This is a genomic window from Chitinophaga caseinilytica (genome assembly GCF_038396765.1).
GTDB lineage: Bacteria > Bacteroidota > Bacteroidia > Chitinophagales > Chitinophagaceae > Chitinophaga > Chitinophaga caseinilytica.
Window position 1 is genome coordinate 6390905 of the sequence record NZ_CP150096.1, and the last position, 55940, is coordinate 6446844.

At 54.2% G+C, this 55940-nt stretch carries 58 protein-coding genes and 1 tRNA gene (2 of these 59 running past the window's edge); 29 read left to right on the forward strand and 30 right to left on the reverse strand.

Annotation, left to right across the window (positions count from 1 at the left end; translation table 11 throughout):
* A protein-coding gene (locus tag WJU22_RS26630; protein WP_341841165.1) for a cupin domain-containing protein crosses the window boundary here: on the reverse strand, positions 1–165 show its 5' end (the start). 330 nt of this gene lie to the left of the window's left edge; 165 of the gene's 495 nt are visible here — the first part of the coding sequence; the start codon lies at positions 163–165; the stop codon falls past the left edge of the window.
* Positions 166–207: 42 nt separating this feature from the next.
* Positions 208–1401, reverse strand: coding sequence for a PepSY-associated TM helix domain-containing protein (locus WJU22_RS26635; RefSeq protein WP_341841166.1), 1194 nt, complete (start codon positions 1399–1401; stop codon positions 208–210).
* Positions 1402–1531: 130 nt separating this feature from the next.
* Between WJU22_RS26635 and WJU22_RS26640 the strand changes: the two genes are divergently transcribed.
* The 4 genes from WJU22_RS26640 to WJU22_RS26655 all read left to right on the forward strand — a co-directional run bounded on the left by WJU22_RS26640 (position 1532) and on the right by WJU22_RS26655 (position 4549).
* Positions 1532–1879 (forward strand): hypothetical protein, encoded by a 348-nt coding sequence (locus tag WJU22_RS26640; RefSeq protein WP_341841167.1) that lies wholly within the window; start codon positions 1532–1534, stop codon positions 1877–1879.
* Between the two features lie 492 nt (positions 1880–2371).
* On the forward strand, positions 2372–2965 hold the full coding sequence (locus WJU22_RS26645; RefSeq protein ID WP_341841168.1) for a TetR/AcrR family transcriptional regulator: 594 nt from the start codon (positions 2372–2374) through the stop codon (positions 2963–2965).
* A gap of 36 nt (positions 2966–3001) precedes the next feature.
* On the forward strand, positions 3002–3247 hold the full coding sequence (locus WJU22_RS26650; RefSeq protein WP_341841169.1) for a hypothetical protein: 246 nt from the start codon (positions 3002–3004) through the stop codon (positions 3245–3247).
* A gap of 42 nt (positions 3248–3289) precedes the next feature.
* On the forward strand, positions 3290–4549 hold the full coding sequence (locus WJU22_RS26655; RefSeq protein ID WP_341841170.1) for an MFS transporter: 1260 nt from the start codon (positions 3290–3292) through the stop codon (positions 4547–4549).
* Positions 4550–4596: 47 nt separating this feature from the next.
* Here WJU22_RS26655 and WJU22_RS26660 read toward each other — a convergent pair whose 3' ends face one another.
* Positions 4597–4977: a VOC family protein gene (locus tag WJU22_RS26660; RefSeq protein ID WP_341841171.1), complete on the reverse strand. Its 381-nt coding sequence runs from the start codon at positions 4975–4977 to the stop codon at positions 4597–4599.
* A 213-nt stretch (positions 4978–5190) separates the two neighbouring features.
* On the opposite strand from WJU22_RS26660, the gene WJU22_RS26665 reads away from it, so the two are divergent.
* Both WJU22_RS26665 and WJU22_RS26670 read left to right on the forward strand, forming a co-directional pair.
* A complete protein-coding gene (locus WJU22_RS26665) occupies positions 5191–5817 on the forward strand; it encodes a TetR family transcriptional regulator C-terminal domain-containing protein (RefSeq protein WP_341841172.1) in 627 nt (208 codons plus the stop codon).
* Positions 5818–5825: 8 nt separating this feature from the next.
* Positions 5826–7166: an AarF/ABC1/UbiB kinase family protein gene (locus WJU22_RS26670; RefSeq protein ID WP_341841173.1), complete on the forward strand. Its 1341-nt coding sequence runs from the start codon at positions 5826–5828 to the stop codon at positions 7164–7166.
* Between the two features lie 49 nt (positions 7167–7215).
* On the opposite strand, the gene WJU22_RS26675 is transcribed toward WJU22_RS26670, so the two are convergent.
* The 3 genes from WJU22_RS26675 to WJU22_RS26685 all read right to left on the reverse strand — a co-directional run bounded on the left by WJU22_RS26675 (position 7216) and on the right by WJU22_RS26685 (position 10317).
* Positions 7216–8277, reverse strand: coding sequence for a hypothetical protein (locus WJU22_RS26675; protein ID WP_341841174.1), 1062 nt, complete (start codon positions 8275–8277; stop codon positions 7216–7218).
* 76 nt (positions 8278–8353) lie between these two features.
* The gene (locus tag WJU22_RS26680; RefSeq protein ID WP_341841175.1) at positions 8354–9382 is read right to left on the reverse strand and encodes a class 1 isoprenoid biosynthesis enzyme; all 1029 of its coding nucleotides are present in this window, start codon (positions 9380–9382) and stop codon (positions 8354–8356) included.
* On the reverse strand, positions 9379–10317 hold the full coding sequence (locus WJU22_RS26685) for a geranylgeranylglycerol-phosphate geranylgeranyltransferase (protein ID WP_341841176.1): 939 nt from the start codon (positions 10315–10317) through the stop codon (positions 9379–9381). Before WJU22_RS26685 ends, WJU22_RS26680 begins: the two co-directional genes overlap by 4 nt.
* A 220-nt stretch (positions 10318–10537) precedes the next feature.
* Between WJU22_RS26685 and WJU22_RS26690 the strand changes: the two genes are divergently transcribed.
* The 7 genes from WJU22_RS26690 (at position 10538) to WJU22_RS26720 (ending at position 16279) form a co-directional block, all read left to right on the forward strand.
* The gene (locus tag WJU22_RS26690; protein WP_341841177.1) at positions 10538–11215 is read left to right on the forward strand and encodes an NUDIX hydrolase; all 678 of its coding nucleotides are present in this window, start codon (positions 10538–10540) and stop codon (positions 11213–11215) included.
* 2 nt (positions 11216–11217) lie between these two features.
* Positions 11218–12732 (forward strand): nicotinate phosphoribosyltransferase, encoded by a 1515-nt coding sequence (locus tag WJU22_RS26695; protein ID WP_341841178.1) that lies wholly within the window; start codon positions 11218–11220, stop codon positions 12730–12732.
* Positions 12733–12743: 11 nt separating this feature from the next.
* Positions 12744–13304, forward strand: coding sequence for an RNA 2'-phosphotransferase (locus tag WJU22_RS26700; RefSeq protein WP_341841179.1), 561 nt, complete (start codon positions 12744–12746; stop codon positions 13302–13304).
* Positions 13298–14140: a ribose-phosphate diphosphokinase gene (gene prs / locus WJU22_RS26705; protein ID WP_341841180.1), complete on the forward strand. Its 843-nt coding sequence runs from the start codon at positions 13298–13300 to the stop codon at positions 14138–14140. The genes WJU22_RS26700 and prs overlap by 7 nt, the downstream gene beginning before the upstream one ends.
* A 14-nt stretch (positions 14141–14154) precedes the next feature.
* Positions 14155–14844: a GNAT family N-acetyltransferase gene (locus WJU22_RS26710; RefSeq protein WP_341841181.1), complete on the forward strand. Its 690-nt coding sequence runs from the start codon at positions 14155–14157 to the stop codon at positions 14842–14844.
* 115 nt (positions 14845–14959) lie between these two features.
* Positions 14960–15127, forward strand: coding sequence for a hypothetical protein (locus tag WJU22_RS26715; protein WP_341841182.1), 168 nt, complete (start codon positions 14960–14962; stop codon positions 15125–15127).
* Between the two features lie 24 nt (positions 15128–15151).
* Positions 15152–16279: a DUF692 family multinuclear iron-containing protein gene (locus WJU22_RS26720; protein WP_341841183.1), complete on the forward strand. Its 1128-nt coding sequence runs from the start codon at positions 15152–15154 to the stop codon at positions 16277–16279.
* 82 nt (positions 16280–16361) lie between these two features.
* On the opposite strand, the gene WJU22_RS26725 is transcribed toward WJU22_RS26720, so the two are convergent.
* Together WJU22_RS26725 and WJU22_RS26730 are read right to left on the reverse strand one after the other, a co-directional pair.
* Entirely contained in the window at positions 16362–17837 is a 1476-nt protein-coding gene (locus WJU22_RS26725) for an IPT/TIG domain-containing protein (protein WP_341841184.1), read from the reverse strand.
* Between the two features lie 177 nt (positions 17838–18014).
* Positions 18015–18818 (reverse strand): aminoglycoside phosphotransferase family protein, encoded by an 804-nt coding sequence (locus WJU22_RS26730; protein ID WP_341841185.1) that lies wholly within the window; start codon positions 18816–18818, stop codon positions 18015–18017.
* A gap of 71 nt (positions 18819–18889) precedes the next feature.
* Here WJU22_RS26730 and WJU22_RS26735 point away from each other — a divergent pair, with 71 nt between their 5' ends.
* Positions 18890–19342: a DUF4265 domain-containing protein gene (locus WJU22_RS26735; protein WP_341841186.1), complete on the forward strand. Its 453-nt coding sequence runs from the start codon at positions 18890–18892 to the stop codon at positions 19340–19342.
* Here WJU22_RS26735 and WJU22_RS26740 read toward each other — a convergent pair whose 3' ends face one another.
* The gene (locus WJU22_RS26740) at positions 19343–20563 is read right to left on the reverse strand and encodes a hypothetical protein (protein ID WP_341841187.1); all 1221 of its coding nucleotides are present in this window, start codon (positions 20561–20563) and stop codon (positions 19343–19345) included. It abuts the gene before it with no gap.
* 87 nt (positions 20564–20650) lie between these two features.
* Positions 20651–20995 (reverse strand): DUF488 domain-containing protein, encoded by a 345-nt coding sequence (locus tag WJU22_RS26745; RefSeq protein ID WP_341841188.1) that lies wholly within the window; start codon positions 20993–20995, stop codon positions 20651–20653.
* 75 nt (positions 20996–21070) lie between these two features.
* Here WJU22_RS26745 and WJU22_RS26750 point away from each other — a divergent pair, with 75 nt between their 5' ends.
* Positions 21071–21511 carry a YqgE/AlgH family protein gene (locus WJU22_RS26750; protein WP_341841189.1) on the forward strand — a complete coding sequence of 147 codons (441 nt, stop codon included), beginning with the start codon at positions 21071–21073 and terminating at the stop codon, positions 21509–21511.
* Here WJU22_RS26750 and WJU22_RS26755 read toward each other — a convergent pair.
* The gene (locus WJU22_RS26755; RefSeq protein WP_341841190.1) at positions 21508–21792 is read right to left on the reverse strand and encodes a hypothetical protein; all 285 of its coding nucleotides are present in this window, start codon (positions 21790–21792) and stop codon (positions 21508–21510) included. The two genes, WJU22_RS26750 and WJU22_RS26755, sit on opposite strands and share 4 nt — an antisense overlap.
* A 157-nt stretch (positions 21793–21949) precedes the next feature.
* Between WJU22_RS26755 and WJU22_RS26760 the strand changes: the two genes are divergently transcribed.
* Together WJU22_RS26760 and WJU22_RS26765 are read left to right on the forward strand one after the other, a co-directional pair.
* Complete coding sequence (locus tag WJU22_RS26760) at positions 21950–22306, forward strand: hypothetical protein (protein ID WP_341841191.1); 357 nt, start codon at positions 21950–21952, stop codon at positions 22304–22306.
* Positions 22307–22364: 58 nt separating this feature from the next.
* The gene (locus WJU22_RS26765) at positions 22365–22976 is read left to right on the forward strand and encodes a hypothetical protein (RefSeq protein WP_341841192.1); all 612 of its coding nucleotides are present in this window, start codon (positions 22365–22367) and stop codon (positions 22974–22976) included.
* Between the two features lie 83 nt (positions 22977–23059).
* On the opposite strand, the gene WJU22_RS26770 is transcribed toward WJU22_RS26765, so the two are convergent.
* Both WJU22_RS26770 and WJU22_RS26775 read right to left on the reverse strand, forming a co-directional pair.
* Positions 23060–24514: a T9SS type A sorting domain-containing protein gene (locus WJU22_RS26770; protein ID WP_341841193.1), complete on the reverse strand. Its 1455-nt coding sequence runs from the start codon at positions 24512–24514 to the stop codon at positions 23060–23062.
* 87 nt (positions 24515–24601) lie between these two features.
* A complete protein-coding gene (locus WJU22_RS26775) occupies positions 24602–24865 on the reverse strand; it encodes a hypothetical protein (protein WP_341841194.1) in 264 nt (87 codons plus the stop codon).
* Positions 24866–25055: 190 nt separating this feature from the next.
* Between WJU22_RS26775 and WJU22_RS26780 the strand changes: the two genes are divergently transcribed.
* The gene (locus WJU22_RS26780; protein ID WP_341841195.1) at positions 25056–25451 is read left to right on the forward strand and encodes a DUF2809 domain-containing protein; all 396 of its coding nucleotides are present in this window, start codon (positions 25056–25058) and stop codon (positions 25449–25451) included.
* 52 nt (positions 25452–25503) lie between these two features.
* Here the strand turns inward: WJU22_RS26780 and WJU22_RS26785 are convergent, their stop codons facing one another.
* Positions 25504–26910: a radical SAM protein gene (locus WJU22_RS26785; protein WP_341841196.1), complete on the reverse strand. Its 1407-nt coding sequence runs from the start codon at positions 26908–26910 to the stop codon at positions 25504–25506.
* Positions 26911–27016: 106 nt separating this feature from the next.
* Here WJU22_RS26785 and WJU22_RS26790 point away from each other — a divergent pair, with 106 nt between their 5' ends.
* Genes WJU22_RS26790 through WJU22_RS26800 form a run of 3 tightly spaced genes read left to right on the forward strand, consistent with a single transcriptional unit; the run spans position 27017 to position 28687 of the window.
* Complete coding sequence (locus tag WJU22_RS26790; protein ID WP_341841197.1) at positions 27017–27583, forward strand: hypothetical protein; 567 nt, start codon at positions 27017–27019, stop codon at positions 27581–27583.
* Entirely contained in the window at positions 27580–27996 is a 417-nt protein-coding gene (locus WJU22_RS26795) for an ADP-ribosylation/crystallin J1 (protein WP_341841198.1), read from the forward strand. The genes WJU22_RS26790 and WJU22_RS26795 overlap by 4 nt, the downstream gene beginning before the upstream one ends.
* Before the next feature lie 10 nt (positions 27997–28006).
* Positions 28007–28687 carry a class I SAM-dependent methyltransferase gene (locus WJU22_RS26800; RefSeq protein ID WP_341841199.1) on the forward strand — a complete coding sequence of 227 codons (681 nt, stop codon included), beginning with the start codon at positions 28007–28009 and terminating at the stop codon, positions 28685–28687.
* Position 28688: 1 nt separating this feature from the next.
* On the opposite strand, the gene WJU22_RS26805 is transcribed toward WJU22_RS26800, so the two are convergent.
* Positions 28689–29021, reverse strand: a complete 333-nt coding sequence (locus WJU22_RS26805) for a hypothetical protein (RefSeq protein WP_341841200.1) — start codon at positions 29019–29021, stop codon at positions 28689–28691.
* A 102-nt stretch (positions 29022–29123) separates the two neighbouring features.
* The gene (locus WJU22_RS26810; protein WP_341841201.1) at positions 29124–29687 is read right to left on the reverse strand and encodes a PsbP-related protein; all 564 of its coding nucleotides are present in this window, start codon (positions 29685–29687) and stop codon (positions 29124–29126) included.
* Between the two features lie 301 nt (positions 29688–29988).
* Between WJU22_RS26810 and WJU22_RS26815 the strand changes: the two genes are divergently transcribed.
* Positions 29989–30357 (forward strand): pentapeptide repeat-containing protein, encoded by a 369-nt coding sequence (locus tag WJU22_RS26815; RefSeq protein ID WP_341841202.1) that lies wholly within the window; start codon positions 29989–29991, stop codon positions 30355–30357.
* Positions 30358–30501: 144 nt separating this feature from the next.
* Here WJU22_RS26815 and WJU22_RS26820 read toward each other — a convergent pair whose 3' ends face one another.
* Entirely contained in the window at positions 30502–31131 is a 630-nt protein-coding gene (locus WJU22_RS26820; RefSeq protein WP_341843799.1) for a Shedu anti-phage system protein SduA domain-containing protein, read from the reverse strand.
* Between the two features lie 479 nt (positions 31132–31610).
* Between WJU22_RS26820 and WJU22_RS26825 the strand changes: the two genes are divergently transcribed.
* Entirely contained in the window at positions 31611–31916 is a 306-nt protein-coding gene (locus WJU22_RS26825; protein ID WP_341841203.1) for a DUF1778 domain-containing protein, read from the forward strand.
* 198 nt (positions 31917–32114) lie between these two features.
* The gene (locus WJU22_RS26830) at positions 32115–32390 is read left to right on the forward strand and encodes a GNAT family N-acetyltransferase (RefSeq protein WP_341841204.1); all 276 of its coding nucleotides are present in this window, start codon (positions 32115–32117) and stop codon (positions 32388–32390) included.
* A gap of 111 nt (positions 32391–32501) precedes the next feature.
* On the opposite strand, the gene WJU22_RS26835 is transcribed toward WJU22_RS26830, so the two are convergent.
* The 3 genes from WJU22_RS26835 to WJU22_RS26845 all read right to left on the reverse strand — a co-directional run bounded on the left by WJU22_RS26835 (position 32502) and on the right by WJU22_RS26845 (position 34727).
* A tRNA-Met gene (locus tag WJU22_RS26835) sits at positions 32502–32575 on the reverse strand.
* Between the two features lie 124 nt (positions 32576–32699).
* On the reverse strand, positions 32700–33845 hold the full coding sequence (locus WJU22_RS26840) for an MFS transporter (RefSeq protein ID WP_341841205.1): 1146 nt from the start codon (positions 33843–33845) through the stop codon (positions 32700–32702).
* A gap of 120 nt (positions 33846–33965) precedes the next feature.
* Complete coding sequence (locus tag WJU22_RS26845; RefSeq protein ID WP_341841206.1) at positions 33966–34727, reverse strand: NIPSNAP family protein; 762 nt, start codon at positions 34725–34727, stop codon at positions 33966–33968.
* 99 nt (positions 34728–34826) lie between these two features.
* Between WJU22_RS26845 and WJU22_RS26850 the strand changes: the two genes are divergently transcribed.
* Entirely contained in the window at positions 34827–35090 is a 264-nt protein-coding gene (locus WJU22_RS26850) for a hypothetical protein (RefSeq protein WP_341841207.1), read from the forward strand.
* 39 nt (positions 35091–35129) lie between these two features.
* Here WJU22_RS26850 and WJU22_RS26855 read toward each other — a convergent pair whose 3' ends face one another.
* The 6 genes from WJU22_RS26855 to WJU22_RS26880 form a co-directional block, all read right to left on the reverse strand.
* Complete coding sequence (locus WJU22_RS26855) at positions 35130–36629, reverse strand: right-handed parallel beta-helix repeat-containing protein (protein ID WP_341841208.1); 1500 nt, start codon at positions 36627–36629, stop codon at positions 35130–35132.
* Positions 36630–36636: 7 nt separating this feature from the next.
* Entirely contained in the window at positions 36637–37947 is a 1311-nt protein-coding gene (locus WJU22_RS26860) for an IPT/TIG domain-containing protein (RefSeq protein WP_341841209.1), read from the reverse strand.
* 29 nt (positions 37948–37976) lie between these two features.
* Positions 37977–39800, reverse strand: coding sequence for a RagB/SusD family nutrient uptake outer membrane protein (locus WJU22_RS26865; RefSeq protein ID WP_341841210.1), 1824 nt, complete (start codon positions 39798–39800; stop codon positions 37977–37979).
* An 18-nt stretch (positions 39801–39818) separates the two neighbouring features.
* Positions 39819–43232: a TonB-dependent receptor gene (locus tag WJU22_RS26870; protein WP_341841211.1), complete on the reverse strand. Its 3414-nt coding sequence runs from the start codon at positions 43230–43232 to the stop codon at positions 39819–39821.
* Positions 43233–43336: 104 nt separating this feature from the next.
* On the reverse strand, positions 43337–44419 hold the full coding sequence (locus WJU22_RS26875; protein ID WP_341841212.1) for a FecR domain-containing protein: 1083 nt from the start codon (positions 44417–44419) through the stop codon (positions 43337–43339).
* Positions 44420–44468: 49 nt separating this feature from the next.
* On the reverse strand, positions 44469–45014 hold the full coding sequence (locus tag WJU22_RS26880) for an RNA polymerase sigma factor (RefSeq protein ID WP_341841213.1): 546 nt from the start codon (positions 45012–45014) through the stop codon (positions 44469–44471).
* Between the two features lie 217 nt (positions 45015–45231).
* On the opposite strand from WJU22_RS26880, the gene WJU22_RS26885 reads away from it, so the two are divergent.
* Positions 45232–47757, forward strand: a complete 2526-nt coding sequence (locus WJU22_RS26885; protein ID WP_341841214.1) for a phosphocholine-specific phospholipase C — start codon at positions 45232–45234, stop codon at positions 47755–47757.
* A gap of 56 nt (positions 47758–47813) precedes the next feature.
* Here WJU22_RS26885 and WJU22_RS26890 read toward each other — a convergent pair whose 3' ends face one another.
* A complete protein-coding gene (locus WJU22_RS26890; RefSeq protein ID WP_341841215.1) occupies positions 47814–48629 on the reverse strand; it encodes a hypothetical protein in 816 nt (271 codons plus the stop codon).
* A gap of 181 nt (positions 48630–48810) precedes the next feature.
* Positions 48811–49650: an oxidoreductase gene (locus WJU22_RS26895; protein WP_341841216.1), complete on the reverse strand. Its 840-nt coding sequence runs from the start codon at positions 49648–49650 to the stop codon at positions 48811–48813.
* A gap of 254 nt (positions 49651–49904) precedes the next feature.
* Here WJU22_RS26895 and WJU22_RS26900 point away from each other — a divergent pair, with 254 nt between their 5' ends.
* Both WJU22_RS26900 and WJU22_RS26905 read left to right on the forward strand, forming a co-directional pair.
* Positions 49905–50282: an SWIB/MDM2 domain-containing protein gene (locus tag WJU22_RS26900; RefSeq protein ID WP_341841217.1), complete on the forward strand. Its 378-nt coding sequence runs from the start codon at positions 49905–49907 to the stop codon at positions 50280–50282.
* A 183-nt stretch (positions 50283–50465) separates the two neighbouring features.
* Positions 50466–52847: an ABC transporter permease gene (locus WJU22_RS26905; protein ID WP_341841218.1), complete on the forward strand. Its 2382-nt coding sequence runs from the start codon at positions 50466–50468 to the stop codon at positions 52845–52847.
* 3 nt (positions 52848–52850) lie between these two features.
* Here WJU22_RS26905 and WJU22_RS26910 read toward each other — a convergent pair whose 3' ends face one another.
* Positions 52851–54902 carry an alpha-ketoacid dehydrogenase subunit alpha/beta gene (locus WJU22_RS26910; protein ID WP_341841219.1) on the reverse strand — a complete coding sequence of 684 codons (2052 nt, stop codon included), beginning with the start codon at positions 54900–54902 and terminating at the stop codon, positions 52851–52853.
* A gap of 123 nt (positions 54903–55025) precedes the next feature.
* On the opposite strand from WJU22_RS26910, the gene WJU22_RS26915 reads away from it, so the two are divergent.
* Positions 55026–55445 carry a MarR family winged helix-turn-helix transcriptional regulator gene (locus tag WJU22_RS26915; RefSeq protein WP_341841220.1) on the forward strand — a complete coding sequence of 140 codons (420 nt, stop codon included), beginning with the start codon at positions 55026–55028 and terminating at the stop codon, positions 55443–55445.
* 87 nt (positions 55446–55532) lie between these two features.
* Here WJU22_RS26915 and WJU22_RS26920 read toward each other — a convergent pair whose 3' ends face one another.
* Positions 55533–55940, reverse strand: partial view of a fumarylacetoacetate hydrolase family protein gene (locus WJU22_RS26920; RefSeq protein WP_341841221.1) — the 3' portion only. 204 nt of this gene lie beyond the right edge of the window; only the last 408 of its 612 coding nucleotides appear in the window; its start codon lies off the right edge, out of view — the gene reads right to left on this strand; its stop codon occupies positions 55533–55535.

Consider the following 55940-nt stretch of genomic DNA (forward strand, 5'->3'; position numbering starts at 1 on the left):
GCCGTCTTCCAGCAGAAAATAGATAGCCGTGGAAACGTTCCTCGGTCCGGCGAACCCGTCTGGCTGAATGGCCATCGGTGCGCGGTAAGTTTCACGGAAAGAGCCGCCTTCGATATGTTGTGTCAGTTGGAGTGTTTCCCGCCAGTAGGCAGCAGATGTTTTCATTCGCTAAACTTACTGCTTTTATCGGCACCAGCGCGCAGGAATTTAAGATAATACGGGTTGCGGCTGAACGGGCGCCCGCCTCGGTTCGGCTTTCTTTGCCTTCTTCGCTTTCTTTTTCCGGCCGAGCCAAACGCAGAGCCCGGTGATGGGAAGGCTGGCGCAGATAAGGCTGGCGAAGAACATCAGCAGTTTGCCCGGCAGGCCCCAAACGGCGCCCACGTGCAGATCGTAGTTCATGCGGCGGAATTTATCGCCCATGGCCGCTTCTGCATATTTGCCGGCGTAAGGGCCCGTGGCTTTGAGGGGTTGCAGCGTGTATTGGTCGAAGAGATAGTTGTCTGTTTTGTAATAAGTTCCGGGACGGTGGTTGATGGTTGCGCTGATGGCGGCTTTCGGATCTTTGTCTGCCCCGAAGTACATCGACATGCCCGATTCCGCGGGCTTGGATTTCCATACCCTTGCCCAAACGATATCGGTATTCTGCGCCACGGAATGGCCGGGCGTAAGGCGGGTAGTGTCTGAAATGGGGATCACTGCCTGGGAGAGCGATTTGCCGCCGGTGGTCACGTAATACAGTCCGTTGCTCCACCACTTGAATCCCCACACCAGCCCGGTGATCACGAGGATGAGGGCGATGCTCATCACATAAAATCCCAGCACGTTATGCAGATCGTAGTTCTTGCGTTTCCACTTCGCGTCCCACTTCACGGAGAAGCGCTGCTTGCGGGCGGCTTTGTTGCGCGGCCACCAGAGCACGAGCCCCGACACCAGGAGCACGAAGAAAACGAGCGTGGCATACGCGACGATGGGTTGGCCGATCTTGCGGGGCAGCCACAGGCTGAAGTGCCCTTCCAGCACCACGCGGAAAAAATCCGATTTCGCATCCCACACCTTCAACACCTTTCCATTGTACGGATTAACGAAAACCTGCTTGTAGTAAGCATTTTCTCCCCGGCCGTAGAACTGCATCACGGAAGAATAATTTTTGCCGCCATAGATAACGCCCTGCGCCGTTTTGCCCAGTTCTTTTTCAGCGATGGCACGGAGGGCAGACGGGGGAAGCGGGGCCGCCTGCGCAGTTTTGGCGCCCGGCTCCAGGTGGAACCATTGTTTGCCGAACAGGCTGCGCAACTCCCACTCAAAAGCCAGCAGGCAGCCGGTGATGCTGATAATGAACACTATCAACCCAGACGCCAGACCCAGCCAAAGATGAACTTTCCCTACTAACTTTCTCATATGGAGCAAAAATGTTCTGCAAAAATGCAACAGCGCAAGCGGCTGGGGTGATCGTATCGGGAAATTGAGTTGCGCGATCGGGAAAAACGTATTTTCATATTCCCGATTTTTTTACTATATTTAGGTTGCTTTGCGTTCCTTTCTGGCCATATGTCTTCTGGCGCTCACCAGCGTTCACTTCGGGACCCGGATTACCGGGTACATGCAGTGTATGGTGAAAGCCTACGTGATCGACCACCGCGCTTTCGCGGAGGATTGCGGTTGCGCGAAGATCATGGCCGCCGCTTTCGGGAACGCCTTGCCGGAAGAGCGGCAGATGCTTTCTGCCCCCGTTACGCTGAAGTTCGCAGACGTTGCGCTGCAGACCGAAAGCTCCCGCCCCGCCGTTTCCGGCGCAGTGGCGAAACCCTTTACGGGATGGGTGGACGAACGCTATCCCTCTCCCGCCGCAGGCGCCATCTTCCGCCCGCCCTGCTGACCTTTCTTCACACAATTTTTAATTTCCATTCATTTTTAATTCCTCACCAAGGCGGTTGGGTAAACGTGTACGTCTACCAGTTTCCAAGACCCTGACGAACGGCAACCGGGCCGCCGGAGGAACGAAGATATGCAGGCATGCGAACGTCCGCATGCGTACTCAAACTTTCCAGGCAAGCCGCCTGGCGCGCGAACCAGGCGGCCGAGCGGCCGGATGCCCCACCGGCGTCCGGCCCACATTCCGCACCCGGGCCGACCGGACTGCAGCCGGCGATCTGGCTGCGGAATGTCTACCGAAAAAATATTGACGCGCTGCCTGACGGCCGAAAGCCGGAAGGAACGCCAAAGCATGGGGCCGCCTTTTCAGGGTGGCCCTTTTTTCATTCCATACCATTGAAAATCAATCCACCCATCCCGCCCAACCCGCATTTCAACCCATCCAGCAAAAAAATATTTTAAAAGTAAGCGAACGCTCACTTATCTTTGTGGCATCATGCGACCCAGGGACGAAAACAAAATATGCGAGATCCACAAGCAGGCGATCGAGATGATCGTCAGGGAAGGGCTGGACGGGTTTGGGGTGAACAAGCTCGCCCGTGCGGCCGGTGTATCGCCCGCCACGATCTACATTTATTTCAAGGACCGGGAAGACCTCATCCTGCAGGTCACCTACCGCGTGGCGGACACCATGCTGGCGGAAAGCCTCCAGGATTTCGATCCCGACATGCATTTCGAAGAAGGGCTGCGCAAGCAGTGGCAGAACCGCGCCAACCACTTCATGAAGCACCAGCTGGATGTGGAATTCCTGGAAAAGATGCGGTATTCGCACCTGTACAACAAGGTTTCGGGAAAGATTTACACGTCGTTCAAGGATGTGATGGGAAGGTTCGTGCACAACGCGATAGACCGGAAAGAGTTGATAGAACTGCCTTTCGAAGTGTATTGGTCGGTAGCGTTCGCGCCGCTGTACCAGCTGATCAAGTTCCATACGCAGGAGAAAACGTTCGGTCACAAACCGTTCGAGCTCACGCCGGAAGCCATGGAACAAACGCTCCAGTTAGTACTGAAAGCCCTGAAGCCCGCATGATCCGTAACCTATCCAATCACCATTAAACCTGACGCCATGAACCCAGCTTATGCAACGGCATCCGGAATGGAAGTGCTCGTATTCCGGACCAACCTGCGATTCAAAAAAGACCTCCGGCTGGTGGCCCCCGTCCTCGACGAGGCGCCCGGCCTTCACAAATGGACCGTTGACCGGGAAGACACCGACAAAGTTCTCCGCATCGAGACCCGCAACCCCGACCCCACGCCCATTATCCGGCTGGTGGAAGCCTGCGGCTATTTATGCGAGGAGCTGCCCGATTAACCATTCGCAACAACAGACACACACTACGATTCAAAACCTCCAATGACAACAAACGCTCCCAAAGAACGCGTGTTTACACGCTACCAGGTGCTCATGATCGTGCTATTATCGCTCATGCAGTTTACCGTGGTGCTCGATTTCATGGTCATGAACCCCCTGGGCGAAATCCTCCTGCACGATTTCTCCGCCAAACAGTTCGGCATGGTTGTGGCCGCATATCCTTTCAGCGCCTGTATTTCCGCCATCGCGACGGCAGGCTTCGCCGACAAGTTCGACCGTAAGAAGATCCTCATGATATTTTACACCGGTTTTATCATCGGTACTTACTTTTGCGCCCTTGCCAACGATTATCCTTCGCTGCTCGTGGCCCGCATCGTGACGGGGCTTTTCGGCGGGGTGATCAGCTCCATCGGGCTGGCCATCATCGTAGACCTCTTCCGCCCCGAAACGCGTGGCCGGGTGATGGGCTACACCCAGATGGCATTTGCCCTCAGCCAGATCCTCGGCATCCCCATCGGCTGGGAACTGGCCATCCGCTTCAACTGGCATTTCCCTTTCTGGATGATCGCCGTATTCGGCACCCTGCTCGGCCTGATGCTGGGTTATTTCATGAAGCCGATCACCGGGCACCTCGGCAAAGGCACTGAAAAAAACGCATTCAAACATCTCGCCCATACGGTGCAGAACCCGCGCTACCGGCTGGCTTTCTTCACCACCGTGCTCATCGCAACGGGCGGGTACATGCTCATGCCCTTCGGCAACGCGTTCTCCCAACACAACATGGGCATTTCCAAACACGATATCACGCTGCTGTTCATGGCTTCCGGACTGGCGAACCTGCTGGTATCGCCCATCATCGGGAAACTGTCCGACAAAGTGGGCCGTGCCAACATCTTCTACGCCGCCAGTTCGCTGACGCTCGTGATGGTGCTGATTTACACGAACCGCGGGCTGACGCCGTTCTACCTCGCGTTGATCATCAACGTGTTGATGATGGTAGCCGTTTTCGCGCGGATCATTCCCATGCAGGCCACCATGACATCGCTGCCCACGCTGCAGGACCGCGGCTCGTTCATGAGCGTGAACGCGGCCATCCAGCAGCTTTCCGGCGGTATTGCCGCAGTGGCGGCCAGCCGCATCGTGCACTCCACGGAAACGGGGTACCTGGAACATTATCCTGTATTGGGGTACGTGATTTCCGTGGCGCTCCTGATCACGATGGTGATGATGTACTTCCTCAACCGCCAGGTAACCACCGAAGCCGCTATGAAACAGGCCGCTCCCGTTGCCGCGGCATCCTGACCCCTATCGCATTCCATAAAAAAGGGCGCCGTACAAGCGCCCTTTTTTTATGCTTTCACCTGGAACAACGGATTGTAAATCAACCCGATGATATTGCCCCACGGATCGGTTACCGTGGCAACTTCGATGGGGCCGCCCACGTTCTGCGGTGCGGTATGCGAAGTGGCGCCGAGCGAAAGGAGGAAATCATACGCTTCGCGGACGTTTTCCACACCCCAATAGGTTTCCACGCCGCCGGTGCCGGGATGCGCCTCCCCGGGCGCCAGCGGATGAACGCCCAGTTCGTAGCCGCCGATCTCGAAGCCCACGTAAAAGGGCTCGTCGAAATAGGGATCGGTCTGAAATGCTTTCCGGTACCATTCCTTGCCCGCGGCAACATCGGGTACGCGGTAAATGACGGTCCGCAGACCAGCGAATCTTTTTTGCATGTATTCCGGTTTGTTCCAATATTACAATTCTTTCCCGTCCCGGCCTTTTGGAAAAAATTAACAATTCACGTCAAACCCTCACCCCGCTTCATTTCCCTCCACATTCCGAAAATTTTTTCCACATGGTTTGATGGGCGTATCGATTGGTGCCGTAATTTTGCTTCATAACCCGTTCCTCCCCCTTCGATTCATTTTCTTAAACCGAAAAAGATTATGGAAAAACAATCCATTCGCGATGCGTACAAGCGTTACTGGCTTGAAAATGGCCAGGCGCCTGTTTCCGTGTTCGCACTCTGCAAAATCCTCGATGTGCCGGAGGCGGAATTCTACCAGTTTTACAGCAATTTCGAAGCCCTGGAGGCAGATGTCTGGCTGGATTATTTCCAGCGCACGCTCGACCAGCTGAAGGGCGATGAAACCTACCAGCAGTATTCTTCCCGGGAAAAGCTCCTCGCTTTCTACTTCCTCTGGGTGCAACGCCTGAAAGACGACAGGAGCTACATTCTCCAGCAATACCGCCGTTCGCAGCTGCCGCTCAGCCAGCTGGGGCAGTTGTCGGATTTCAAAAAGGCGTTTTACGAATACGCTTCCGGCCTCGTGAAAGAAGGCTATCTCACCGCCGAGATCAAGGAAAGAAAGTACATTTCCGACCAGTACGTGCACGGATTCTGGGTGCAGGCCCTGTTCGTCCTCAAATACTGGATCGGCGACAGGAGCGAGCAATTCGAACTGACGGACGCGGCCATCGAAAAGGCCGTAAACCTGAGCTTCGAGCTCATCCATAGCAATACGATCGACAGCCTGATCGATTTCGGTAAATTCATGTTCACCCGGAAATAGCGACCGCCATGAAAGAACAACAACACCTCCCCACCGGCAAAGTGGAGCGGGCCGGCCGCTTCGTGACCACCGGGCTGAAAGTGGGCACCAATTATATCAAACATTACACCCGCAAGCTCATGGACCCCTCGGTTTCCAAAGAGCAGCTCCATCACGACAATGCGGAAGATATCTACGATACGCTCAGCCACCTGAAAGGCAGTGCCCTGAAAGTGGCGCAGATGCTCAGTATGGACCGTGGCATGCTGCCAAAGGCTTATTCCGACAAGTTTGCCATGAGCCAATACAGCGCGCCGCCACTGTCGGGGCCGCTCGTGGTAAACACGTTCATCAAAACCCTCGGCCAGCCGCCCTCCCAGCTTTTCGACAAATTCGAACTGAAAGCGTCCAACGCCGCTTCCATCGGGCAAGTCCACAAAGCGGAGAAAAACGGGAAGCCCCTCGCCGTGAAAATTCAATATCCCGGCGTAGCCAGCAGCGTGAAATCCGACCTCCGCATCGTAAAACCCTTCGCCGTAAGGATCGTGGGCATGAACGAAGTGGATATGGACAAGTATTTCGAAGAGATCGAATCCAAACTCCTCGAAGAAACCGATTACCAGCTGGAACTCCGCCGCTCGCGGGAGCTCAGCGCCCGGTGCGCCCACATTCCCAACCTCGTGTTCCCGGAATATTACCCGGAATGGTCGTCTGACAGGATCATCACCATGGACTGGCTCCACGGCAAACACCTGAAAGAATTCCTCGCCACCGATCCCTCACAGGAAGTCCGCAACAAAATCGGACAGGCGCTGTGGGACTTCTACCAGTTCCAGGTGCATCACCTCCGCACCGTTCACGCCGATCCCCACCCCGGCAACTTTTTGCTGCGTGAAGACGGCACCGTCGGCATTTTCGATTTCGGCTGTGTGAAGGAAATCCCCGAAGACTTTTACGTCAACTATTTCCACCTCACGGATAAAGACATCCTGGCCGACGAAGCCCGCCGCCGCGAGATTTACGCGCAGCTCGAAATGATCCATCCCAGCGATACGGAAAAAGACATCGTTTTCTTCTCCGGCCTGTTCCAGGAAATGATCCGCATGCTCACGCTTCCCTTTACCGTAGCGCATTTCGACTTCGGAGACGAAGCTTATTTCAACGAAATCTACGCCTACATGGATTATCTCTATAACCTGAAGGAAGTCCGTGAATCGAAAGTAGCGCGCGGCAGCCGCCATTCGCTGTACATCAACCGTACCTACTTCGGTTTATATTCCCTCCTCAGCGATCTCAAAGCGCAGGTCAACACCAGCCGCGAAAGGATCGACGAGCTCGGGAAACAGGAATGGGATTCCGATCTCCGGTAACGATAACGCATTGTGAAACAAAAATCCCCCTCGCGCGAGGGGGATTTTTTTATGAACGTAACGCCTGCCTGACAAGGTGATGCTGCAATAGCAACACTTTGTTATACGCAGGACAACGGTAGTAATAACTGATAAGATGGTACCCGGAAAACGCCTTCTTCCCGAAATCGGGCAGCAGCGAATTAAACCCCGCCACAAAAAACACGAAATCCCCGTCCGTATCCACTTTCGACAGGTTGATCTCCGCTGGCCGCTCTCCCAGCCACAAGAGCGATGTGGACAGGATGACGCGGTCCATATCGTCGTCAGTAGCGGCGAGAAGCGCCTTTGCGTCGGCGGCGAGTTGCGAACGGTGCTGCGCCAGCTCTGGTACAGGATACCGGCCGATGAGCCGCGCAAAATGGTAGATCAGCACCGGGGAACGCGCATAATGCGGGGAAATGTAGGCCGGGTGGGTCATATACTCACGGTTGCGGATGAACGAATCCAGGAGTTGAACGGTAGCGCTGTCGTACCGCGAGCCCGCCATCCCGTAATGATGCATGAAGTACAGCGTGTTCGCCAGTACACAGGCGTCAAAATCGATCGGCATGCTTTTGCCGAACCAGGTGGAATATGCCGGGATATGCCGGTATTTTTTGAAGGTATTGCGGATGCCGTAGCTGACCGTGTTGGCATGTTGCTCCATCAACGCCTTCGCGGCACGGGCGGTGGCAGAATCCGCTTCCATGGCCATTAACAGGATCGATGTATCGTCGATATCGTCTGGCAGGGAATGCCATTTTTTGAACAGGTTCAGGAATCCGGAATTCGGGAAAACCATGCTGGGATTGGTCCGCCAGAAATTGTAAGTACTGCGGCCCGACTTGTTGCGGAATTTCGGGAATGATGCGCAGGCGCTCGTCCGGATTTCGTGGCAGGTGGCGCTGTCGGGGCCGGAAAAATTCCCCTGCAATTCCCCCAACGTCATGGCGATGAGGCCGGAGAAAAACACGTTATTGTCGTGCTTCATTTTGCCGTCCGGCGCGCCATAGTAGCGGTGGCTGGGAAACATGCCGGCATAGTAGAAACTGTCGCGGTCAAATTGCTCCGCGGCGATCTCGTGCAGCATGCGCGTGGCAAAAGTATCCCGCTGGGCTTGTGCGCTAACCGTTATTGTCAGGAAAAAAGTATCAATAAGCGAAACGTCATGCGGGGATGGGTTTGGTGGATGAAAACAGGCGCTGTCCATCGCGGCACTGCTGGAAAGTGTAGCGCATGCAATGCCAGATGTTGGCGGGTTTCTCCATATCCACGATCAATGCTTTGCGCGGGAGAGTTTTGAGGTCTGGCAGTTGCGGCGCGGCGCCCTGGATGCGGCGAAGCCGCGCAACGGCCATGTCGCTGAAGGAACAGATCGCCATCATGTTGAGGAGGAACGCGCGCTTGCGGGATTTCGGCACCGGAAGCGTACCGATGATTTCCATCATTTCCCGCACCTCGGCCGACAGGAATGCATGGAACGCTTGCGCGTCGGTCATTTTGTTGGGCAGGGTTTGCACGCCGGCCTGAATGTCTTTCCAGATATCGAACAGATCGTTGGTGAGCTGGATGATGCCGCCGATGCGGTACCAACAGCTGCGTTCGGCTTCGGAGGCGTCGTGGTCGAGGTAGAAGTGGCAGAGGAGCACGGCATATCCGCCTTTTTCCAGCGTGATGCGGAGCAGTTCTTCTGCGGACATGCGCTCGGGGCGCGACTGCTTCCCGGAATCCACCTGGGCGCGGAAGAGGCCGCGGGCGGCCTGGTCGTAGGCGGCGCGGTGGCGGACGAAGTTGCGCAGCGCCAGGTGGCAATGCAGGAACATTTTTTCCTCGATGCGGCGCGGCTGGAAATTTTCGGGGACGAAGGAAATGGTGTCGAGGTCTTCGGGAGAAAGCTCGTTGCGGTCCACGAAATCGTCGAACGCGCCACTGCAGATGAAATATTGGATGAGTCGTTCCTTTTCCTCCAGCGTGGCTTTGCGGCCGCGGAGGGCGGTGAACGCGTCGATGATCATGGGTTGGTAGATGCTGTAGCTGACGATCACTTTGCGGCGGGCTTCTTCGGGCATGCGTCCTCCGAATCGGGCTTCCAGCTTTTTAAGGAGCGCTTCGGCGCGGGGGGCTTCCTTCCTCCTTTCCGACATGATTTCCCACACCCTCGCCCCTACGCTTCCGCCAAACTGGAATATGTTCATAAGATCATAAACTGGATGAACAACATCGACAAAATGCCCGTCAGCATCACCAGCTTGATCCAGGTGCTGAGCCGGTGGTAATCCTGTACCGCCCGGGCGCCGAAAACTTTCAGCAAAATCCAGCCCAGGGGCAGGATGATGAGGCAGATGGAATAGAGCGACAGCATGGAAGTGGTACTTCCCTGCGCCCAGAGAACAGGTTGCAGGGCGGCCAGCACGCCGATGAGGCTGAACAGGGCCACCGCCACGATCCAGTGGGCGGTGCGCGCTCCCAAAACGATGGGCATCGTTCTGCCGCCGTACCGGCGATCGCCTTCGACGTCTTCCAGGTCTTTCACCAGCTCGCGGGCAAAGGAAAGGATGAACGCGAAACCGGTATAAAGGATCGTGTAGATCGTCATATAGCGGAGGGTTTCCGGGAAAATGCCGCCGGCACCGCCCTCCATGAGCGCGAGCACGGGAACGGCGGAAGCGGAAATCCCCGCCACGAGGATGTTCCCGATGAGAAAACGTTTCTTGAAGAAAGCGGAATAAAAATACAGCAATACGATACAGGCGAAAATGCAATACAGCGGCGCCCATCCGCCCAATTGCCAGCTCACCGCGCAACCAAGCCCCGCCGCCATCACGTTCATCAACACATAAGCCGCCAGCGCCCCGCCCCTGCTGATGCCGCGGGTTATGAAAACTTTATCGGGCTTGTTGACCGTGTCTATCCCCAAATCGAAATAATCATTGATCACATACCCCGCCGCCGCTACCAGCATGTACGCCGCCGTGATCATAAAAAAAGCGGTCGCCCCCACTTTGGGCGCCAGGCCTGCCGCCTTCAACAGCGGCACGATCACGCAATACTGGAACAACCACTGGGTAAGAAAGATAATTACGAGGTTCGGCCATCGTATCAACTTGAAAAACAATACACAACACTTCATGTTTCAGGTGATAAGGTTATAGGTCCATTCTACTGATGCTCAAAGGATATGCGCTGTCCGTTTTTTGTTGCAGGCGATTACATTCACATCCGGCCCGAAAATTACTCAATCCCAATCATCTATACAACAACCCGGCCGGCGGCCAGGTTTCGCCGAAAGAAAATATTTGGCCGTCTGGAATTTATTGCCGTTGTTTGTGTCAAATTAACACAAACGAAAAATGTCCGACTTCCACTCATATCAAAACCCGGCATTAACGACCGACCTCGTGGTTTTCGGCTACCAGGGCAAAACGTTGTCGGTTTTATTGTTGAACCGGAAATCGGAACCGTTTAAAAACGGCTGGACGTTGCCCGGCGCGTTCGTAGGCCTGCAGGAAACCTTTTCAGAAGCGTGCCGCCGCATTCTGGCCAGCAAGCTCGGTCTGCCGTCCATTTACCTCGAGCAATTATATACGTTCGACGGGCCGCAACGCGATCCCCGGGGCCGCGTAGTGTCTGTCGCCTATTTCGCGCTCGTAAGCCAGGGCAAACTGAATGCCGTGGCCGGCCAGATGGCCAACGACGTGCGCTGGTTCCCCGTCAACGAAATCCCTGAACTGGGGTTCGACCATCGCTTGATATTCGACACCGCGCTGGAGCGCCTACGCGCCAAGATCCGCTATCAGCCGGTAGGCTTCGAACTGCTCGACGAAAAGTTTACCATGCCCGAACTGCAGGACCTTTACGAAAGCATCCTCGGCTTCCCCATCGACCGCCGCAACTTCCGCCGCAAGCTACTCGACGTGGGCTTCGTGCAACCGACGGGCGATAAAACCGAAGGCTTGCAGCATCGGCCGGCCGATTATTATACATTTAACAAACAGCTGCACCCACAGCATTTTCATTTAAATCTGTAATTATGAACATCGCTCCCATCCTCCTCAAAGATGGTTACAAAGTTGGCCACAAGTTCCAGTATCCCGAAGGCACGACCCTTGTTTACTCCAACCTCACGCCCCGCAAATCCCGCGATGCCGATATCCAGGAAGTCGTTTTCTTCGGCATGCAATATTTTATGGAGGAATATCTCATCCGCCAGTTCAACGAACACTTCTTCCGGCTGCCGAAAGCGCAGGTGTTGGAGATGTACGCGCGGCGGATGGACAATTATCTCGGTAAAGACAGCATTCCCTACCAGCACATCGCCGACCTGCACGACCTCGGATATCTGCCGTTGGAAATCAAAGCTTTGCCGGAAGGGACGCTCGTACCGATGCGCGTTCCTTTCTTTACCATCCGCAATACGAAACCGGAATTTTTCTGGCTCACCAATATGCTGGAAACGCTCCTGAGCGCCATTCTATGGAAGCCTTCCACATCGGCCACCACGGCGTTCCGCTACCTCAAAACCTTCACCCGCTTCGCCCGGGAAACGGTGGGGGAAGACATGGGATTCGTTCCCTGGCAGGGCCACGATTTCTCTTTCCGCGGCATGAGCGGTGTGGAAGATGCCCTGCTCAGCGGCGCCGGCCACCTGTTGAGCTTCGCCGGAACGGATACCATCCCCGCGATCGATTTCCTGGAGCAATACTACGGTGCCGATAGTACGAAAGAATTGGTGGGCGGCTCCGTTCCCGCTACGGAACACAGTGTGATGTGCATGGGAACGGAGGACGCGGAGATCGAAACCTTCGAAAGGCTCATCACGACAGTATACCCTGCCGGCATCGTTTCCATCGTGAGCGATACCTGGGATTTCTGGCAGGTGATCACCGACTTCCTCCCCAGGCTGAAAGATAAAATCCTGGCGCGCGACGGCAAAGTGGTGATCCGCCCCGACAGCGGCGATCCGGTAAAAATCATCGCCGGCGACCCGGACGCTCCTGCCGGCACGCCCGAGCACAAAGGCGCGATCGAATGCATGTGGGAGATTTTCGGTGGAACGATCACGCCGCAGGGCTACAAACTCCTCGACGGGCATATCGGCCTCATTTACGGCGACAGTATTACCACCGAACGCCAGGAAGCCATCCTCGGTCAGCTGAAAGCCAAAGGGTTCGCCAGCTACAACGTGGTGCTGGGTATCGGCAGCTTCACTTACGAATACGTTACGCGGGACACGTTCGGCTTCGCGATGAAAGCCACTTACGGCGAAATCAACGGCGTTGGCCGCAGCATTTTCAAAGCCCCGAAAACCGACGACGGCACCAAAAATTCCGCCAAAGGCCTGCTGCAGGTGTTCACCGACCCCGCTACCGGGAAACTCGCCCTGAAAGACGAGTGCACCTGGGACGAGGAGGCGCAGGGTGAACTGCAGACAGTGTTCCGCGACGGTAAAATCACCCAATCCCATACCCTCGCCGACATCCGCGCCCGCATCCAGGCCAGCCTGGAAAAAGAACTCGCGGCCAGCGACGCGGCCGTGCTGGCTTAACCCGACACAACATGCAACACGATCCTTACAAACATATCAGTAAATTTCTCAGTCTCGTTCTCCGTCACCAACCCGAAAAAATCGGCCTCCGGCTCGATGTGCAGGGTTGGGCGGAGATCGGGGAACTGATCGAAAAATCCGCCGCTTCGGGCATGCGCTTCACCCGGGAAGAGCTCCTGGAAACCGTGCGCACCAACGACAAGCAGCGGTTTGCCCTTAACCCTGGCCAGACGGCCATCCGCGCTTCGCAAGGGCATTCGGTAGCGGTGGAACTGGCGCTTCCGGTCATGACGCCGCCCGAAACGCTTTATCACGGCACCGTGGAGAAGTTTCTCGAAAGCATCCGCAGTGGTGGATTGCAGAAGATGAAACGGCAACACGTGCACCTCAGCGCAAACCTCCAGACCGCCGGCCAGGTGGGCGCCCGCAGGGGGAAACCCGTGATCCTGAAGGTCCGCAGCGGCGATATGCACCGCCGGGGCCATATTTTCCACATCAGCGAAAACGGCGTCTGGCTCACCGATGCCGTTCCGCCCGAATTCCTCGAACCTTTTAACGACGCCACATGCTGACGCTTCACCTCATCCATCCCGAAAAATCGGACATCCCGGTAGAAACGCTGCGCTTCCCCGACGGGCAGCCGCATCTGAAGATCGACACTTCCGCCATCGCCCTCATCGAGCGGCAAACACCGGTCCGCATCCTGACGAGGCTCAACGACGGGAACGATCTGCTCATGCTCCTCTTCGCGCAGCAAGCCCTTTCCCACCTCGAGTTCCGCGACGTCCGGGCAGATATCACTTACCTTACCGCTGCACGGATGGACCGTGTCATGCGCCCGGGGGAACCGTTTTCCCTGAAGGTGATCGCCGCGGTACTGAATGCCGCGCAGTTCCGGAAGGTGCGCATTTTCGACCCGCATTCCGAAGTGACCACCGCGCTCATCGACCGGGCTTATGCCGTGGAAAACCACCGGTTCATGCGCGATGTGCTGGAAGATTACAATACGCGCCGGCCCGGGGAACACATCGTGCTGGTGTCGCCGGACGGCGGTGCGCTGAAGAAAATCTATTCGCTCGCCAAGTTCATCGGCACTACCGACGTGGTGGAATGCATGAAAACCCGCGACGTGAAAACCGGTGCGTTGTCTGGCTTCAAAACCAGTGCGGAAGACCTTTCCGGAAAAACCTGCATCATCGCCGATGATATTTGCGACGGCGGCGGCACATTTGCCGGAACGGCGAAAGTATTGAAAGATAAAGGCGCCGCGCGCGTGGTGCTGGCCGTGAGCCACGGTATTTTCAGCAAGGGAACTTCCATCGAATACGTAGACGAAATCTATACGACGGATTCTTTCCGCGAAGTGCCGGACGTTCATTGCTTTGCCGCGGAGCGATATTTCCATTAACGTATCTTTGCCGGATGCAAAACCCAATCAAACTGCACATGCTCGATAACCCGGCGTGGCATGCGCTGAATGGCCCGCAGCTCCACCTGGCGAAGGTTTCCGGCGGCGGCGCGCGGTATTTCCCGGAAGTGGTGCCGTTTGCCGCGGTGGCCAGGCCGGATGAAAGTTGTGCGAAAGAACTGAACGGGCTCCTGGTGCCGGGGGAAACCTTTTTTCTCATCGGGGAACTGCCGCCCCTGCAGCCCGGGTGGCAGATCAAACATCAGCTGCCCTGCCTCCAAATGATCAGCGAACGCCCGCTGGAAGCACCCGCTCCTTCCACTCCCGTTTCCGACCTTTCGCCGGCGGAGGCGACGGAACTGTACGACCTCGTACAACTGGTGCAACCCGGCTACTTCATGCCCGAAACCTGGCGCATGGGCCGCTACACCGGCATCCGCGAAAACGGGCAACTGGTGGCTGTTGCCGGGGAACGCATGCGGCTGGACGGGCTCTCCGAACTCAGCGCCATCTGCACCCACCCGGACTTTACCGGCCGGGGGTACGCCGGCCAGCTGATCGCCGGGCTGGTGGCCCGCCAGCGCGCGGAAGGCATCACCCCCTTCCTGCATGTGGCCAGCCACAACGAACGGGCCATACGCCTGTACGAAAAGCTCGGCTTCGTCACCCGGCGCGAAATCACCTTCCACCTCCTATCGTGTTAATTGTTAAGAAATAATGAAGCTGTAACCTTTCCCCGACAACCGCCGTTTTACCCTCATAACGGTGCCGTTGCCTAGTGAGGATGCCTCTTCATCATTCTTTAACAAAACACGTTTTATGAAATTGCCAAAAGTCCTGATCGGCGCCATCATCGCCGGCATCGCCATCCACACCCTGCCTTCCTGCTCCAAAGACAATGACGTAACGCCCAAAGACAAAAAGGAAGCGGAAAAGAAGAAACAGGAAAACAACAACTTCCCCTGTCCTGCCTGCGGCATGGGCTGATCCTGACCATCCAAACCGAATTACTTGCCCCGTTTACTATCTACCGTTGCCTGCAACCTGGACCCCCAATTGCTGGGAGCCTGCCTGCCGCTGTTCGAGTCTGGCGAAGCCGACGCCATCGAGTGGAGCTTCGACGCGCTATACCGCCTCAACGAATTGCCCGAATGGTTTCATGGCTTGATCGGCGCTTTCAGTGAAGGCGACCGCCTCATCGGCCACGGCATTTTCTTTTCGTTGTTTTCCGGGAAATGGCACCCGGAGCAGCAAGCCTGGCTAAAGGAGCTCGCTTCCATCTGCGACCGCTACCGGTTCGATCACATTACCGAGCATTTCGGGTTCATGACCGGCCAGGATTTCCATCACGGCGCGCCGCTCAATATTCCGTATACCGCGGCAACGTTACGCATCGGGCAAGACCGGTTGCAACGGATCGCGGAGGCTTGCGGGCGGCCGGTGGGCCTCGAAAATCTCGCGTTCTCGTATTCGGCCGATGAAGTGCGCCGGCACGGGGATTTCCTCGACAAACTGCTGGCCCCGGTCAATGGATTTCTCATCCTCGACCTGCACAACGTGTACTGCCAGGTAGAAAATTTCGATATCGATTTCGATACCCTCGCCGCCATGTACCCTTTGCACCGCGTCCGGGAAATCCATATTTCCGGCGGCAGCTGGGAACCTTCGGCAGACGGCTCCCATAACATCCGCCGCGATACCCACGACGACGCCGTTCCCGAAAAAGTTTTCCAGTACCTCGAACGCATCATCCCCCAATGCCCGCATCTCCGGTATGTAGTGATGGAACAACTCGGCGCCGGATTGCAGACGGAAGCCTGTAAATCCGCCTTCCGCGCAGATTTCAGGCGGATGGCAGACATCGCCGGGACGTGGAACAATCCTGCGGCCGACGAATCCATCCACCCCTTCACCCCGCCCGCTTCCCGCCTGCAAAGCGTTCCTGCCGAAGACCTGGCCCTTCACCGGCAGCAAACCGAACTGTCTTCTATTCTCGAAAACGCCGCTTCGCTGGAAGATGCGCTCCGTTCGCTGAAAGCCTCGTCGCTCGCGCAAACCGACTGGCAGGTAGAGCAATGGTCGCCGTACATGGTGGAAACCGCGATGCGCATCGCCCGGAAGTGGATGAAAAAAGATTAGACAATTTCCCGGTCCGTAACATTCGAACAGGAAAAAGCCTCCCGGCAGTGCGGGAGGCTTTTTCATATCCGGTCAGCCGAAACTAGTTGCGGAAGCGGAATTCAAAGAAACGGCCCCTGCCCGTCCAGCCATACACTTTCCCGTCGATCACCCCAACATGCTGGATGGTAGACGTAATGTTTTCCTGGAGCACCATGCGCCAGGGGCTTGCCACGGCAGGATCGTATTCCCACACCCGTTTATTGATGACGAAATAAGCTTTGCCGTTCAGCGAGAAGGAAGGTGTTTTGAATCCGGACGACTGTCCTGCGTCAGGAATGACCGGCAATTCCGTCAACGTGCCACCAGCGCCGTTCGCCGTGAATTTATAGATGGATTCTTGCTTGCTGGAGGTTAGGGTTTTCAGTGCCCTTCCGATGATGACGTCGTTGTTCAGCACCACGGCAGCGCCGGCGGCGATCTGCGCGTAAGGCACATCCACGGCTTTGGTCCAGGTATTGGTGGCGGGGTCGTAATTGTAAATGTGTTTTTCGCCCAATCCGCCCGCGGCATAGCATTTATTACCGACGGTAAATGCGAATCCCATCATTGCATTGTCTTTCGGATACGTTGCGATCGGCTGAATGGCGTCATTGGACGGGTCGAACGACCACCATTTCCCGTGTTCGCTATCCGGACTGCCGTTGCCCATGTATACCATATTTCCCAAAACGGCTACAGAAAGGAAACTAATAGGCGCAGGCAATTTGCCGGTGATCTCGCGCACCTGCCAGCCTTTGTCAGCAGCGGCCGGGTCATAGAAATAATAATACACCCGCTTGTCGGTACCGCCGATATTGGTGAAGCCCCAATACAGTTTTTTGTTGTAGGTGAAAGACGCCCCGTTCGTGAAAATATTGGCGGGGGCGGTGTTGAGCGGCTCCGGCAGCAGGTGCCAATCCGCATATTTACCGGTTGCGGTGACGGTGAAATCCTGGGCGGACGTAAAGGTTTTGCCGTCGCGTTCCACCACGATCCTGTGTTTGGTAAGCCCGGTATGGTACGGTATCTTGAACTTGATCTGGCTGGCGCTGGAAGAAATGACCATTCCCTCGATCCCGTTGATCGAGACGATCGGGGAAAGCGGGAAGTTGGCGCCATTGATGGTGACTTCCGTACCGAAAGGCCCTTCCAGCGGTGTAAACTCCGCGATGCCGTCGGGCAGCGGATCTACGGTAAAGCTATTGGCGGAAGTAGCGGATTTGTTGCCATTTTCCACCTTGATCTTCCCGGAAACCGCGAGGTAAGGCACTTTGAATTTAAGCGTTGTGGCCGTAGCCTGCGTTACCACCATCTGATCGGGCCCGAGGAACAGTTTGTTGTCGGGGATGTTGGTGGAAAAATTCTTCCCGGTAATGGTCACTTCCGTGCCGGGAATCCCGTGGCCGGGCGTGAAGCCCGTGATCTCGGGCTGCTTGCTGTTGTTGAGGTCGATATCGACTTTGTCCTTCTTTTTGCAGGACATGATGGTGGTCAACAATACAGTAAACATCAAAAGCAGATGGTTTCGCTTCATCATTTGAGGTTGTTTTTGGGTTTGGGGCGCTCTTCAGTTTTGTCAGCATCCGAAAAAAATAGCAGTCCCCGGACTCAGGAACTGCTATGCTGCTGTGCAAAATTACATCTTAAAACGGCATTCCGTAGAAAATATTACAACTGGTTATCTGAACTGACGAATGTGCTTCCCCAAGCTGCATTACCGGTTCAATTCGGCCATCGCCAATGTACCGACGGCGAGGTCTGTAGCGGCATCGGCCTCCAAATTATCTTCGATGAACCACACGGCCGAAAGCGCCGCCCAGGCCACGATCCATTCCAGCAAACGCCGCCGTTCGATACCGGTTTCGCTGCAAACGGTTTGCAGCCGCTGCTGGAATGCTGCGGGCGCTGAAGCGATGGACAGGTCTGGGTTGCAGAAGATGTTAGCGAAATCGAAGGCACGGTCGCCATGGAGTTTTTTGGGATCGATGGCGAGCCAGCCTTTTCCTTCGAAATCCAGCACGTTTTCGTGATGCAGGTCCCCATGCAGGACGCATTTTTCGACCTCCTCCGTCACCAGGCGGCGCGCGAGCTCCAGGCCGTGGGCAATACTACCTCCATATTTATGCCCATGCGCAAACAAATCCGCGAACCAACGGTCCATCGTGATCATCCCTTCCGGCGGCGGTTTGGGAACGGCATGCAACTGAAGCGCCGTGGCACAGAGGATTTTGGTGGCGGCATCGTCTGCCCCGTTCATAGCCATGGTTTTCAGGTTTCGCGGGCCGGTGGCACGCTCCATCAGCAAAGCTTCTCCGTTATGCGCCAGCACTTTTGCGGCGCCATGCCCGTTCCACCATACCATAATTTCGTTCCCGAGCTTCTCGTCCTTTTCCACCGCCACCTTCAACATGGCGGGAAGGCCTTCGTGCAATACCGGCAGCAATCGGCTGCTGTGCGTGATGACCGGTTGCCCGTCTTGCTGCAGTTGCCATTGGTCCTGATAATATTGAAAATCCATATCGCGATTCATTTATGTGTATAAAAACGTAATTTCCCGTTTTTTTGATGGAGTCGACACATTCTACGCACATGCCTCACGTTTCGCTGCAGCTGTATTATCACAGCGATGTTACCGGCGATGAAACCGCCGAAACCGTACTGGCTTTGCCGGTAGACGCCACGAAAGGATTTTACCGGATAGACGGGATCCCTTTCTACGCGCCGGGCCTCGCCTGCGGCGATGTGGTGCAGGCCACGCCCGACAAACCCGGCGCCCCGCTGGTGTTCCGCCGTTTGCTGTCCGCTTCGGGCCATTCCACCATCCAGGTGTTCGTGATGGACGATGTGAACGATGCGGCCATTCTCCGCGAACTGTTCCAGGACCTCGGCTGCGCAACGGCCAGCACCGGTTCGGGGTATTTCGTGATGGATGTGCCGGTGCATGTGGATTACGTGCCCGTCAAAAAGCAGCTCGACGACTACATGTTCGGCGGCATCCTCGATTACGCGGAGCCCTGCATTTCCAACCGTCACCAGTACTGATCATTCCCATCCATCTTTCACCCAGTACCTGACATGGCTGACCATCCCTGAGCCGATGTTCCAGGTGAAAACCGTGGCCGACATTTCCTGGACGACCATCACTTCCCATTCCAGATCATTGATTTTCCTGGCATACTGATGTGCGGGAAAATAACCGTTCCGTACCACCACTTTCAACAGGTTCCTGTTCATTTCGAAAAAAGGGAACGCCGCCGCATCGATGGCTGGCGCCCATTGCGCGGGGAATACGTTGATGGCGGAATGTAACACGGAGTCGGAATATTGCAGGAGCGCATCGCCCGGCTTCGTTCTTTCGCGGAAGGCGGCAGGCATGGCGGGCGGAGCTTCCAGCCGGGCCAGCTGTTGCTGAATAGCGGCGCGGTAGCTTTGCGTGTTTGCCTTGCGGAAGTTCCGCAGCATCGTTTGTTTCTTTTCCAGATCTGCCCGGCTTTCGATGGAAGCGCCCGGGCGGTAACTGTTCCAGATTTCGGTAAACGCATCCGCCAGCAAATGGTCTGCACTTTCACTGAAATGGGCGGGCGTGGGCGTCCAGGTAATTTTTGCGTATGCGGGATCGCTGAGGCGCGTGCGCGCGATGGGCTGCACCATGCCGGTAGCGAGATCGAATTGGAAAGTGAAGGCCATCATCCGGTCGGCCGCCCAAACCTGCCATACCGCCGGGGTCATCCGCTTCGTGTAAATGCGCATACCATACCAGGCCCGTGCGGCGAGATGTGATTTGCGGCCGGAAGGGTTTTCGTCGTAGGCAGACATCGTCATGAACCCGAAAACGATTTGTGCCAGCGCATGCGGGTCGAACACGCGGAAGAACGCGGGTGTGAGCAGATCGAAATTCCCTTCCATCTCCGCGATATCTTTCCTGACACCGGCCGAATCCCACTTGATGCGCAGGAGCCCCTGCGGCGGGGGCGCGTACATGGCAAAGCGGACGTACCGCAATTGCGTGTATTCTTCAGCATGGTCTCCGAAAAACTTCCGCAACGCGATCACGAACGCATCGTTGCGATACTGTTGGAAGCGGACGGAATCTGGCGCTGCAGCTACTTTCTCCAGCATGTTTTCGTATGCGTTATAATTTTCCCGCTGTGATTCGATGAACCGGTCGATGGTAGCGATCCCGGATTTTTCCTGGAAAGCGGGCACGTTCTGCGCGAAAGCCATGCAAGGCAGCAGCATGACCGCCCAAAGCAATCTTTTCATGTAAGCATGGTTAACAGGATGCAAAATAAGGGATTTGGCGGAAGGGAGGTTTGTTTTCCGCGGCAGCTGCTGCGTGGATGAATGTACTTAGTGTTTGGACAACAGTTCCTGCAGCACGATGGCCTGGTTGTGCTGCTCGTCGCGCGCACCGTAGAGCAGGGTTACGGTTTTGTGTTTACGGATTTCTGGGAGGAGCGATTCCACGGCGCCGGAAGCTTTCAGTTCCGCGCGGTAGCGTTTCTCGAATTCGGTCCAGTTACCGGCATCATGATGGAACCATTTCCGCAGGTCGTTGGACGGGGCTACGTCTTTGGCCCACAGATCGATGTGCGCGTTTTCCTTTTTGATGCCGCGGGGCCAGAGGCGGTCTACCAGGATGCGGAAGCCATCGGTTGCCGCCGGGGGCTCGTAGATGCGTTTGGTTTTGATCATATCTGTAAAACGTTGTGCGATGTCAAAAGTTTCATGAAAGCCACTGGTTGTGCGAAAGCGTGTTACCTTTGCCATATGCAAGCGGGTCAATTCATCAGCAGTACGCCGGCGCTGGAAGGCACTGTTTTCGAAAATACGGTGATTTTCATTGCCGAATATAACGATAAGGGCGCACTCGGCTTCGTGACGAACCAGCCGTTTTCGCGGGGGCTCAACGAGCTGGAAGAATTCAGGCATGGGAAAGCGTTCCCGTTGTACCTGGGCGGGCCGGTGGACCAGGAGCACCTGTATTTCGTGCATCGCCGGGCAGATCTCATTGCCGGGGGCGCGGAAGTGGATGGAAAGGTCTTCTTTGGCGGGGATTTCAAAACGACGGTGGCGCTCATCAACCAAAACCTCCTCACTGAGCGCGACGTCCGCATTTTCATCGGGTATTGCGGCTGGGATAAAGGGGAACTGGATGCCGAGATCGCCGAAGGCAGCTGGAACCTGCTCGAAGCGGCCACGCTTTTCTAAACCCGGAATTCCCATTTCCCATCATGCCTGTCTACCAGGCGGAATGCAGCGACAACGCCATTTTCCACGGCGGTTACCGTCAACAGGAAAGTTTCCTCCCGCGCAAAATTATACGTGATTTCCAGTATTTCCTTTTCACCCTGCAATGCGCATTTCCACGTTCCTACCTTCTCCCATCCTTCCCCTATCCAAACCATGCCGCTGCCCCGCGATTCCGGCGAGAACCGGAGGCGCTGGCCGGAAAGGGCATCCTTGTATTCCGCAGTTGAAAATGGCAACATGATTAGGGTCATTTCTTAATGCATGATAAATTACAAAAATATTTGAATATCAATGCGTAAGGAACTTTTCTTTTACGGAAACCGGACAATAGCGGCGGCCCGTCTGGCGTTAGATTTGCGATAGTAACCATATCCGCTCCACATCAAAACCTCCATCATGCCGAGCAGCATTTCCATCCTCATTTTGTCTGCCATTGTGCTATGCAGTTGCAACGGCGGCATGCGGTCAGCTTTCCAGCGGAAAGAACGGGTGTACCAACCGCCCCGGCTTGGCGCGGAATACCGGTTCGAAGACGGGCTCCGGCGGCAGAAGCACCCGCAAAACCTCTGGAGCAAAAAGGAACGGAAGGAAATGGAAAAGATGGGCCGTTACACCCCTAAAACTACCGATGCGCCCAGCACCCGCATTTCGCCCCTGCAGGCAGACAGCCTCCTCACCGGTAAAACCCGCGATACCACGCAAAACACTACCACCGCGCCCGCCGATACCGCGCAACGGAAACAGGAGCCCTGATCCCTTTGCCAATCCCCTCTTTTATCGTATCATTGAATAAATCCCTATCTCCCGGCTTATGACGATCATCCTCATCATCCTCGCCATCCTGGCTGTCATCGCCGGTTTGCTAGGTTTTATATACTTCAGGCGCCTCCGGCAACGCCGGCAATTTGTCTATAAAAAAATGCAACGCATCGCCAAACTGGTGGAACAGCTGGAAAACGGCCGGGAGCTCGATTCCCACGACGTGCTGCCTTTCGCCGCCAATCCCGCCACGCGGGTGATGACCTTTGCGCTGCTGCATAATTTCGACCTGAAATATCTCTTCCCGCAAAACCTTTATACACAGGCGAAAGCCGCCGAAAGCCACCTCGCCAACTGGCTGGAATTCCCCACGGAGCTCGATGCCTTCCCCGATGAAATGGAACATCTGCAAACCCAATCCATCGACGTTGACGGGCATGGGCAACAGTTCGTGCAATATGAAGTTTTCAGGTTCCGTATGCGGCCGCCACATTGGGCCGCCGATAAAGACTGGATGCTGGGTGTGGCGGGACCGTACTTCCCCGGCGGCGAGCCCTACGATCATCCGCCCGCTACTTTCAGCCGGCTTACGCAGCAGGAAGACGGGGTTTCTCCCGAAGAAGAAGTGCGCTGGGTGCATGCGCATATTTACGCCAGATCGTAGGTCAGGATACTGCAAAAGACAGGCCGTAGACGACAGCAGCCCGCTTTGAGGAGCGGGCTGCTGTTGATATATCGTATATGGATTTATGGCTGCACGATTATCTGCTTGCTTTTCCAGTCTTTCCCGCTGCGTAACTGGATCACATAAACATCAGGCTTCAGATGGCCGATGTTGATGCTGGCCTGTTTCTGGCCCGTACCAAATTTGCGCTGCATGACGTTGTTGCCCAATTTGTCGGTGATACGTACTTCTTCGATCTGCCGGGAGACAGTTACACCGTTTTTGCTTTTGGCCGCAGGCTCGGTCAATTGCAGCATGATGTTGCTTTTCGCAGGATTGGGGCTTACCGTGAAATCCAATGCTGCAAAGCAATCCAGTATCTCTACTGGCATGGAGACGCCCCTGGGGGTACAACCGGCTTTACCGACACGGCAAAGTACAGAGGTGGGGCCGGACCCTGATCCCCACAACACCCTGATCTTGTAAGTGCCTTGTCCGGATTGTATGGTCCCTCCGCCGACGGTCCAATTGTAGGTGATACCAGCAATATTGCCGACCGGATCTACCCAGTAAAAGCTAGTGCCATCCGGACAAACTTCCTCGTCCCCTGACACTGTAAAACCTGCAAATCCCACGGATATATTGAACGTTTTAGCGACAGTTCTACCGCAATCATTTACCGCATATACGGAAACTACGGCATCGGTATAGGAATTGGTGGGTTCCTGCAGTGTAACGCTGGTGGAAGTTGTTTCTACGATGCCCGTTTGTCCGTTGATCTTCATCGTGGGCTCACTGCAGCTCCAGACGTATTTGATCGCATTCGGGTAAGGTTGCAGTTCTACTGTGCCGGCCTGGTTTACGCAGAGGTGACCGATGCCCGTTACAACCGTCGGTGCGGGCTGGCTATCGTCGGGCGATCGGGTGATGTTCCATGTGTAGGAAGAAGCAGGTACGAGCGCGCACACGCTCTGGTAGCTTACCTTTACATAGCCACCATTATTATTGGTAATATCATAGTTGGCATTCATGTAATAGCCAGCTCCGAGAGGCATTTCCGTTAAATAAGCATTCAGTATTGGCCAACCGGTATTGGTCGTCCACTGGACGGTGCTGAACTTTACATTACGCCCTCCGGATACTTTAAAAACCTGAGACCCTCTTTTCGTGCAGATGATGGATTCGTTTGTTGATGTCGGCCCTTCCATCGTTTTCACTTCTATTGATTCTAGTTTCTTAGGCCCGGAGGAACCGCCGGGACAATTAACATTTGCAACAATTGTGTACCATGTGCTCGGGCTCGTATTGGGAAATTTAACATCGACGTATCCGGTGTTGATTCCGCCACGGATAATCTCCACAGTTCCAGGTCCTAAAGTTCCCCAAACGACGCTCGTTGTGCAGGTGGAGCCGTTCAACTTATACCGATAGATTTCTCCGGGACAGGGATTCTGCTCCCCCGAAACTGTTTGTGCTTTTAGCAAGGATTGGGAATAAATCAGCAGGATTCCGCAAAGGGTTAATAGAATTGTTTTCATAGTTAATATAAATTTGGTTCAAAAATAATTTCCTGGATCAATGGGTTTCTATAATTGGCATTCAAGTGATTGGGTTTTCAAATAAACTCAGGCATTCCTGGTGCGCCTCCGCGCCAGCAGCACCCTGAAAATGCGTACCGCCAGCGCCAGCAAAGTGATACCGGAAATGAGGGTAAGGCCGCCTATCCAGACGTAGATGAACGGGCCGACATCATGGTAACCAGGAAAAAGCCATTTTACGAGCGGTTCTGAAAGCAATGTGTAGCCGATGGACAATAACAGCCAAACGATCACATAGATCAATACACTTTTACGGATGGAATGGGATTCGAGGGATTCAGGTGCAGACATAGGATGCAGGGTTACGATTTTAAAGATACGAAAAAAACACGCTTCACAAAACACCTCTTCGTGTAGGTTCCCGGATCGGTTTCCATTTCCCGTCCGGTACAGGTTTCCCTCAAAAAAGTAGTTACGCGGTTTACACATTTGGAAATCTCCGGCCATTCACTAACTTTGTATCTCAAAGTACTTTTTAAATATGAAATTCCGTTTTAACGCCGGTTATTTTTGGTTGACGCTGTTGCTTTTCGTGACGGAGGTGCTCATTGCGCTGTATGTTCACGACGATTTCGTAAGGCCTTATGTGGGCGATTTCCTCGTAGTGATACTCATCTACTGTTTCGTCCGCAGTTGCGTGGAGGCGCCGGTGTTTCCGGTGGCGCTGGGGGTGCTGGTATTTTCGTACATCGTGGAGGTGATGCAATACTTCCAGGTGGTGAAGCTCCTGGGCTTGGGACATTCACGGTTGGCGAACGTGGTGATCGGGAATCATTTCAGCTGGTCGGACATGGCGGCCTATACCCTCGGGATCGCCGGAGTGATATTGCTGGAATGGGGATGGAAGCGCCCCGGCGCCGCGGAGCCCACGCGATAAACTGCGCGCAGCCCGGAAGCAAGACCTCCATCCCACCCCATTTCAAACCTCCCTACACCGCAGGCCTGATGGCGCGGCCCCTGGCCTGGACCACTTCCCGGCGCTGCATTTCCAACTGTTCTGCCAGTTGGTTGAGGTCGGTCCGTTTGCTCATGTCTATCGGGGAATTCTTCCTCACCCGTTTGTATGCATAAAAACCGTTCATGAACATCGACATCAGGAATGCGCCCCATCGCAACGTCAACGCCCCGCGAACGATCCTCCTGCATGCGTACCACGGTGAAAATGACTTTTTCCACAGGGCGCGGTGCGCGTTCAGCAGTTGCGCTTCCGATATCTTTTTCGGGATGAACGCTACGTTGTAGCCGTTGTAGAAATTCCAGTTCCTGTTTTCCAGGATGCGGCCTTCCTGTTGCAACGTGGAGTAGATGGGCGTTCCGCGAAACGGGGTCATGATACTGAGGAACGGTACGTCGATACCGATTTCCATGAGCTGGTCGGCCATTTGCACGATGCTTTTTTCGTCGTCGTGATCGAACCCTGCGATGAAACCTGCCATCACGGCGATCCCCCGCTTCCGGATAGCCTTCACTGCCACGCTGTACTGTTCGATCCGGTTTTGCCGTTTGTTCGCATCCGCCAGGCTTTCCACTCCGAAAGATTCGATCCCCAGGAATACCCCGATACAGCCGGAGGCCTTCATGAGGTCGAGCAGTTCGGGATCTTTGGCGATGTCCATGCTGGCCTGTGTGAGCCACCATTTTTTCAGCGGTATCATTTCACGGAGCAGTTCGCGGATGAATGGCCGGCGGATGGTAAGGTTATCATCCCAAAACCAGACGATTTTCCGCTGCCACCACCAGGGAAAGTGGTCGTAGGCCGCATCGCGCACCACGTCTGCCACCGGCCTGAGCCGGAAGCCGGGGTTCAGCGAGGGAACGGTGCAGAAGGAGCATGAAAAGGGACAGCCCCTCGTGGCCTGGATCACTTTTTTGATGAAGAAACGATTGGGCAGGAGGTCGTACCGCGGCGTGGGCAGCGATTGCATATCGCAGGGCGTGCCTTTGTAGATGGTTTTCATTTCTCCTTTTTCCAGGTCGGCGAGCATCGCGGGCCAGGCGCTTTCGGCTTCGCCGGTGACCACGGCGTCGAAATACCCGAGGGCTTCGTCGGCGCAATAGGTGACGTGCGGACCGCCGGCTACGACGACCTTCCCTCTTTTCCGGAATTCAGTGGCGAGTTGATAGGCGGGGATGGCGAAGCCGCTGAAAAACGAGATGGCGATGAGGTCGGCATCGGAGTCTGGCGGGATGGGATCTACCTGTTGGTGAAATACGCGCACCGTATGATGGGCGGGCGTAATGGCGGCGAGATGGATCCCTGTGATGGGCGGTACGAAATCGCGTTCGTGCCCGAATTCATAACGCTGGAGATAGGCGATGATGATGTCTATTTTCATAAACCACCGGCTTTGAGGGTGAGGTAACTTGAACGGTACAAAGATAATTCACTTTGTAATTCAAAGTACTTTTTATTTCGGAAATATTTCCTCTACATTTGGCGTCATGTACATAAAACCTTACCAGGTCGGCTTTGCCGCGTTCCTGGGTTTGCTGGCCATTGTGGTGGGATCGAGCCCGGTCAAGACCGATGCCCTGTTTTTCGGATGGATGTGGCATTTCCCGTTCGTAATGCTCCTGATCGCCACGGGATTGTATCTCGTTTTCAACGTGCACCGGCTCTGGAAGCACCGCAGGGTGGAAGTGCTTTTTCCGTTCATGATCTGCATGATCTGCGTGCTGGTGGTGTTATGGCTGGCGCGGGTGCGTGCATCGCAGGACGCCTCCCCCACGCGCTTCACGATGCATACCGATTTACTGGGGAACGATGGCGGTACTCATTTCGACTTCAAGGAAAACGGCCATCTTACCGCCACGCGCGGCGATCATTGGGTGTTTACATCTTATTGGGGGAAATACCGCCAGCAGCACGACACCATTTCCATTGACCTGCCCGTCGAATTACCGTTCGGCGACAAGGCCGTATTGACCGACAGCACCCTGCGATTCATCGGCAGCGGCGTATCCCTTCCCATTTTCCCGAGCTTGAATTCAGTATATTTGATGAAATGAACACCGTTACCTTATACCGCCCTACAGGACTGAAAGAATTCCTGCTGATCGCCGCGTCGGGTTTCAAGCGTTTTCCGCCCCGGCTTACCTGGCAACCTATTTTCTATCCCGTTTTGAACCAGCCATATGCCGAGCAGATTGCGCTGGACTGGAACACGAAAGACGAGGGCTCCGGTTTTTGCGGGATCGTTACGCGGTTCGATATTACTGAAACATTGTTCCGGCAATACGAAGTGCAGAACGTGGGCGGAGAGATACATAATGAATTGTGGGTGCCGGCGGAGGAGCTGGAGGCGTTCAACGGAGATATCCGCGGAGGGATCGGGATCGTGAAAGTGTTCCTGGGCGAAGGGTACGTTCCGCCCGCCGATACGGAACTGGCGAAAATGCTGGAAGAACTGGCCGTAAGGTAAATTCATCAGGATGAAACAGCTGTCGGAAAAAGAATTGATATGGTCGCCCGTGGTGGCCAACAACCGCATGAACCGGAAACGGAATGCCAGCGGGATCAATAGTTATGAACAGGAGCTTCCCTTCAACCCGGAAACTTTCCTAGACGAGCAACTGGCGCAGCGCGGGCATGCCCGGTGGCTCGACCTTTGCTGCGGCGAAGGAAACGCGCTCCTGCAATACGCGCGGCGGCAAGCGGCGTCAGGGCAACAGGAACGGATGTTGCTTCACGGCGTTGATCTCGTGGATGCATTTCAACCCATTCCGGAAAGAATTACCTGTTTGCAGCTGGAGACCGGTTCGCTGGTAAGCCGGCCTTTCACGGAACAATACGACCTGGTGACCTGTATCCATGGCCTGCATTACATCGGCGACAAGCTACAGGTACTGTTTTCAGCATTGAAAGCCATCGCTCCGCATGGCCGTTTTTTAGCCAACCTGGATTTGAAAAATATCGTGATGGAAGGTGATCCGGAAAACCGGCAACTGAAACAGCTTTTCCGCGCGAACCGGATCGAATATAATGCCCGGAAGCACATCATCGTTTGCAACGGCCCACGTGAGGTAACGCACCCATTCTCATACCTTGGTGCCAACGATGCGGCGGGCGCTAATTATACGGGGCAGGAGGTTGTGGATTCGTATTATGATTGATTTATTCCCATTCCCGCAACTCGATACTTCTCGCACAGGCCCTGAAAACCACATTTAATTCCGATGCATCGCTGAACAAGAAAACCTCCTGGAAATCCGCGATCTCGGGGCGTTTCAGCTGGTGGGAAAGATCAAACGGGTAAGATCCACCGCCATCCTGAATCCGGATGGAATACAATTCATCATTCATTAATCCATCTTTGAACCCAACGATATCGGTTAATTCAAGTACCCATCGATAGCTGATATCTATTTGATGCTGAAAGGTAATGACCAGCCGGTTGCCGAGGAATACTTTCGAAAGGATGAAAAAGTCATCGAGTTTTGTTTTCATGGTTAGTCAGTTGGGCTGAAATGATCGCTGGTCAGATATTTTATGGCATCGGCGGTGACTTATCCTTCTTTGGGTTCTTTCATTGTGATGCAAAATCATCTCTTATCTGCTACTGAACTTCAGCGATTTCGCAATTTTATCGAATGTGGGTTTATGCCTGTCAAAATCTTGGGGCTGTGTACCGGCGGTGAGGATGTAAGCGACGCCTTCTTTGGGAAAAATATAACTGATCAGCTTAGCTTTAACGCCCTGGGGTTCCATCGTATAGATATACCATCTGCCTTCGATACCATGAGCGGTAACATCTCCTTCATCAAGAATTTCCGCACTGGGAATGGCCTGTCTTAACGAAACCATCGCACCGGTAAAGAATTTATCCAAATCCATACCCCGCATATTTTCCGAAATGACGTTGACGTTGGTGTTGGGATCGTCCGGTGTTTTTGGGGCAGTCACAAAGTAATACTCGACTCCCTGGTAAGTTTGACGACTGGTAATCCAGCCATCAGGTATGAAAACGGTGTAGTGGTGCTTTCCGGCATTCATATTTTCGGTAGATGGTACCTTGTCGAAAATCTCTTCTGCGGCTTTTAGGTTCCTGCTTTTGTTGTTGTTGCACGCGGATGCGGTTGCAATGAGAATTATTATGGATAACAGTTTTTTCATGGTATGAAGGGATCGTTTTTGTATTGATTGGGGAAATTTACGGAAAAACATGGGGGATTTGGTAATAAGGTTTTCCGGTAGGGAGCCTATTGTAACTATCCAATGCATCTTGTTTTCTCCAAACAGATTGCATAAGGAAAAAATTGGGACGAAAACGAATTACAAATGCTATAGCGAAGGTTGATGCAGGAGCAAAATAAATAGCTGCCGTTCCTGCGAGACGAAGCGATTGTTTAAACACTTCGAGGAATTGGCGGACATTATTCTTACCATCATTTAAGAATTGTTATCTTACCTAAATATGAATCTCTCAGAATTTCTCTTGCATTACAAAAATGGGCAACGCAATTTCATTGGTTTGGATCTAGATGATCATGATTTTCATGCCCTGGATTTGTCAGACGCAGTTTTTGAGGAATGTTATTTCCATAGTACCTCTTGGGTTGGAAGTAATCTTCAAAATACCCGATTCAAAAATTGTAGTTTGAAGTGTGCCGACTTTAGAAATACAAACTTAACAAATGCAGCTATACAAGATTGTTTAGTTGATAGCATTGCATTTAATGGTGCAATTACTAAAGACTTTGTTTTCAGTGGAAACGACTTTTATGGAGCCACTGTTGACCAGAAAGATTTTGAAGAAACTTTCAAAGATGAGGATAGGAAATAAAAAAACCCGACAACAAATTGATTATCAATTGCTATCTGGCTGCGTAGCGAGATTGGGTGGATTATCTAACGAAATATTACAAGATTTACATTTTTTGGTATGCTTAGTTTGATCATCTAGATTAAACAACCTACTGATTTTAGCCTATCGTTTGAATACTTTTGATTTTCTCCAATAATTGCATTGTTCGACGTGCAAAAAGCTTCCCAGGATTCGATCCTTAAGCTGATCTTCAATTCTTTTCTCAAATTGTTTGATAAAATCCTCCTTCAAAATCTGTTTTATTCTTAGCTCATCAGGAGCCATGTATTCAAAAATGCTACCATTTAAAAGAGCCTTATCACCATACAACTCAAAATATTCATTTTTCCTTACTCCTAAATAAAGTTCCTGATGCTGCTCAGGTGCTTCTAACAAACTATCATAAGTTATGATCTTAAAATCCTCTGTTTCTTGTCCTTTTACCAGTTTACGTCTCATTGTACTTTGAATTTCCTCCCTTCTTCCAAATACAAGTACAAATTTGGGAAATACTGGATTATCAGACAATGGCTTCTTAATACCTTTAATAGTAGACTCCGAAAACTGCTGTAGATTGCTTGGTTCAAGCTTAAGCCATGCCCTCCATTTGTTTATTTGCTGGAGTGCTTGGACAAAATCAGGATGAAAATCATTACCTGTTTCTTTAAAAAAACGGCTATGCGGTTTTTCAATCTCAATAAAAACAGCGTTCCAATCGATAGAACTTTTTGAAAGGAAAAAAATCAGACGTATAGTCCCTTGCTAAAGAAATCTTGCGAATAACAAGACTAAAATGAATACCATGATTTTGAACAAATTCATTTGGTATGAACTGAGTATTCTTTTCTAGAAACTCTTGATATGTTTGTTCGGGATGCTTTCCATCCAACAATTCTCGAAATTTCTCCTTTATTTTTTCCATACCATTATTTGTATTTTAGGTATAAAACAAACAAAAAACCTGTAAGATACTAAGTTCTTACAGGTTTTCTGTACTTAAAGTTGTAGCGTGGAAGGGAGAATTGTTGAACCAATTTTTGAAAGATTGTAAATGCTTCAACGCACTCTCAAATTACATTAAATACACACCTACTATCATAGTGCTTGATTATCAATAAATTGTATAATTTCTTTTTAAAAGTCAAACTTTAACCCGCTCAATATCATTTGTACGGAAATTATCCGTACATTTGTGGAAATATTTAACTTTAAAATCTTTAAAACTACATTTTATGAAAGCAGCAGCCATAACTAGATTTGATGCTAGGTTGTCAGCTGAAATGAAAGATCTTTTTGAACAAGCGGCTGAATTAGGGGGATACAAAACTCTATCGGAATTTGTCATTTACTCTGCTAAGCTTCAGGCTGAGAAAATTATCGATAAGCATAACGAAATTCTAGCTTCAAAAAAGGATCAAGAAATTTTCTTTAATGCAATAATGGATTCAAGCGAGCCTAATAGTAAGCTTAAGAAGGCTGCTAATCGTTACAAAAAATTAACAAGGAGTAATGAACTATCAGACAGTAGCGTTAGATAACAATCACAAGAAAGAGGATTTCAATTGTGACAAAAAGCAATTAAATAGGTATCTACATGAACAGGCCACACAAGATGTGAAGAGAAGTTTGTCAGCCTGCTTTATTTTAGAAGGTAATAATAAAGCGGTAAAAGGATACTATACCCTATCGGGAGCATCAATAAAAAGAGATCTGGTACCCGACAATGTTAGAAAAAAATGCCTCCTTCTTATTCAGATTTGCCTGTAACTCTATTAGGAAGATTAGCAGTAGATAAAACCTGTCAAGGTCAAAGAATTGGTGAACTTCTTTTGATAGATGCTCTTTTTCGTAGTTATGAAAATTCGAAAATTATTGGCTCAATAGCAGTCGTCGTTGACCCATTGGATGAAGATGCTGTTGGTTTCTACAAAAAATATGGTTTTGTTACTTTACCTGACAGCGGAAAAATGTTTATGCCTATGAAAATGATAGAACAATTAGTCGAAGCTTAAAAATGCAATTCGATTATCGTTAATCGCACAGGCCGATTTTTCTATACAAAAATATTCCTCACAAAACAAAAAGGCTTCCAAGCAACTGCCGGAAAGCCTTTTCTGAAGATGTAGCGAGAGAGGGAGTTGAACCCTCGACCTCAGGGTTATGAATCCTGCGCTCTAACCGCCTGAGCTATCTCGCCGGTTCGATCCTGATCCGTTACCGGTTGTTCAAAATCGGAGTGCAAAGATAACGGCTATCCTTTAAAAGTCAAAAAAAATAATTGAAAAGTTTTACGCGCCCGAAAAGTCACGCCCCGCAAGGGTTTAACGCATCCGCCGCAGCATCGCGCCCCCCAGCACCAACATCAACATCCATCCCGAAAGCGCCACCGTTGTCAGGAATTGAACCCCCAGCTCCCTAACCACCCAGTCCATCCAGACATCCACCAGCAACCGGCCCGTCACCGCGACAGACAACACCACTCCGAACGCCATCCCCGACCGACCAGGATAACGCTCCCCCACCCATCCCAACATGATCGGAAACCCTCCCCCCAGGCCCCCTCCCATCAATATCATCCCCATCCCCACCGGCCAAAAACCTCCGCCCACCTTCAACAACAAAATTCCCGCCGGCAACAGCAACATACTCACCGCCAGCAACTGTCGCGCCGGAACGCTCCGGAATACACTCCCCGCCAGCATCCGCATCACCGTAAACCCCGCAGCGTACAACGTAAGCCCATACAGCGCGTCGCGCTCCTCCATCCCGCGGCCGGCCGTTACATACACCATCGACCAGTTATACAAAACCGTCTCGAAACCGGCCTGCAAAAACAAAAAACCTCCCGTGAGCCATAACGCCGGATCCCGCAGCCAGCGGGCTTCTCCGGGTGGCCGGCGCGCCGGGAAACGGATCCACACAAACAGCCATGCGAGCCCGAGCGCCAGCCAGCCCATCCACCGCAACACGCCCCTCCACATCAACAACGGCTTCAAACCCGCCACCACCTGCGGCATCGCCAGCATCCCCAACCCGAAAAACACCCCCATCAAACTTAACCGCACGCCCTTTTCCCGCACAGATATGTCGGCCACCACGGCGTTCGCGGCGCCGTTCATCATACCGCCGGAAACGCCGATGCAAAACAGCCAACACGCCAGTGCAGCGGCACTTTCCGCAGCCGCCATCCCGCGAAACCCCGCGAAAAAACCCGTCGCCGCAAGCCCCAGCAACCAGCGGTATCCCCATCGCTCACTGGCCGGCCCCATCAGCAGCGTGCCACCGAGAATTCCCAGCAGCAACCACCGGAAAAGGGCCCGCAGCTCCGCCTCGCCCAGCGCAAACGCCAGCCGCAGGTCCAATGCCATGGCGCGCGGCATCGCCAGCGCCGCTCCCAACAGCAGCAGCCCGGCACAGCCCGCCCAGAAGATGAAATGCTTGTCGTAATTGTGTCCTTTCCTTAGCATCGGTCGAGTTCTCTGTATGTGACAGTCTCCCCGATATACGCCGTTACGCGCCGGCCGTTTTTCCGGCGGCAATAAAAAAGCCCCCGTTCCCGGGAGGCTTCGCAAAGCAGCTTGCGCTACTTAAATATCGGAATATTCCAACGGTCGCAGGAAAAACTTCTCGTTGCGGGACACGTTGTTCTTGTATTGCTCGTCGGCCTGGAGCTTTTTCCAGTTCTCGTCCGCTGAAAATGCTTTCCAGTGTGCATCGCGGTCTTCCTGGTCCATGAAAGTGGTCATGTACATGAGGTTCGGCATGCGGGAACCGGCCAACACTTCGCCATAAAACACGGCGTTGAATTTCAGTTTTTTGAAGATACCGATCTCGTCTCCGGCGTTGAACATCTTCACTTTGTTGCGGTAATATTTTTCCGTCGGACTTTCATAACTCCGCAATTCATACACACGCTTGCTTTTCGGGCCGGTCAATTGCGGCTCCTGCATGGCGGGCATGCCGGAAAACGCCTTCAGCAGGATGGTTTCCAACCGGGTGTAGGGAACCTGGTCGTGGGGCGCGTCGATGTAATCCTTTCCGGCTGAAAGCCACTGCTGGTCGCGGTCGAGGCGCGATTGCAGGGAGCTGAACTGTTCGAGGGATTTGAAAGGGACGAACACATAGATCCGCAGATCGGCCGTGTCTTGCACGATCGGCTGGAAAACGCCGACGGACGCGATGCCGTTGCGATGCAGCGCGGGCAGGTGCGCGGTGCGCAGGTAATCGCTGACCTTTTGCAGCTGGGCCATCGTTTTGAAATGATAAATGCGGATCTCGTAAATCTCGGGCGATGCGGCACGCGCCAGCATGGAGCAAAACAGCGCGGCTGCGAACAGGAAATGTTTCATATGGAATTTTTAAAATGCACCGTCAAATTACGGCCCGGCGGGGAAAGTTGCAAGCCCGGCATTTTTATGTAGTTTCGGCCCGTAAACCTGTCCGACCTTATGAAAATCGCTCCAGACAAATGGAAACACTTCTTCGTAGGCATTCCCATGGGTGCCGTGCTCCTGGGATTTTGCGCTTACATCCTCCCTTCAGCTCCCATCAAAGCCGCTGCGCTGGCCCTTGTGCCGGTTGTCGGCATCAGTTATGGATTTGAGTTGTTCTCAAAAATAACTGGCAAAGGGCATTACGATGTAATGGACGCCTTTGCCAGCATTCTTGGCGGGATGGTCGGCATCGGGGCCGTTCTCCCGTTCCTTCTGTAAAAATTTATTGCACCGCGCCGATGCTCGTTTTTCCGTTCACTACGCGCGGTTGACCGTAGAAATCGACCGTTCCGGCCTTATCGTCCGCCACCACGAAACCTGCGTTCTTCGCGGGGGAGTTGGCGGGAATGCGGAAGTCGCCCGGTAAAAGGGGTCTTTGCCGTGGATGCTCGCCGCATCCACGCCGGAAGTCGTTTTCCAGGTAGCGAAATCGGTGATGGCAGGACCGTTGATCGAATTCCATATCCAGCCCGCGGGTGCCGTTGGCGCAAAGTAGAGGTTGTTGTCCACTACATTTCCGCTGCCGGTGTTGGTGTATTTGTGGAAGAAAAGATCGTCGGCGCCGGCTACCACGAGGTTGTTCCGGAAAACATTGTCGAAGCAGTGCTCCGTCATCCGCAGTTCCCCTTCTATCTCGCCATAGGCGCCTCTTTCACGGTTATTGCCTACTAGCGTGTTGTTGAGCACGTAGCATCTGCGGGAACCGCCGCCGGTGTAATTCAGGTATCCTCCCATGTAAATCCCTACGCGATGGCTGCCCGTTACGATGTTGTTGCGAACGATGCAATCGCTGGTCGGGAATGCGTCGGTTTCGCTGACCACACCGATGCCGCGGTCGCAATCGCGGACGCGGTTGCGCTCCACGATGATGTTGCGCGCGCCGTCTACATAGATGCCGATAGCGCCATGGCCGTGCGTGCCTCCGATGGGGCCGGTGGTCATGTCGATGTTCCAGAGCTCGTTTTCGGAGATAACGCCGTTGCGGGCGTAGTTGCGCTCTGGCACGGGGTTTCCGGCGTATCCGCCGGCCGCGTCGATCCCGATGTTTTCGGCGTTGTAAATTTTGTTGCGGCGAATGACGAACCCGTCCACAAAACCATTGATGGTAAGGTTTTCGCTGTAACCGGTATTGCAGTCGTGGATCTCGTTATCTTCCACCAGCACGTTTTTCATCGCTACGGCCGTGTTGCCGATGATCTCGATGGCGTGGCCGCTGCGCCCGTCTGTGGGCGCGGCGTTATGCTCGATATGATGGATTTTGTTCCGGCGGATGATGATGTTGCCGGAGCCTTCGTCTGCCAACACCCCATTTGGATTTACCCAGGGCGCGCTGCTGATGAGGTTACAGATCTCGAAACCTTCGAGCACCACGTAACTGGCGTTGCGGATGAATACCATGGCGTCTTTCCCGGAAACGCCCAGCCCGGTGCCATCAAGCACGGGTTGTTCGCCGGGATATGCTTTGAGGGTGATCAGCTTTCCTTCGCGGCCGCTTCGCGGGAAGCGTACCTTTTCGAAATACTTCCCTCCCCTGACCATCACGGTATCACCGGCCACGGCTTTCGCAAGGGCGTCGTTGATTTTCGCGTAGGGCGCATCCTTCGTTCCGGGCGCATTGTCGTTCCCGGAGGTTGACACATACAGCGTGCGGGGCCCGTTTTGTGGTTTCGGGCTTTCTCCACCGTTCCCTCCCTTGCTGCAAGCGGTAGCCGCGAGCAGCGCCAGGAGCGCAAATCCTTGTATAATCATCCGTTTCATACTTTAATTATTCAGATACGATTTTCCTGACCCTGTTATTGTTTTTATCGAGCACGTAAGAAATCCCGTTATTGTCGGTAGTGATGCCCTGTGCGCCGGCAAATTTGGCGGCTTCGCCGAGTGCGTTGGCATATCCGTAGGCGTTGCTGCCGGCGTAGGTGCTCACGCGGCCGGTGCGGCCGTCGATATAGCGGATGCTTTGGTCGGCGTTGCCCGAACCTCCGTTCCAGCTGCCGTTCCCGGCTACGTAGATATTGCCTTCATCGTCTACGCAGAGCGCCCAGGGCAGGGAGAACTGCGCTTCTTCCGCCGTTCCGTTCCGGTAACCTGCGGGAGCCGCGGAACCGTCGGCCGCGAGTTTCCCGGCTACGACGGTGCGCGCCCAGGTGTCTTTGGCATATTTGAAGATCGCGTTATGACCACTGCCCGACATGTAGAGGTTGCCTGCTTTGTCGAACCCGATCCCTGCGGCCCACAGCATATCGCTGACAACAGTTTCTTCGCCGCCGCCCGGCTTGATGCGGTAAACGCCGCCTGCACCGGTGGAGCTGTAGAATACTTCATTCGTGGCTTTATTCACCGTAACGTGCCAGGGCTCATGCGAGGCGCCGTGGTAGTCGGTCACCACGCCCTGGGGCGATATTTTCTTGATCTTCCAGGTGCTGGGATCGGCGGTGTAAAGGTTGCCGTCTTTATCGATAGCGAGGCCGTAAGGCAGGAGGAAGCGGGCTTCCGTGCCGGTGCCGTTCGCGTCGCCGGGGGAGTTGGTGCCGGCGAAAGTGCTTACACGGCCGGAGGGGTCGATCTTACGGATGCAGGTATTTCCCACATCGGTCACGTAAACATTACCGTCTTTATCGGTCACGATGCCGGAGCCGCGCTGCCAGTCGGTCCCACCGAAATTGAACATGGCGTCTTCGCCTTTGGCGTTCAGGTATCCTGCTACGCCGCTACCGGCGAAAGTAGTAACGGTGCGGGTGAAGATGTAATCGAATTCGCCGGAGCTGGCTACTTCCTTCCCCCCGATTTTCACGGAAACCGCGCCGGAGCCGCATCTTTTGGGGACAATAGCCATGATCTGGCGGGTATTGCAACCAACGATAGCGAGTTTCTTGCCATTGATGGTCACTTCCACCTCGTTGGAATCGTTACTGAAATTGGAACCGGAAATAAGGATGGACGTGCCATGCCCGCCCGTTTGCGGGATGAACCCGGAGATGGTCATGGGCACCCCGGCCTCATGCTGCTCCTTGTCCTTCGAGCAGGCCGTCAGCAATACGGCGGCGGCCAGCAGGTATCGTGAGAATGTTTTTAACATGTTTGCTTTCATTGAAATGAGGAATGAAATTACCAACCGGGATTTTGTACCAGCGCGCGGTCGCGCTCCATATCGCCCTGACCGATGGGGAAGAGATACATCTTATCTTTCCAGTAGCGTTGCTGCAACAGTTTACGGGTATATAAACCGGTGAAGGAAAAGCCCTGCCCGTTGTCCGGCGCATTCACGTCGAGCGCATACACGGCGGTGTATTCTGCTTTCCCCAGCAGGAGGCGGCGGGTCAGCGTCCAGTAGCGGTCGCCTTCGAAGCAAAGCTCCACCATTCTTTCGCGGAGGATATGCTTGCGCATTTCGTCTTTATTGCCCACAGCGCCGCCATACACGGTTTCAATACCGGGCAGGCCTGCACGGGTGCGCACTTCGTTGAGGTATTTCACGATGTCGGGGTTGGAAGGATCGTATTCGTTGAGCGCTTCCACATAGTCGAGCAATATTTCCGCATAACGGAAAAGAATAAACGGCGCTTTATGCGGCACTAGCTCCGTATAAATGTTGCTGGTGCTGCTGATTCGCTTGAGGGGCATGTACCCTGTGATGCTGTTGCTCCCGTTCTCGCGCTGGCCCGACTTTCCGGAGTAATAAAACTCAATACGCCCCGTTCCGTCTGTGTTTCCGCCGGAAGAGTAACGGTTGCGCTCATCGGGTGTGGTGGCGGGAACGATGGTTTTTCCGTTGTATTGAATGAAAGCGTAGAAGCGCGGCTCACGGTTGGCGTACATGTTCCACTGGCCTTTTTTATGGCCCCAGCTTTCGGCCTGGTTGTTGTCCGCGAAACCGGTTTCCTGGTAAGTGGATGCGGGATCGCTGATGATGCGCCCGTTTTTCATGGAAAACGCGTCTACCAGGTTCTGGGTGGCGCAATACATGCCGTAGCCGCCGGGCTGCGGGGAGGCGCATTTGGTGAAGCCCCAGCGCCACCAGGTGATCACGCCCAGGATGATCTCATCGTTCCAGGCGGTGGTATGCACGTCCCGAACGGATTCGTAGGGATTGAAGGAGCTGCCGCCGTTATCGGTGTTCACGAACAGTTTGTAGGCGTTCAGGTCGATCACGGCTTTGGCGGCCGCCGCTGCATCGCGCCAGCGATCGGGATTTTTGGAGGCCGGCGCCAGGGGCTTACCGTCCTGGTTCTTAAAGCTGGCGAAATTGGGATTGCCGTTCCACAGTTCGCTCGCCGCAAGCTGGGCCACTTTCGCCTTGATGGTCAGACAGGCCCCTTTCGTAGGCCGGCCGTTGTTGCTGATAGATTCCCAGGCAACCGGGAGCCCCGCAGCGGCAGCGTCCATCATTTCATTGATGTACGCCGCACATTCGTCGAACGATGCGCGGGGATATTTGTTGTAATCGTCGTTCCGGCTCATGATGTCTTTCACGAGCACGAACGGACCGAACTGGCGGAGGAGGAAGAAATAGTAATACCCGCGGAGGAAGCGGACTTCAGCTTTGTATTGCGCTTTCAGTTCGTCGCTCAGCTGGTTGGAGGGCACTTTATCGATGTTCTGTTCGAACACGAAAGTTTTCCGGATGCCGGCGTACATGCTGCCCCAGTTGTTGAAGTATCCGGACGCGGGGCTCCAGTTCCCGGCCACCATCTGGCGCGAAGCCGTGGTGCCGATAGACACGTGCGATTCGTCGGAAGCGCCCATGGTGGCGAAGTCGCCGCCATCGGTCAGGTACATGTGGCTGTAGGTGTTGTACAGGTAGCCTTCTGCGTTGGCTTTGGTCTGCCAAACCATTTCCTCGGTCAGCAGGTTATCCGGCTGTTTGTCGAGATATTTCGTACAAGATGCGAAGCAAATGGCCAGCAGCGGAAAAATTATCTTCTTGATCATATCGGATCTTTGTAACGGTTAGAATTGCGCCCTCAGCCCGAGGGTGATGGTCCTGGAATACGGGTACCTCGCGCCGTAGGAGCCCAGTTCGGGGTCCCACAGTTTGAATTTGGAGAACGTCAGCAGGTTGGTGCCGTTGGCGTATACCTGCAGGTTGCTGATACCCTTGATATGATTGGCGGAGGTGATGATGTTGTAGGAGATGGAAGCCTGCTTGAGGCGCATGAAGCTTCCGTCTTTCAGCCACCAGTCGCTATCTACGTAGTTATTGTCGGACGTATTGGCGACGGTTAGGCGGGGGTACCACGCGTCCTGTCGGGGATTTTCCTTCGTCCAGCGGTCATCCATTTTACTGAGGACGCTGGCGGTATACAGGCCGATACCCGCAAAAGGTACCACGCCCACGCCGGCCGACGCGCCGGTCCCCGGATCGATCACGGAACCATTGGCCATAATACCAACGTCCGCCACACCGGCGAACAGTGCGGAGATCTCCCACCTGCGGTAACCGAGGTTCAGGCCGTAACCGTACGACCAAACCGGGAAGCTGGATTTGCCGAGGTAGTCCCTGTCGTTGGCATCCACCACGCCATCGCCGTTGAGGTCGGTGAACTTGATATCGCCGGGATGCATGGGGCGCATCTGTTCGGGGCTGCGGGCCACGTCATCGTCGTCGGTGAACAGGCCCAGGTTCCTGTATCCCCTGAACTCGCCGAACATGGTGCCTTCGAATTGCTGGTAGGGGAATAAGGCGACCGGATTGTCTGCATTGATGATCCTGTTGCGAGCGTAAGTAACGTTACCGAATAAACGAAGCGTGAAATCCTTGCCCAGTTTCGTGTTATATTCGATACTGCCGTCGAAGCCCTTGTTCTCCATTTCACCGAGGTTGGCATAGATGGCGCTGCCGTCATAACCGCCGATGGAGGAGATGGATTGGCGGCCGATGAGGATCTGGCGGCGGCGGTCTTTGAACAAGTCCAGCGTCAGGTTCACCTTTTCCCACAATCCCACATCCAGGCCCACGTTCGTTTTGAGGGATGTTTCCCAGGTGAGGCCTTCGGTACCGAAAACGGATACTGCGATACCGCCGAAGTCAGTAGGGTTCGTTCCGAATCCAATGCCGGATTTACCGGATTCCAGGTAGGTCAGGTAACCGAAGCGGTTACCGTCGAGCACATCGTTACCGGTTTTACCTACGGAGAGGCGCAGCTTCAGTAACGAAAACGCCTTTTGCTGTTCCATGAAAGCTTCCTTAGAGATCACCCAACCTGCGGAAACGGCGGGGAACAGGCCCCAACGCTCCCCTTTCTGGAAATTCTCGGAGCCGGTGGCGCCGAAGTTGCCTTCCAGGAGGTACTTATCCATAAAAGCGTATGTGACGCGGGCCGCGGCGTTCTGGCTGCGGAACGGGATGGAAGTTTTCAGGTCGCCGGCGCTGCCGATCACGCGGTTGCGGATCGCGCCTACGACCATGGCGCCGATCGAATGCGCACCAATAGTACGGTCGTAGTTCACGGTCCCTTCCAGGTACATCATCCTTTCCCCCGAAGAAGAAGAACCATATCCCAGGAACCGGTCGCCGAAGCGCGTTTGCGAAAGCACGAGGTTGCCGTTCGCATCGCGCCGGTTGGCATACCACAGATCGTTCAGGCCACGGCGCTGGTTGGAGAATTCGCCATAGGAGTCAAACGAGAACCGCCCGGTAGCCGAAAGCCCGTGCAGTATCCCATCCAAGTTTTGCGTGAGGGAAAGCACCGATTGCACGGAAGGTTTGAATTCCGTAGCGTATCCCTGGTTCTGCACGAGGTTGAAGGGGTTCACACCAGCGGTATTCGGCGGGCCGGCCGCAAAACCGCCAGGGTATTCGATCGGGTAGGCGATGGGATTGGTGGCGTAAGCCGAGTACCAGATGCTACCAGCCGAAGCGCCCGGGTAGCGGCTGTTGACCAGCATCGCCGCGAGGTTCAGGGATAAAGTGGTGGTTTTGGTCACGTTGAGGTCCACATTGCTGCGGAAGTCGTACCGTTTGAAATTCAGGTTGGGATTGTACCCGTTCTTTTTCGTCACGTTGTACTGGCCGTCCTGGTTATAGAACGACATGGAAACATAATACCGCATGGCCTCTCCACCGCCAGATACGTTCACGTTCGAGTTGGTCATCGGCGTCCAGGGTTTGTAGATCTCACCGATCCAGTCCACGTTCGGATAAATATAGGGATCCAGGCCACTGGCGGTTTTAGCGATGGTCTCTTCGGAATATTGCGGCTGTTCGCCCATGTTGGTGCGCGCTTCGTTATATAGTTGCATGTATTTCACGCCGTCCACCATTTGGGGGAGCTTGGTGAGGCCGTTAACGCCGGCCTCTGCCTTGGCAGCGACTTTCGGCTTCCCGGCTATGCCGCGTTTGGTGGTAATGATGAGCACCCCGTTAGCCCCTTTGGCGCCGTACACGGCCGTGGCGGACGCGTCTTTCAGCAACGAAATGCTCTGGATATCCTCCGGATCGATGTTGTTGAAAGCGCCGCCATAGGTGCTGTTCACGTCGTTCCGCTGAACGCCGTCCACAATGATGAGCGGGCTCACGCTGCCTCTAAAGGTGCCGATACCGCGCAGGGTGAAAGTGGGATTGTCGTATCCCGGTTCTCCCCCGCCGCTGCCCATACTGATCACGCCGGCCACTTTACCTGCGAGGGCGTTGGTGAGTGAGGGAACGGGCGTGCGCATATCCGCCATGTTGACGGAAGCTACCGAGCCGGTTACCGTTACTTTTTTCTGTTTACCGAAACCTACAACGACTACTTCATTGAGCTTGTCCACTTTCGCGGTGAGCGTCACTTTGAGGGTGCGTTGCCCGTTGTAGGCGATTTCCACCGGGTTCATCCCGATCATGGCTATGCGCAGCGTCTGCCCTTCTGAAACGGCGATGCTGAACACGCCCATTTCATCTGTAGCCGTTCCGCGCGAGGTACCGTTTACCGCCACCGTGGCCCCGGGCAGCGCGTTCCCTTCCGGGTCCATGACTTGCCCGCGCACGGTGGTTTCTTTCGGCGCTTCCTGCGCTACGGCCGGTTTTGCGGCAGGCGCCGCCTTGCGCTCCAGCACAATACGGTTGCTGCGCACCTGGTAAGCGAGGTTCCGGCCTTTCAGCACGAAATCCAGCACTTCCTCCAGTTTCGCATTACGAAAATCCAGGTTCAGCCTGTCGTTGTCGTTCAACAGCTGATTGCTGTACACCAGCGTGAAGCCGGTCTGTTTCTTGATCGAGCGGAACACCTGGACGATCGGCATGTTGCTGCCCGTCACGGTCACCGGTTTCTGCAGGGCAGGATCTTTTTCCTGGCCAAATGCGGGGATGAACGCGGAAAACATCAAACATACAATCACCAGGGATCGCACTGCCTGCCGGCAATTGCGCATACATTTTCTCATGTGGAAAAAATTGGTTTTGGTTGATATCAAATCAACATAACTACACCTGACTCACCGGAATGGGTGACAGGGGTCGAAAAAATTTTTCGGGGAAGGAAGAAAAATCAGTGGAGGCGGACCGTCCGGCCGTCGTAATCCACTTTTCCGCCGGTTGTAATGGCGAGATCGTTGAGGAATTCGGGGAGGCGCGCCCTGTCCATCAACCCGGTCACTTTCACGCCGTCAAACTTCCCGTCGGCGGCTTCGAACGGAAGCCCGTAGAACCGGGAGGCGTCTGTCAGCAGATCGGGAACGCTGGCATGATGGAAATACTGGATGCCGTTCATCCAACTGAGCACGTCGTCTGCATCGAACGGCGCGGCCGTAAGCCCCGTGCCGGAGCTTTCCGCCTGCTGGCCGGGCGTCAGCCTGAGCTGGCGGCCGTTGCGCGCCTGCAGCAGCACGCTCCCCTCCACCAGCGCGGTTTTATCGGAACCGGCCGTGTAGGTATTGATATTGAAGGAAGTGCCCAGCACGCGCACATCCGCCTGCGGCGTGTGCACGATGAAAGGCCGGTCGGTTTCTTTCGCCACATGGAAATACGCTTCGCCTTCCACCGTCACCTCGCGCTGCCGCGCGCCGAACTGGAACGGGAAATGCAGGCGTGTGGAGGCATTGAGCCATACCTCGGTACCGTCAGACAACGTCAGCCGGTAATTTCCGCCTGCAGGAACGTTGAGCACGGTCACGGTGGTGTCGGCGCTTTCGTAATCGAGTTTGCCGTTTTCCGAGCGCAGGGTGGCCTGGCCGAGGGATACGGTTTGCGCGGCGCTGTCGGGGTGGAAGTTGACCGTTTTGCCGTTGGCCATGGTCAAACTGATGCCGGGCAAGGGCGCCGCGGCGTTTTGAGCGGTTTTCGCACCTTCTTTGGCATCGAAATGGAACGCGAACCATACGCCAGCGCCCAGAACGGCCGCTGCGGCGGCGTAAGGCATCCAGGCGCGGAGGGGCCTGCGTGGCTTCCTGCGCTGTTTCAGCTCGTCCAGCCCTTCCACCGGCTCCACGGCCTTCACGTATACCGCCGTGCGCTGCGAGCGCGCGTCGGCTGAGAGGGCTTCCCAGGCTTCGCGGAACGCAGGGTCTTCCTCCAGCCTCCGCTCGATAACGGCCTCCTCTTCCGGCGACAATCCGCCGGAAAGTTTATCCATGTATAATTGAAATATTTGGTCCTGGTACTCCATGATGCCGGTTAACAAGTTATGGTTTTTTCTGATGAATGACCGAACGCAGGAGTTTTAGCCCGCGTTTCAGGTGGGTCTTGAATGAATTGACGCTGATCCCCATTTCGTCTGCCGCTTCCTGGTAACGCTTGCCCTCCATATATACCATGTGGATCGCCATGCGCTTCTGGCCGGTCACCTGCTCGAGCGACGATTGCAGTTGCCGGTAATATTCCCCGCCGCTGCCCTCCTGCTCCGGCCGCCAGCTTTCGTCTTGCAGGCTGGAAAATGCTTCCTGGTGCCCGTCGCGGATCTTCTGGCGCTTCAGGTGGTTGAGGCAACGGTTCTTCACGGCCATATGCAAATAGCCCTTCACGTCCCCGTTGAACTGGAGATATAGCTTTTTGTCCCAGATGTCCATGAAGAAAGTCTGCACCAGGTCTTTCGCTTCATGTTCCTGCTGCAGGAACCAGAAAGCATTGGCGCAGAGAACCTTATAATATTTCAGGAACAATGCGTCGAACGCGGTAACGTCTCCCTCCTTCAGCCGGTCTACCAATAATGTGTCTGGAGATTGGTCCATAACGTATTCCTTAACCCCGATGATTGCTGTCGTCTAATGAATTTGATTCCCGATGATGCTGGTTGATTGGATGCCGTAAGTTAGAAAATTTCCCCGGGGATTTTCCAACCTCTTTTTTGTTTCGGTTTCGGGTTTTATTTCCGTTCACATTATTTTAATATACTTAAAAAATGTTTTTTTATATTTTAACGTCCTATATTTCTCAAACCACGTCAACATGGATAACAGAAGGGAATTTCTGAGGAAATCAATGCTCCTCTCCGGCGCCGCCGGCCTGTCTTCTTTCATGCCCGCCTCCATTCAGCGCGCCATGGCCATCGAGCCGGCGCCGGGCTCCAGCTGGGCGGATGCCGAGCACATCGTCATCCTCATGCAGGAAAACCGGTCGTTCGACCATTGCTTCGGCACCCTCCAGGGCGTCCGCGGGTTCAACGATCCCCGCGCCATCACGCTCCCCAACCGGAAACCGGTCTGGCTGCAAACCGACCAGGAAGGCAAAACCTTTTCGCCTTTCCGGCTCGATCTGAAAGACAGCCGCATCACCTGGATGGGCGCATTGCCGCACGGGCGGCACGACCAGGTAGACGCCAACAACAAAGGCAAATACGATCAGTGGCTCCTCGTCAAACAATCCGGAAAAGCCAGCTGGAAGAACATGCCCCTCACCCTCGGCTACTTCACCCGCGAAGACATTCCCTTCAACTACGCCCTGGCCGACGCTTTCACCATCTGCGACCAGAACTTCTGCTCCGCCATGACCAGCACCACGCCCAACCGGTCGTTCTTCTGGACAGGCAAAATCACCGTTCCGGAAAACGGCGCGCCTAAAGCGCACATCCGTAACACCGATTACAGTTACGGCAAACTGGGATGGGAAACTTTCCCCGAACTGCTGTCCCAAAACGGGGTAGACTGGAAATTCTATCAGAACGATCTCTCCTGCGGTGGCGGCTTCCAGGGCGAAGAACGCGCCTGGCTCGCGAACTTCGGTTGCAATCTGCTCGAATTCTTTAAAGTATATAACGTGCAATTCTCCGACCGGTACGTCACCAATCTGCAAAAACAGATCGACGAACTGCCGGCCGAAATCCGCGCGCTGACGGAAGCCAGCCCTTCGTCTGACGAAGTATCGAAGAAAAACCAGGCCGCCATCAAGAAGAAACAGGAAGTGCTGGACAATGCTACCGCTGAAATGGCAAAATGGGGGAAAGCAAGCTACGCGAAGCTCGACAACAAGCAGAAAGAACTGTTCCACCGCGCTTTCGTGATCAATACCAACGATCCCCAGTTCCGTAAGCTCTCGCAGCTCGATTACGACGACAACGGCACGAAGCGCACCCTGCCCGTTCCCGCCGGCGACCTTTTCTTCCAGTTCCGCGACGATGTGGAAAAAGGAAAGCTGCCGACCGTATCGTGGCTCGCGAGCCCGCAGAATTTCTCCGATCACCCCAGCGCGCCCTGGTACGGTGCGTGGTATGTGTCTGAAGTGATGGACATTTTGACGAAAAACCCGGAAGTCTGGAAGAAAACCATTTTCATCGTTACCTACGACGAGAACGATGGTTATTTCGATCACGTGCCGCCGTTCTCCATCCCCGACAGCAAGAAGCCCGGCACCGGTAAGGTTTCGGCCGGTATCGATACGGAAATAGAGCATGTGCGCAAGGAAAACGAGGTGGCGCAAGGCGTTGCCGAGAAGCACGCCCGCGAAGCCCCGATAGGCCTGGGGTACAGGGTCCCGCTGCTGATCGCATCGCCCTGGAGTCGTGGCGGAAAGGTATGTTCCGAAGTGTTCGATCACACCTCCACCCTCCAGTTCCTCGAAACGTACGTCGAAAAGAAATTCAAAAAGAAAATCCGCAGCGGCAATATCAGCGAATGGCGGCGCACGATCTGCGGCGATCTCACATCCGCCTTCAGCGAAACCAACGCCGTTCCTTCGTCCAGACTGCCTTTCCTTGACCAGCAAAAATTCGTGTCGGAGATTTATTCCGCGCAATTTAAAGACCTGCCGTCCGGCTTCCGCGAAATCAGCGGCAGCGAGCTGGATAACATGATCGCGCATCCGGAGAAAGCCAATCCGCTGGCCAAACAGGAAACCGGCACCCGCCCGTCTACCGCCCTGCCTTACGAACTGTATGCCAGCGGCGTGTACGATGCTACCAAAAAAGCGTTCGTGATCGTCATGGGCGCGGGCAATAAATTATTCGGGCAACGTTCTGCCGGCTCGCCGTTCACCGTGTACGCGCCGGAAACCTTCGCGGGCGAAACCTGCCGCAACTGGCACTTCGCGGCCAAAGCCGGCGACCAGTTCACCTACGAATGGCCCCTCGCGGAATTCGGTTCGGGGAATTACGCACTCCGCCTCCACGGCCCCAACGGCTTCTACCGCGAGTTCCGCGGCGGCAAGCAAGACCATGGCGTGCGGGTGGATATCAATTATGAAACTTCAGGAAAAACGAAATCCCCCACCGGCAACCTCCTCCTCACCCTCGAAAACCGCGGCGCGGAAACGGTAGCCATGCGGCTGCTGGACCATGGTTACGGCAAATCCGACAACGCTTTCACCATCGCTCCCGGCGCAAGGAAAGAAATCATCGTGACGAAAAGCGAGCACAAAGGGTGGTACGATTTCAGCGTGCTGGCAGACAAGTTCCCCGGCTGGGGCCAACGCTTCGCGGGGCGCGCGGAAAGTGGGAAGGAATCCATTACGGACCCCGTCATGGGCAAAGCGATCAGCTAAGTTTGAATTGCCATAGAAACGAAACAGCCGGCTCCCTGGGATGCCGGCTGTTTTATTCAGAAGCGGGGCGGTTTGCTTAAATCTGCCCGGCCGCGCCCATCGTAGAAATATTTTATCGATGCAGTTGACTGGTACCGGCTCATTCCGCCACCGCTGCCTTGCGCCCAGCCATATGAATGTATTCGGAGCGCATTATTTTCCGACTGCCCGCGCTCGAGCATATCTTCAAACAAAACAACACCCTTGACGGGGTTGATCTTGTTGTCGTACTCCAAATATTGTGTAACATCCTGCCCTACGTGTTTCCCGTCGATATAGGTATCTGCGGTGCTGGTATATACATTGCCCCGCCTGTCGTGCAGGAAGGTGTTCTTCGTTAAGATGTTGCCATTTTTCCATTCGATGCGGTCGAGTTTACGCATCGTTTTGAAATAATACCAGGCGGTATCGGTCGGCAAACCCGTGGCGTCGCTGTAACGCACCCGCACCCAAACGTTCCCTTTACCAAGCAGATATTTCTTCCTCGAAGTGGGCGGCCCATCCTGCCCTTCCACATACGTTCCGATAACGATGGAATCTTTTTCGTAAGATACTTTTTCATACCGCCGCTGATCGAAAATATAACTCCCCGGTAAACCGCCCGGTATAAATACCCCGACCCTTCGGGTGATATGTTCCAGCGAAAAATGTAGCGCATATTTGGGCATTACCAAAACGGGCCCGGGTACGGGAGTTACCATTACATACTGTTTGGTGTACATCACCAGCATACTGTCGACCCGCGTCGTGGGCAACTGACCGGTATGTTCGGATTTTTTACAGGAAAAAATGACGATAGCACCAAGGCATAAAGGGAGTAATCGGGAAAGCATAACGTTGGTTGAAGGGATTATTCCTATCAATTTACGGAAAATTCGTCCTGCGATTTCAAATTTCCTGCCACATGAAAAGAATTGCCTGATCCGCCTTGAATGGCTGGGAGCCCACGAAAAGAAAGCCGCCGTGAACAGACACGGCGGCTGGAATGCGGGTGGATGGAGGGCCTGCGAAATACTAATTTTCGAAGCCTGTGGCGGTGGCCAGGGTTTTGACGGCGGCGAGATCGAGGCCTACGGCGGCGATCTTCTGTTCCGCCAGCTGATAGGCGTCTGCGCCGAGGAAGAGGTGAAGCGGCGCCGTACCGTTTTCCAGGACGCGGATCATCACATCTGCCGCCTTGTCAGGATCGCCGGGCTGCTGGCCGTTGTAATCCTGCTGATGGAGGGCCTGCATTTCGCGGACATTCTTGTATTCGGGCATTTCGGTGGCCGGAACGCCGAGCGATCCGCCCAGGAAATCTGTCCGGAAATAGCCCGGAGATACAACGGTAACGCCCACGCCGAAGGGTTTCACTTCCTGGGCCAGCGACTCGGAAAGCCCGTGCACGGCGAATTTGGTGGCGCAATAGATCCCGAAAGCGGGGAACCCGCCCGTGAAGCCGCCGATAGACGCGATGTTGAAGATATGCCCGCTTCCCTGGGCGCGCAGGAACGGGAGCGCCTGGCGGATCACGTTGAGCGATCCGAAGACGTTGATGTCGAAATTGGCGCGGGATTCCGCGTCTGTCAGCTCCTCGATCGCGCCAACTTGTCCGTACCCGGCATTATTGACGATGACGTCTATCCGCCCGAAATGCGCTACGGTAGCGGCAACGGCCTGGCTAACGGCCGATTCGTCGCGGATATCCAGGGCGATGGGGAGCAAATTTGCGGAGGTTTCGCCGAGAGCAGCCACGAGATCGGCCCTGCGGCGGGAGGTGGCGGCTACACGAAAGCCTCTGCTGATAAGGGTTTTGGCCAAAGAAAGGCCCAGGCCTCTGGAGGCCCCGGTTACAAACCAGACTTGAGTGTTCATTGAATGTCAGTTAAAAGGTGATCGTTCTGTGAGGTGAACGAATGCAAAGTTAGGGGGCCCGGGCGGGAGGGACTTTACACGCAGGAAACCAAAAATTGCATAATTCAAACCGCCGAATCCCCCCTTTTGGCAAAAAAACTGCATTTCCGGGGGGAATGGCATGATTTTGATAGGAAAAGTTGAACCAGGATAGGATTGGACTGTTTATATTAGTGCTATCAAATCCTTTTTAACCACATTAAATATCGCGTATCATGGCAAAATCGGTGAAGCAGCCCGCAAAGAAGGCCGCAACCAGCACAACGGCGAAGAAAGCCGCAACCCCTAAGAAAGCCGCTGACAAAGCAGCTGCACCCAAAAAGGCTGCCGCCAAAACTGCCCGCAAACCCAATGCGGCTTTCATGGCCCCCTTGACGCCCAGCACTGACCTCGCTGGCGTAATCGGTGCCGCAGCCGTCCCCAGAACTGAAGCCACCAAAAAAATCTGGGACTACATCAAGAAAAACAAACTGCAGGATGAAAAAAACAAACGCATGATCAATGCCGATGCCAAACTGCTAGTAATCTTCGGTGGTAAAAAGCAGGTTTCGATGTTCGAACTGGCCGGAATCGTGAACAAGCACCTGAAGTAATCCTGCCCATAAGCATTTCAGAAAAGGAGGCCCGAAAGCCTCCTTTTTTATGCCCCCATTGTCCGTTTCCGGACACCCACCTGTACCATTCCGGACAATTCCATCCCATCAACGAATTGATTATCAATAAGTAAGGATTTTGGCCTTTTTTATGCCGATTCCCTGCTTCATATTCGTTCATGTATGTGGAAAATCCAATTGCTGACCGCCTGGCGTCGTCTTAAAAACAATAAACCTTACGCGATCATCAACATCGCGGGCCTCGGTGCAAGCCTCGCTTGCGCTATTCTGCTTTATCTGTTCATTAATTATCACCTCCGGTTCGATAATTTCCATCCCGATGCCGACCGCATTTACCGGATCAGCACCCGCACGATGTACGGCGGGATCGAAGATTTTAACGAAGGGGTGCCGCAACCCCTGGGCAAGGCGCTCCGCAACGACTATACTTTCTTCGACGAAGTAGCGATGCGCGTCACCTACGGCCGGCGGCTCCTCACAGTGCAGGAAAACGGGCAAAAACAGAAGTACGACGTCCGCCCCGCGTACGTGGAACCCTCCTATTTCCGCATCCTCAACTTCCCGCTCATTTCCGGCGATCCGGATAAAATCCTCAATGAGCCCAACAACGCCATCATCACCCAGGAAATGGCGGAAAAACTCTTCCCCGGCCAAAACCCCATCGGCAAAACGGTCCGCCTTTCCAATAATCAGGACTTCACCGTCAGAGGCATCGCTCAAAATCTCCCGAAAAATACGGACCATACTATCGACGTTTTCGTCTCCTATTCGGCACACAAAGACATCAACCCTTACATGGCCAGCGATAGCAGCTGGGGTAGTATCGCCAGTTCCATCCAATGTTACGTTAAACTGAAACCCGGTGTTACGCCGGAGCAGGTGGAAGCCGTGTTTCCGGAAGTACTCAAAAAATACCAGCCGAACGAGATCAATCTGATGTTTTTCAAAATGCTGCCCATCCGCGACCTGCATTACGATACGCGCTACAGTGGGACCATCCAACGGAAATACTTATGGTCTTTGGGATGGATGGGTGCATTTCTCGTGTTCACGGCCTGCATTAACTTCATCAATCTTTCCACGGCCCAATCGCTCCGCCGCATGCGCGAAGTGGGCGTCCGCAAAGCGTTGGGCAGCACGCGCTGGCAAATCTTCAGCCAATTCCTTTCCGAAACGTTCCTCATCGTAGCCACCGCGGTGATCATCGCCGGCACCATTGTTACTCTCACCCTTCCGCAACTCAACAAATCACTGTTCACTGATATTTCGCTCGATCGTCAAACCATCGTTACACTCCTCGTATTTTCCGCTGTCCTCCTGTTGGCGGTAGTATTCATGGCGGGATATTTCCCCGGTGTGATGCAGTCAAAACTGAACCCCGTTAAAGCCATCCGCGCCCAAGGCGAAACCACCGGCAAAAAAATCTTCACGATGCGGAAAACGCTCATCGTCATGCAGTTCATCATCATGCAGGTCATGATCGTCGGCGCGATCGTCATTGCCCGGCAAATGAATTATTCCATGACGTCAGACACCGGCATGCATAAAAAAGGAGTGCTCCTCGTCAATATTCCAGACAGGAAACCCGCTACGCTCCACACGCTACGCAACCGCATCATGCAACTTGCCGGCGTACAAAACGCTTCCTATTGCATGGCTGCACCGCTGTCGCATACCAACCGCTCAACAACGATCCGCTACGGCGCCAAAACAACAGACGAAGGCTGGCAGGTAAGTGTGAAATTCGGTGATGAGAACTATTTATCGACTTTCGGAATTCAGTTGATCGCCGGCAGCAATATTCCCGCGTCAGATACTGTCAACGGTATGCTCGTCAATGAAGTGCTGCTCCGCAAACTGAACGTGCCATCTCCGGCAGATATTATCGGCCACCAGGTCCGTATCGATGGAACGAATTCCGTTGTGCGCGGGGTTTTCAGGGATTTTCACAATCAAAGTTTCCACGGTGAGGTAGAGCCCCTGGTCGTATATTCCAATATCGATGAGTTCGATGTACTGGCCATCCGTATCAATATGCAGCAGGCTTCCATCCTCCTGCCCGCCATCGATAAAATCTGGAACGAAACCTTCCCCGATTATATGTATCGGTCCAGCTTTATGGACGAGGATATCGCCGGCATGTACGAAGCGGAAACCATGCTGATGCAGTTGGTGCAGATATTTGCCATCGTGGCGGTGCTGATCGGCTGCCTCGGGCTGTACGGTCTGATCAGCTTCATGGCCATCCAGAAAAAGAAGGAAATCGGTGTAAGGAAAGTACTCGGCGCCAGCGTTCCATCGGTGATCTGGCTCTTCGGGCGCGAATTCACATTTATGCTGGTGGCGGGCTTCGTGCTGTCGGCCCCCATATCGTGGTGGCTGATGACGAGCTGGCTGGAAGGGTTCCAGTACCGGATCGATTTGGGGCCGGAAATTTATGTTGTAACCATCGCGCTGTGTGCCGTCATCACCGTGCTCACGGTAGGATACACGTCTGTCCGCGCGGCGTTGATGAACCCTGCGATCAGCCTGAAAACCGAGTAAGGATCAATAAGCGAGGATTTCGCGGATTTGCGCGGTCACTTTTTCCGGTGTGGGCAACATCTGTTTTTCCAGTTCGGTGTTAAGCGGAACGGCGGGCAGATCGAGCGCACCGTAAGTGAAAACCGGTGCATCGAGGAAACGGAAGCATTGGCGGGAAATCCTCGCCGCCAGGGATTCCGCGAAAGAATTGCCGAGCTGCTCTTCCGTCAGCACGAGGCATTTTCCCAGTTTCTTTACGGATGCGAACACGAGCTCCTCATCGAGGGGGAACAGCGTCCGCAGATCGATGATTTCCACCTTCCCCGGAAACTGCGCCGCAGCGGCTTTCGCCCAGTAAACGCCCATTCCATAGGTGATAACGGTCATACCTTCTTCCGCTTCCTGGACCACGCGCCCCTTGCCCAGCGGCAGGATGTAATCGGCCGAGGGCTCGATGGTCATCGCATCTTGCGTGCCCGGCACCTTGCTCCAGTACAGCCCTTTATGTTCCAGCATCACGACAGGGTTCGGATCGAGGAAAGCCGCTTTCATCAAGCCTTTCAGGTCGGCAGCGTTCGACGGGTATACGATCTTGATGCCTTTGATCGTCAGCAATGTACTTTCCACACTCCCTGAATGATACGGCCCCCCGCCCCCGTAAGCCCCGATAGGCACGCGGATGAGCGATTGAACGGGGAATTTCCCGCAGGATAAATAACAGCTTTTCGACAATTCGGTCACTAACTGGTTGAAACCGGGATATATGTAATCGGCGAACTGCACTTCCACGATGGGTTTCACGCCGGTAGCGGAAAGCCCGGCGGTGCTGCCGATGATGTATGCTTCCTGGATGGCGGTGTTGTAAACACGGTCGTCCCCGAATTTCTCGGCCAGTGTGGCCGCTTCGCGGAAAACCCCTCCCAGCCTGCGTCCCACATCCTGCCCATACAAAATCGCTTCAGGATGTGCCGTCATGATCTCTTCGATGGCATGTAGCGCCGCATCTACCATCACTACTTTACTACCGCCTGCGGGCGTACGTTCTCCGGATGCTTCCGTTACCGGCGTAGGCGCGAAAACATGGTCGCGGACGGTGGAAATATCCGGGTCTGGACTGGCCACAGCGGCGGAAAAAGCCTCTTCCACTTCGCGCTGCGCGTCCAGCTCGATGTCCGTCGCTTCCCGGACGCTGCCGATCTGGCTGCGGAGGCGTGGCAACGGATCGCGGGATTGATGGCGGGCCAGGTCTTCCGGCGTGCGGTACCATTCCCGGCGAACGCCGGAAGTGTGGTGGCCGAGCAGCGGAACGGTGGCATGAACGAGAATGGGCTTACGTTCCGAGCGAACGAAGGAGATGGCGGATTCCATGGCGCGGTAGCTGGCTTCGAAATCGGCCCCGTCTACCCGGATGCGCTCCAGGCCCTTGAACCCGGCGGCGTATTCGTAGGCGTCCATGGCGCGGGCCTCGTCGGCGCTCACGCTGATGCCCCAATCGTTGTCCTGCACGAGGAAAATGATGGGCAATTGTTTCAGCGCGGCAAACTGGAAAGCTTCGGCTACCTCGCCTTCGGTCACGCTGCCGTCGCCCAGGGAACAGAGGACCACGGGTTTCTCGTCATCTGCCAGCAATCCGGAACGTTCCAGATATTGGACGCCCTGGGCCATGCCGGTAGTGGGGATGACCTGCATGCCGGTGGCGCTGCTTTGGTGGGGAATGATCGGTTTATCCGTGTCGCGCGAGCTGGGATGGCAGTAATACGAGCGGCCTCCGCTGAAGGGGTCGTCGCCTTTGGCGAGGAGTTGCAGCATGAGGGTGTAGGGAGAAAAACCGAGGGCGAGCATCATGGCATCGTCCCGGTAATAAGGACTTACGTAATCGCAGGGTTTGAGCTGGAGGCCGGCGGCCACCTGGATGGCTTCGTGGCCGGCGGAGGTGGAGTGAACGTATTTGCAGATGGGCCGGTTGGCTTCGTACTGGTCTGCCATGCGGCGTGCGGTGCACATGAGGCCGTACGCTTTGCGGAGGAGGGCCTGGAAATCGGGGTCTGCCTCGCGGTGCGTAATGGTGGCTTTCAAAACAGGAACGCTTATGTTATCTTTAAGCACGCAATATTGTTTTGGTGATGATGGCCGTATCGTTCAAATAGTTGCCATAGCAACTATTGCTACTGCAAATTAATGAATATGCATGAATCTTTCGTGAGTAATCCGTCTTTTTTTAAGCTGGATGCCACATTAAAAAAAATAAAGAATTACTGGCAGAAGAGTTTCGATGCCCGTGGGCTGGACATTACGGTGGACCAGTGGTTGCTGATCGAGAATCTCTACAAGCATAAGCGTATAACTCACAATGAGTTAGCCCGGCTCACGTCGAAAGATATCACGACCGTTTCGCGGATTATCGAGTTATTGGTGCGCAAGGAGCTGGTGGAGCGGCAGGGGTCTACGGACGACCGGCGGAAGGTCTTTTTGCAATTGACGCCCGAGGGGGTGAGCAAGTATAAGGAAGTGCGGCCCCTGGTGCTGGAGATGCGCGAGATCGGTTGGAAGAACCTGACGGAAGGGGATTTTCAGGAGATGACGCGGATCCTGGACGTGATTTATTCCAATATCCCGTAAAAAGAAAAAATTAAAAAGGAAAAAGCCCGTACTCTTTTAACTTTTTAATTTTTACTTTTTAGTCTGGCGGACTGGTGAACGGGTCAATTATTTTACCATGAATTCAAGCAGGCTGTCGTCTTCGATGAACGCTTCGAGGGTATCTCCGATTTCCACGGGGCCCACGCCTTCGGGAGTGCCGGTGAAGACGAGGTCGCCGATATTGAGCGTAAAGAAACGGGAAATATAGGCGATCAGTTTGTCGAAAGAAAACAGGAGGTCGGCCGTGTTGCCCTGTTGGGCGATTTCCTTGTTTTTGTAAAGACAGAAGTTCATGTCTTTCAGGTCTGTCGTTTCCGTGATGGGGATGAATTTGCCGACAACGGCTGAATTATCGAACGATTTGGCGATTTCCCAGGGAAGGCCCTTGGCTTTCTGTTTCTCCTGGAGATCGCGGGCGGTGAAGTCGATGCCAACCGAGATATGGTCGTAATATTTGCTGGCAAATCTTTCCTG

Coding starts and splice junctions, on each gene's coding strand:
- WJU22_RS26735 (WP_341841186.1), top strand. CDS start 18,890: ATGCCTCACGTTTCGCTGCAGCTGTATTATCACAGCGATGTTACCGGC.
- WJU22_RS26755 (WP_341841190.1), bottom strand. CDS start 21,792: ATGTTGCCATTTTCAACTGCGGAATACAAGGATGCCCTTTCCGGCCAG.
- WJU22_RS26875 (WP_341841212.1), bottom strand. CDS start 44,419: ATGGATAAACTTTCCGGCGGATTGTCGCCGGAAGAGGAGGCCGTTATC.
- WJU22_RS26795 (WP_341841198.1), top strand. CDS start 27,580: ATGAACACCGTTACCTTATACCGCCCTACAGGACTGAAAGAATTCCTG.
- WJU22_RS26830 (WP_341841204.1), top strand. CDS start 32,115: ATGCCTCCTTCTTATTCAGATTTGCCTGTAACTCTATTAGGAAGATTA.
- WJU22_RS26725 (WP_341841184.1), bottom strand. CDS start 17,837: ATGATGAAGCGAAACCATCTGCTTTTGATGTTTACTGTATTGTTGACC.
- WJU22_RS26770 (WP_341841193.1), bottom strand. CDS start 24,514: ATGAAAACAATTCTATTAACCCTTTGCGGAATCCTGCTGATTTATTCC.
- WJU22_RS26715 (WP_341841182.1), top strand. CDS start 14,960: ATGAAATTGCCAAAAGTCCTGATCGGCGCCATCATCGCCGGCATCGCC.
- WJU22_RS26860 (WP_341841209.1), bottom strand. CDS start 37,947: ATGTTAAAAACATTCTCACGATACCTGCTGGCCGCCGCCGTATTGCTG.
- WJU22_RS26650 (WP_341841169.1), top strand. CDS start 3,002: ATGAACCCAGCTTATGCAACGGCATCCGGAATGGAAGTGCTCGTATTC.
- WJU22_RS26800 (WP_341841199.1), top strand. CDS start 28,007: ATGAAACAGCTGTCGGAAAAAGAATTGATATGGTCGCCCGTGGTGGCC.
- WJU22_RS26780 (WP_341841195.1), top strand. CDS start 25,056: ATGAAATTCCGTTTTAACGCCGGTTATTTTTGGTTGACGCTGTTGCTT.
- WJU22_RS26855 (WP_341841208.1), bottom strand. CDS start 36,629: ATGAAACGGATGATTATACAAGGATTTGCGCTCCTGGCGCTGCTCGCG.
- WJU22_RS26850 (WP_341841207.1), top strand. CDS start 34,827: ATGAAAATCGCTCCAGACAAATGGAAACACTTCTTCGTAGGCATTCCC.
- WJU22_RS26785 (WP_341841196.1), bottom strand. CDS start 26,910: ATGAAAATAGACATCATCATCGCCTATCTCCAGCGTTATGAATTCGGG.
- WJU22_RS26790 (WP_341841197.1), top strand. CDS start 27,017: ATGTACATAAAACCTTACCAGGTCGGCTTTGCCGCGTTCCTGGGTTTG.
- WJU22_RS26845 (WP_341841206.1), bottom strand. CDS start 34,727: ATGAAACATTTCCTGTTCGCAGCCGCGCTGTTTTGCTCCATGCTGGCG.
- WJU22_RS26660 (WP_341841171.1), bottom strand. CDS start 4,977: ATGCAAAAAAGATTCGCTGGTCTGCGGACCGTCATTTACCGCGTACCC.
- WJU22_RS26760 (WP_341841191.1), top strand. CDS start 21,950: ATGCCGAGCAGCATTTCCATCCTCATTTTGTCTGCCATTGTGCTATGC.
- WJU22_RS26865 (WP_341841210.1), bottom strand. CDS start 39,800: ATGATCAAGAAGATAATTTTTCCGCTGCTGGCCATTTGCTTCGCATCT.
- WJU22_RS26695 (WP_341841178.1), top strand. CDS start 11,218: ATGAACATCGCTCCCATCCTCCTCAAAGATGGTTACAAAGTTGGCCAC.
- WJU22_RS26730 (WP_341841185.1), bottom strand. CDS start 18,818: ATGGATTTTCAATATTATCAGGACCAATGGCAACTGCAGCAAGACGGG.
- WJU22_RS26685 (WP_341841176.1), bottom strand. CDS start 10,317: ATGAAGTGTTGTGTATTGTTTTTCAAGTTGATACGATGGCCGAACCTC.
- WJU22_RS26675 (WP_341841174.1), bottom strand. CDS start 8,277: ATGCTGCACGAGATCGCCGCGGAGCAATTTGACCGCGACAGTTTCTAC.
- WJU22_RS26825 (WP_341841203.1), top strand. CDS start 31,611: ATGAAAGCAGCAGCCATAACTAGATTTGATGCTAGGTTGTCAGCTGAA.
- WJU22_RS26840 (WP_341841205.1), bottom strand. CDS start 33,845: ATGCTAAGGAAAGGACACAATTACGACAAGCATTTCATCTTCTGGGCG.
- WJU22_RS26635 (WP_341841166.1), bottom strand. CDS start 1,401: ATGAGAAAGTTAGTAGGGAAAGTTCATCTTTGGCTGGGTCTGGCGTCT.
- WJU22_RS26815 (WP_341841202.1), top strand. CDS start 29,989: ATGAATCTCTCAGAATTTCTCTTGCATTACAAAAATGGGCAACGCAAT.
- WJU22_RS26750 (WP_341841189.1), top strand. CDS start 21,071: ATGCAAGCGGGTCAATTCATCAGCAGTACGCCGGCGCTGGAAGGCACT.
- WJU22_RS26905 (WP_341841218.1), top strand. CDS start 50,466: ATGTGGAAAATCCAATTGCTGACCGCCTGGCGTCGTCTTAAAAACAAT.
- WJU22_RS26740 (WP_341841187.1), bottom strand. CDS start 20,563: ATGAAAAGATTGCTTTGGGCGGTCATGCTGCTGCCTTGCATGGCTTTC.
- WJU22_RS26690 (WP_341841177.1), top strand. CDS start 10,538: ATGTCCGACTTCCACTCATATCAAAACCCGGCATTAACGACCGACCTC.
- WJU22_RS26775 (WP_341841194.1), bottom strand. CDS start 24,865: ATGTCTGCACCTGAATCCCTCGAATCCCATTCCATCCGTAAAAGTGTA.
- WJU22_RS26745 (WP_341841188.1), bottom strand. CDS start 20,995: ATGATCAAAACCAAACGCATCTACGAGCCCCCGGCGGCAACCGATGGC.
- WJU22_RS26880 (WP_341841213.1), bottom strand. CDS start 45,014: ATGGACCAATCTCCAGACACATTATTGGTAGACCGGCTGAAGGAGGGA.
- WJU22_RS26805 (WP_341841200.1), bottom strand. CDS start 29,021: ATGAAAACAAAACTCGATGACTTTTTCATCCTTTCGAAAGTATTCCTC.
- WJU22_RS26665 (WP_341841172.1), top strand. CDS start 5,191: ATGGAAAAACAATCCATTCGCGATGCGTACAAGCGTTACTGGCTTGAA.
- WJU22_RS26885 (WP_341841214.1), top strand. CDS start 45,232: ATGGATAACAGAAGGGAATTTCTGAGGAAATCAATGCTCCTCTCCGGC.
- WJU22_RS26890 (WP_341841215.1), bottom strand. CDS start 48,629: ATGCTTTCCCGATTACTCCCTTTATGCCTTGGTGCTATCGTCATTTTT.
- WJU22_RS26810 (WP_341841201.1), bottom strand. CDS start 29,687: ATGAAAAAACTGTTATCCATAATAATTCTCATTGCAACCGCATCCGCG.
- WJU22_RS26655 (WP_341841170.1), top strand. CDS start 3,290: ATGACAACAAACGCTCCCAAAGAACGCGTGTTTACACGCTACCAGGTG.
- WJU22_RS26870 (WP_341841211.1), bottom strand. CDS start 43,232: ATGAGAAAATGTATGCGCAATTGCCGGCAGGCAGTGCGATCCCTGGTG.
- WJU22_RS26645 (WP_341841168.1), top strand. CDS start 2,372: ATGCGACCCAGGGACGAAAACAAAATATGCGAGATCCACAAGCAGGCG.
- WJU22_RS26710 (WP_341841181.1), top strand. CDS start 14,155: ATGCAAAACCCAATCAAACTGCACATGCTCGATAACCCGGCGTGGCAT.
- WJU22_RS26900 (WP_341841217.1), top strand. CDS start 49,905: ATGGCAAAATCGGTGAAGCAGCCCGCAAAGAAGGCCGCAACCAGCACA.
- WJU22_RS26670 (WP_341841173.1), top strand. CDS start 5,826: ATGAAAGAACAACAACACCTCCCCACCGGCAAAGTGGAGCGGGCCGGC.
- WJU22_RS26765 (WP_341841192.1), top strand. CDS start 22,365: ATGACGATCATCCTCATCATCCTCGCCATCCTGGCTGTCATCGCCGGT.
- prs (WP_341841180.1), top strand. CDS start 13,298: ATGCTGACGCTTCACCTCATCCATCCCGAAAAATCGGACATCCCGGTA.
- WJU22_RS26895 (WP_341841216.1), bottom strand. CDS start 49,650: ATGAACACTCAAGTCTGGTTTGTAACCGGGGCCTCCAGAGGCCTGGGC.
- WJU22_RS26680 (WP_341841175.1), bottom strand. CDS start 9,382: ATGAACATATTCCAGTTTGGCGGAAGCGTAGGGGCGAGGGTGTGGGAA.
- WJU22_RS26700 (WP_341841179.1), top strand. CDS start 12,744: ATGCAACACGATCCTTACAAACATATCAGTAAATTTCTCAGTCTCGTT.